Here is a 57671-nt window from a genome sequence, read left to right as displayed (position 1 = left end):
CCCTCACATTTTGTGGTGAGCTTCAGTAAATCTGTGGTATCGCGTAAAAATTTTACTTCCATTTAAAATTCTGATGATAAAGACTAGTAGGTTAATTATACCAACTTAATGGATTATCAAATTGAATTGGAACTTAAAATTTAATAGGATACTTTTTTTGAAGAACAAGTTCAATATTTAAGGTAAGAATCTGTAAGTTTAAGCTATGGATTCAGAAAAACAACGTGATGTATCTTTTAGGGGATCGGAAGATTTTCTTGACATAGAGCTGAAAGACCCTATTACACACGCAGCAGGTTTTCTTGGAGTACGTGAGGCCCTTAAGCACACGTTCAAGGAGATGGGTGTGCTGCGCTCTATGAGGGCACTCTTAGACATGAACCAGAAAGATGGATTTGATTGTCCCAGTTGTGCGTGGCCTGATCCAGAGCATCCTTCGCCAGTTGCTGAGTATTGTGAAAATGGAGCAAAAGCCCTTGGGGATGAAGCAACTACAAGTCATATAGGAGCTACTTTCTTTGAAAAAAATTCCGTGGAAGAGCTATCGCGATTAAGCGATTTTGAACTCAACAAATTTGGCCGTTTGATTGAGCCCATGGTCTTAAGACCTGGCAAAGTGCACTATGAACCCATTTCTTGGGAAGATTCCTTTGAGCTTATCGCTTCCGAACTGAAAAAATTAAATAATCCTGATGAGGCCATCTTTTATACCTCGGGCAGGTCCAGCAATGAAGCTGCATTTCTTTACGGTATGTTTGCACGTGCCTTGGGTACGAACAATCTACCCGATTGTTCTAATATGTGCCATGAGAGTAGCGGTGTAGCACTGGGTGAGACCTTAGGCATTGGCAAAGGTTCCACCACACTTGAGGATCTTTATGAGGCCGAGGTCATTATTATTGCTGGCCAAAATCCGGGCACGAACCATCCTAGAATGCTTTCTGCGCTCGAAAAATGCAAACAGAACGGAGGCAAGGTAATCAGTATTAATCCGCTGGAGGAATCAGGATTGGTCAATTTTAAGAACCCACAGAAGGTAAAAGGTTGGCTAGGTTCTGGAGAGGACATGGCCGATATCCACTTACCGGTCAACATCAATCAGGACATCCCATTAATCAAACTGATTTTAAAGAAATTGGTCGCCTCGGATGAAGCTTCGAAAGACGTATTTGACCATGAATTTATTGAAACCTATACCGAAGGCTACGAAGCGCTTCTAAATGATTTAAAAAATTGTGACTCCAGCGATCTACTTCGCCGCTCGGGAGTATCCGAAGATAAAATTGATGAGACGGTTAAATTGTTGGCGAACAAATCGAAAATCATCATCTGTTGGGCCATGGGACTTACGCAACATAAAAATGGGGTGGAAAATATACGTGAGTTCGTAAATCTTTTGCTCTTAAAAGGAGCTATTGGAAAACCAAATGCAGGTACTTGTCCCGTTCGTGGGCACAGTAATGTTCAGGGTGACCGTAGTGTAGGCATCCAACATTTTGTGGACAAGGAGATGAACGAACGTATTGAAGAATATTTGGGCTTTACGCCGCCCGACCATGAGGGGGTAGATGTTGTGGGTTCTATGAAAGCCATGTACGAGGGAAAAGCCAAGATTTTTATGTGCCTAGGAGGAAATTTTCTGATGGCCGCTTCAGATACCGAATACACGGCAAAAGGCATCCAAAATTGTGATTTAACGGTTCAGATTAGTACTAAATTAAATCGAACCCATCTAATTACAGGGAAAACAGCATTGATTCTACCCACTATAGGGCGCTCGGAAAAAGACATGAAAAATGGAAAATTACGCCATTTTACAGTTGAAAATAGTATGGGGAGGATAAGACAGTCCAGAGGATTATTAAAGCCAGCGGCATCGACCATTATGAGCGAGCCCGAAATCATTGCCAATATAGGACGAGCTTATTTCGGCGATGACCATGCAATGGATTGGCAAGCCCTTGGTACCGACTATGAACTCATCCGAAGTCAAATTGACAATGTGGCCAAAGGCTTTGAAAATACCAAGGAACGTTCAAAAGGCTCGGGGTACTACCTACCCAACAATGTACGAGAACTTGATTTTAGTATGCTGCCCAACGGTAAGGCTCAATTTAGTATCAACAAATTGCCGGATCACAACCTGAAAAAGGATGAGTATATGCTGATGACCATAAGGTCGCACGACCAATTCAATACCACCATTTATGGATTGAACGATCGTTATCGTGGTGTTTACAATGCGAGAAGGGTGATTTTTATGAACCCCCTCGATATGAAAGCTCGAAGTTTTGAAAAATTGGATATCGTTGATATTACCAGCACCTACGATGGTATCACAAGGACAGCGCACCGATTTAAAATTGTACCCTATAACATTCCATCAGGAAATTTAGCTTCTTATTTTCCCGAAACCAATGTAATTGTACCCTATAATCATTTTGCGGACCGTAGCAAGACCCCTATTAGCAAGTCGATTAAAGTTAGGTTAGTAAAACAATAAAAGACTACTTATTATCCAAATAGGCTTTCATGGCCAGATAAACCCCGTTACTCCAGCCAAAACCATCCTGAACCGGATATTCGCCACCGCCGGCTTCAAGGCCCATGTCCTCTACATTATATTTTTCAACGAATTTACCCGTGTTTTGATATACTTTTTCGTTCAGGGCCACCCAACGTTCCGCAATGGTGGTCGCCAATTTAGAATGTCCGTAATTTTCGAGACCCCTTACAGCCATCCATTGAAGGGGAGCCCAGCCATTGGGAGCATCCCATTGCTGACCGGAATGGTTAAGGGTCGCCGGTAAACCACCCGGTTTCAAAAAATTAATTTCTAAGTAATCGGCTACTTTATAAGCTTCATCTTGAGTAGCCATTTTAAAAAACAACGGATAAACCATAGCCAGCGATTTAACTCCAGTTCTATTAGAGTCCACAAAATTATAATCCTCGAATACACCTTCTTTATCGTTCCAGCTATACTGTCTCAGAAATTGTTTTCTAATTTCCATACTGGCCTTTAATTGTTTTGAAAAGGCCAAATCACTTGCAAAAGAAGTGAGTAGAATCTCTTCTAGACCATAAAGAAGGGCATTCAAATCCACGGGTAAAATATCCGTCGTTTCTATCGTTTCTATAGATTCACCGTCTGCAAACCATCTTGTAGAGTAATCCCATCCAGATTCTGCACCAGACCTCAGGTCCCGATACATTTTTTCACCACCATGGGTTTCTTGAACCTGCAGATAATCCTCGCGGTACGATTCTTGACGTGGCGAACTACCTTGATCGTAATATCTGTTCAAGACACCTATGGGAAGCTTTACCGTATGATTCACAGCGGTTTCTTTCTGAGTTGCGCCCTCCATCCAAAACTCATATTCCTTTCGCAAGGCATTTTTGTATTTATCATATACTTCATCCCCTTTTTCTTGGGCGAATAGTGCCACCATTTCAGCAAAGAACGGAGGTTGCGACCTAGTGATGTAATAGCTTCTATTTCCGTTGGGAATGTGGCCAACAGTCTCAATCAAATGCTTGAAGTTGTCCAATATATTTTCAACCAATTCATATTTGCCGCTCTCCATTAATCCCAACATGGTAAAATAGCTGTCCCAATAATAAACCTCACGGAACCGACCTCCTGGCACGACATAGGGTTGGGGCAGAGGTAGTAATGTACTACCTGATTGCAATGAATCAGCCGCTCTAGTAAGCACCGGCCAAAGCGAATTAACATGCTCTTTTGCCGTTCTGTTGGGGTCAGACTTAAAATCGGAAGAAATAAGTGTAGGTACTTCAAAATTTACATAGATAAAACTTTCCAAATCAAAGTCAGGGAGGTTTTTTTGACGGTTATATTTGGACACAATAGTATCAAAAGGATGTTTGGCCACACAGTCTACAAAAGTCTTACCATCCTCAAAAACTTGAGATAGCTGCACCTCCTTGAATAACGCACCCAAAGCTTCATCAATATGTATTATTTCATTTGTGATTGTATCGACTTGATCTACTGCACTTTCAAGCTTTTCCTTATTCTCGATTTTACACGATATTAATAGGAAACAAAAAATTGGCAGTATAAAATATTTCATGTTTTATGGAATTAGTTTTTATTCAAACTTTTCAAAAATAGGAATTTACCCTACAGCACCCGGAATAACAGATTTAGAATCTCTAAATCAAGAAGTGACCTGTGTTTCTGCCTATGTAATTATTAATGATGTTTAGCCCAATCCTTAATAATATCTTCTTATAAAAAAGCCAACAATCCCGTCTGCTTAGGCTTACTAATTCAAAAATAAGATTGTGTGCTCAATACAAATGCCACAACCGTTTTTCTAAAATGTTATGAAGTTAAGTTTAGGAAAAGTTACTGTTACTTAAAAGCTTGATGTCCTGTAATATCTGCTCCAGTGATTAGTAAATGGATATCGTGGGTGCCTTCATAGGTGATTACACTTTCCAAGTTCATCATATGACGCATGATACTGTACTCTCCCGTAATTCCCATTCCTCCCAAAACCTGCCGAGCCTCTCTGGCGATCTTGATCGCCATATCAACATTGTTGCGTTTTGCCATGGAGATTTGTGCTGTGGTCGCCTTACCGTCGTTTTTCAATTGGCCCAAACGAAATGCCAACAGCTGCGCTTTGGTAATTTCAGTAATCATTTCCGCCAATTTCTTTTGTTGCAGTTGCGTAGCGGCTATAGGCTTACCAAACTGTTCTCTTTCTTTGGCGTACCTTAAAGCCGTATCGTAACAGTCCATCGCTGCACCGATTGCGCCCCAAGCTATACCATACCGGGCAGAGTCCAAACAGCCCAATGGTGCGCCCAATCCTGTTTTATTGGGTAATAAATTTTCTTTAGGAACTTTTACATTATCGAAAATAAGTTCACCGGTCGCTGAAGCCCTCAAGGACCATTTATTATGCGTTTCAGGCGTAGAAAACCCTTCCATGCCCCGTTCCACGATCAATCCGTGAATGCGTCCTTCTTCATTTTTGGCCCACACGACCGCAATATCCGCAAATGGCGAATTTGAAATCCATAGTTTTGCACCATTCAACAAATAATGGTCGCCCATATCCTTGTATTTGGTCTCCATGCCACCAGGGTTTGAACCGTGATTTGGCTCAGTTAGTCCAAAGCATCCCATCATTTCCCCAGTTGCCAGTTTCGGCAAATACTTTTTGCGCTGCTCTTCGGTACCGTAAGTGTAAATAGGATACATCACCAATGAAGATTGTACGGATGCCGTAGAGCGTACCCCACTATCGCCTCGCTCAATCTCCTGCATGATCAATCCGTAACTAATTTGGTCCAGTCCTGCCCCACCATATTCCGCAGGAATATAGGGTCCAAAAGCCCCAATTTCAGCAAGCCCACCAATAATTTGTTTTGGAAATTCAGCTTTTTGCGCATATTCCTCAATGATTGGGGAGATATCCCTTTTCACCCATTGCCGGGCCGCATCACGGACCAAAAAGTGTTCTTCGGATAACAAGTCATCTAGATTATAATAATCGGGAGCTTCAAATAAATCGGGCTTCATTGCAACGTATTTTTAACAAAGGTAAATAAAGAATATATAACAGTTGTCAAAGCTAATGTTACATTTTTAGGTAGAATTCTTTTGTTAATTGTTGATACTCCAATGTGTACTCATGCCGTGTTAGTTCAATGGTCAACTTCTCTTCCACATGGTCTACTTTTGCAAAACCAAATTCGATGAGCGTTCTCTTCAAGGGCGCATTAGCGTTTCCACGAACGCGCATGATTCGCTTGGGATAAAGTCCGTTTTCCTGTGCCAAGTTAAGAAATTGACCTTCTTCTTTATAGGGTATTATTGTGGCGAACAACCCTGTAGCGGACAACAGTTTTGAAACACCTTCCAAAAGTTCGTGAAAAGGTAAGGATAGATTCTGTCTTGCCATATCCCTAGACTCGCTACCACTGGTTACGACTTCGGAGTAAAATGGCGGATTGGATACGATTAAATCATAGGTTTCTCCTATTTCATCTACAAATTCATCCAAGCCCGCATGGTAGCAGAAAAGTCTATCGGACCAATTTGATGCTTCAAAATTCCCGACGCACTGCTCATAGGCGTCTTCATCAATTTCAATGGCGTCTATGACCTCGGCATTACTTCGCTGCGCAAGCATTAATGCGATAAGTCCGGTCCCTGCTCCTATATCAAGGATAGATTGCGTATTAGAACTCACATGACTCCAAGCACCCAAAAGGACTCCGTCGGTCCCAATTTTCATTGCGCAGCGTTCTTGGTCAATTTTAAATTTTTTAAAGCAAAAAGTTTCTTTCAATAATACTTTATTTAGGCCTAGCATCAGGTAAGCGACGAATATACCATGCTTTGTTAAAATTTTAACAAATGTTTAAGTTTTTATGCAAAACATTAATCAAAATTATTCGTAGAATAAGTATAACTAAAAAAATATTATGAAAATTAAAAAAGCTTTGAAATTAGTGTTGCCCATTATTATGGGTGCAATGGTCATTACTTCTTGTAGTAATGATGATGACGGATTACCACCGATAGTTGAACCTGGCGATTCCGTAACCTACCAATTGGGGTCGGTTGCCAACCCTGATATTTCCGGTACAGCAATGGTAATTGACAACGAAGATAATACCATTACGGTTGAACTAGACCTACAAGGTACACCTAGTGGAGGAATGCATCCAGCACATATTCATTTTAATACCGCCGCAGAAGGTGGGGATATCGCAGTAACCTTGGGAACTGTAGACGGGTCCACAGGGATGAGTTCGGTTACGTTTTCGGCTTTAGATGATGGAACACCCATTACCTATGAAGAGCTATTGGATTTTGATGGATATATTAATGTGCATCTAAGTGCCGATGATTTAGGAACTTTGGTCGCACAAGGCGATATTGGGCAGAATGAATTGACCGGAGTTACTAAAGTTTACGCATTAGGCAGTGTTGCCGTTGAGGATATTGACGGTACTGCAACTTTTTCAGAAAGAGTAAACGGAGAAGCACTGGCCACTATTATGTTGAGCAACACCCCGGAAGATGGTTCACATCCTGGACATATACATATGAACACTGCCGCAGAAGGCGGTGATATTGCCTTTACTTTCAATCCAGTTAACGGAGCTACGGGAATAAGTAACACGAATGTTTCCGCATTGGACGACGGTAGCGATTTCAATTACGACGACGTATTGACCTACGATGGTTATATAAACATTCACTTAAGCGCAGATGACTTGGCAACTTTAGTAGCTCAAGGCGATATAGGACAGAATGAATTGACAGGAGAAGCTAAAACCTATGCATTAGGTTCGGTAGACGTAGATGGAATTGACGGAACGGCAACATTTGAGGAAAGAATTAATGGGGAAGCATTGGCTACCATTATGTTGAACAATACGCCCGAGGATGGCTCACATCCGGGACACATACACGCCAATACAGCTGTTGAAGGTGGTGATATTCTATTTACCTTCAATCCTGTAAATGGAGCCACAGGCATTAGTAGAACCAATGTTGCCGCTTTAGATGACGAAACGGCTTTTGGTTATGAGCAGGTTCTTGAAGTGGACGGTTATATAAATATTCATTTAAGTGCGGATGAGTTAGGTACTTTGGTCGCCCAAGGAGATATAGGTCAGAATGAGCTAACAGGCGAAGCTAAAACCTACGAGCTAGGTTCTGTTGATGTAGACGGAATAGATGGTACCGCTACTTTTGAACAAAGAATAAATGGTGAGGCATTAGCGACAATTTCATTAAACAACACGCCAGCGGACGGATTACATCCGGGTCATATACATGCCAACAGTGCCGCAGAAGGTGGGGACATACTCTTTACTTTTAATCCTGTAGTCGGAGCAACAGGAATGAGCAAAACCAACGTTGCTGCTTTAGATGATGAAACGGCTTTTGGTTATGACGAAGTTTTAGTGGCTGACGCGTACATTAATATCCATTTAAGTGCCGATGACTTAGGAACCTTAGTAGCTCAAGGAGATATAGGTGAAAACGAGCTTACCGGTACTTCCAAAACATACGCTCTGGCAACTGTTGATGTACCAGGTATAGATGGAACAGCAACATTCTTTGAAAGAGTTAGTGGTAATGCTTTAGCGGTGATAGAATTAGCTGGTACTCCTGCTGATGGCTCACACCCAGGACACATTCATGCCAATAGCGCTGAAGAAACAGGACCGATTATTTTTACTTTCAATCCGGTTAACGGTGCAACAGGTATTAGCAGAACTCACGTTGAAGTTCTAGATGACGAAACTCCATTTAGCTACCAAGATGTCTTGACTGTAGATGGATACATCAACATTCACCTAAGTGCCGATGATTTGGCAACCCTAGTTGCGCAAGGCAACATCGGGGCAAATGAAGGCGGCACGGATACCGATAGTATTAATTATGATGTTACCAATACAGGAACTACTGCATACGTTCTAAATGGTGGTGACCTTTCTGATGCTAGTAATCCAGATTTGACTTTGGAAAGAGGTAAAACATACACCTTTACCGTAAATGCATCGGGACATCCCTTTTTTATTAAAACGGTTCAAGGTAATACGAATGCCAATGCATACAATGATGGTGTTACCAATAATGGTGCACAAAACGGGACGGTATCCTTTACGGTTCCCATGGATGCACCTGACACCTTATATTACAACTGTCAGTTTCATTCGGTTATGACAGGCGTTCTAACTATTATAGATTAATATTTAGAGCAACTCAAAGAAAAAGCCGGCACTTAGATGCTGGCTTTTTTATTTTTTAATTTCAAATTTTGCTGTAAAAACTTTGCGGGGTTCAATCCATATTAATGATTAACCTATAAAATGAGATGAAAAAGTAAGACATACCATGGGAAAGCATAAAGGCAAGCAGAATTAGTACCCTTGTATGTTGAGGAACATACGGTAAGGCAATAATATTAGTGTTTATTAATACTTATTAAACAACTCAAATCGTTGGACATTTGATGAATTAATTTGTTTAATATTTAATATATTCCGTGGAATTGATGAAATACTAGATGAACAATTGGACTTTCCAGTGGCTTTCCAGATTTTATGAGCACAATTTTATTATACTTATCCTTTGCTGTCTGTGGTATACGGGAGGACAGGGTCAACAAGTAGAAAACTCCAAAATTGGTTCCAACCAAGTGGCAGGAAGGGAACTCTCCAACCGGTATTGCGCCTCATGCCATAAATTTCCTGAACCTGAATTATTGGACAAAGAGACTTGGAAACATAGCGTTTTACCCAATATGGCGCTCCGTTTGGGGTTGAAAATGGCAGGTAAATATATTCCTGTCAATCAAGACTCCATTGAAGTAAGCTTATTAAAACAATACAATACCTATCCAGAAAACCCTTTAATTTCTAAAGAAGACTGGTCAAAAATAGAAGCATACTATCTTGAAAACGCTCCAAAAAAACTCCCGCTTCAATTAGAATCTTCGGTAAAATCAATAAACGAATTTCCCTTTCAGGTACAGTCCATAAACATTGATGATGTAAAACTACCCCAGGTCACCTTGCTTGAGTATAACTCCCATACTTCGGAATTGTATATTGGAAACTATCTGAAATTATATGCACTGAAAAATGACGGAACGCTTAGTGGTGAATGGACTTTGGATAGCTATGCCTCGGATATTGAATTTTCCGAAAAAGAAGAAAATCCGCTTTTATTATCCATTGGTAAATTGGTTCCTTCAAATCAGAAACTCGGTACACTGGATAGATTGGATACCAGCGGTACATCAAACACAGAACCTCCAATTTTTTCCGAGCTGCAACGTCCGGTAAACTTTGAAAGCGCAGATTTGAATATGGATGGAAAGACTGATTTAGTACTTTGTAGCTTTGGTCATACGGTGGGCAAATTGTCATGGTTCGATAATTATGACGCGTCCAAAGAACACGTTTTAAGCACCCAACCCGGTACGCGGAAGATTGAAATAGCTGATTTTAATAACGATGGGAAGCCGGACATAATGGTTCTGATGACGCAATCTTATGAGGGTATAAAAATCTTCTACAACGAGGGTGAAAATAAGTTTAGAGAAGAACAGGTACTCAAATTTCCGCCGGTTCACGGGCTAAGCTATTTTGAACTGGCGGATTTTAACAAAGATAGCCACCTAGACATCTTAATGACTAATGGTGACAATAGGGATTTTTCTCCCATAAACAAGCCTTATCATGGTGTACGCATCTATATGAACGATACTAAAAATAACTTTAAAGAGACCTATTTCTTTCCCATGTACGACTGTAATAAGGCTATGGCTAGGGATTTTGATGGTGATGGTGATTTGGATATCATCGCCGCCTCGCTTTTTGTGAACTACGAGGGCAAAAGTAAGGTGCAGGACGCCGTGGTATACCTTACCAATAATGGAGGATTAAATTTTGAAGCGTCATTGTTACCAAATCCGTCCCACGCCAATTGGTTGACCATGGAAGTAGCCGATTTTAATAGGGACGGTCTGCTGGATGTAATTCTGGGAGCATTCGTTTACGATATCAACGAGATGTTTTCAATAATATCCGCTACTGGTATTTCCAACCTGCCACAAATACTTTTATTGACCCAGAAAAAATGATAGTATCCATTTTAATTTACTCATTGGAGGTGTTTAGAATTCTACTTTTCGCATCGTTTAAATAACTTCTGCCAATGGTATATCGTATACCTCCTATCTCCACACTATTTCCTTCCACTACATTGACCTTATCCACGGCAATGGTGTAAGATCGGTGAATCCTAAGAAATTTGTCGCTAGGTAATTCATCCGTAAAACTACTCAAGGTCTTATGTATGATATATTTGCCGGTTGGCGTAATGATCCTGATGTAATCCTTTAGGCTTTCGACCACCATGATTTCATCAATAAATATTTTCTGCAACTTCTTCTTATCAACCTTTACGAAGATACTCGGCTTCTCTGCCGCACTGGTATTCGAGTTTCTTTGCACGCCTTGTTTCAAGCCTAAAACTCTGTCAACCGACTTTAAGAAACGAGGTAGCGGTATCGGTTTTACCAAATAATCTATTGCCTCCAACTCAAAACTTTTCAAGGCATGTTCCTGGTGTGCCGTGGTTATGATAACGAACGGCTTTTGATGTAGTGTACTTAAAAACTCCAATCCGTCAAGAAAAGGCATGTTAATATCTAGGAACATGATATCAACTTGATTATCCCTCAAATAGGAAGAGGCGTCCATAGCATTAGAAAAAGTACCTTCAAGCTGTAATTCTGTAACCCTTAAAATATAGTTCTTAATTACATTGATAGCTAAAGGTTCATCGTCCACGACAATAACTTTCAAAATCATATTACTTTTAGCTTAAGTATTACATTGAACATTTGATTTTCCTCAAAAATGGATAGTTCGTAATCATTTTTTTTATAACCCAGTTCTAACCGCTTCTTAACATTGGATAGGCCTATTCCTCCGGATCTAGTAGGAAAATCTGATATAGGACTTGCATTGGGTATCGTATTGGATACATTAAAATTCATGAAGCCCTTCGAGACCTGCAAATCTATCTGTATTCTCATTTCACCAATATTCTTACTAGCACCATGTTTAAAACAATTCTCGACCAAAGGGACCAGCAGCATGGGAGCGATGGTATAATTATCCAGATTACCTGAGATGTTCATATCAATTTGAAGCCTGTTGTCAAACCTTATCCGCTCTAAATCTATGTAATTCTGTATACATTCAATTTCGCTAGTTAAGTCCTGGCGTTGTTTTTTAGTTGCATAAAGCAAATAACGCATTAGTTCTGACAATTTAAGTACCACCTCGGGAGCCTTATCCGATTTTTCCAAGGTTAGCGAATAGATATTGTTAAGCGTATTGAAAAAAAAATGTGGAGAAACCTGTGAGCGCAGAAACCGTAGCTCTGTCTGTAATTGCCTTTTCTCTAATTCATGAAGCTTACTACTTTCCCTTAACCAATCGATAGTTAGTTTAATCGCGGTGAAGAAAGAGATTACATATACTTCACCAATCATTGTTGTTACCGCATAGGAAAGGGTGAGACTGGTAGTTTCTCCAGGTCCTTCCGGCATTACATTGGGACCCGCAAGATAGTAGGTCAAATTATACTTGACCAATAACATGACCACCAAAGATGCTAGAATAGCAAAGGTATAAGTCAAATATTTTTGGGTGTATACGAACCTTGGCATCAAATAGTATACATTAAAATAAGCAAGCGCCATGTGAATAGGAAACCCTATTAAATTGGTTTTCAAGGAATATAAAAAATCATCGTGGATGCTACTCCATCTAAAGGTGTTGAAAACAAAATATGCAGTCCAAAATAGGATATGATGCCAATATCTAACACCATAATTAGTAGAAGAATTTGTTTTTCCTATAAAATCCCTTATTCTACCTGTCGTTTGCATAAATTAAAGAGGATATATAGCTTGTATTGACGTTTAGCCTTACTTGTTCGTTATTGGTCTAAATATATTCTGAAATCAGAATAAAATGTGAAAATTCTACTTGCGCTATCTTATAACCAAAATAAGAAAAGACACAATTACTGGACTAATGTAACTAAAAACCACAGAAAAGATTCTAAAGTAACGAATGGGATTTTAAAAAGAGTAATAGTTTTAAAAAGTAGAATATCACATTTTATTAAAGCTATAAGTATTCAAGTGAAAATTCCACGAAATCAATTACCATTCTTTGTAAAACAGCAATAGAGCTTAAAACGTATGAAAAGGACATCCTTAAAAACTCAAAAAATATTGTCGGTAGTACTTTTTTTAATCCATACAGGTTGTATCTCACTATTAGCCCAATACCTGCCCAAAAGTTATATTGCCCAAAATATATCCGAGACCCTAACTATTGATGGAAATATGCATGAGGAAGCTTGGCAGAAAGCAAAATGGAGCGAAATTTTTAGGGATATCGAGGGAGATAATGAAGCCGCCTACCAAACTCGGTTTAAAATGGTATGGGACCAAACCCATTTATATATTATAGCGGATATAAAAGAACCACATGTCTGGGCAACGCTTAAACAAAAGGATACCATCATATTTTACAATAATGATTTTGAGGTTTTTATAGACCCGGATGGGGATACCCATAATTATTATGAACTGGAAGTGAACGCTCTTAATACTATTTGGGATTTGTTCCTATCAAAGCCGTATAGAAACAATGGTAAGATTTTGGGTGCATGGGACTTCAAGCGATTAAAATCTGAGGTGAAAATAAATGGAACACTAAATAATCCGTCGGATATTGATCAGGGTTGGATGGTTGAAATGGCCATTCCTTGGTCTTTTGTAACCGAGCCCGGAGGAACGGTGCATATACCAAAGAACGAATTCTGGAGAATGAATTTTTCCCGTGTAAATTGGGATTTCTATATTAAAAATGGGCGTTATTCCAGAAAAAAAGATAGTGCAGGAACATACCTACATGAGCATAATTGGGTATGGTCTCCACAAGGTGTCATCAATATGCATGAACCTGAACATTGGGGCTATGTTTATTTTTCTACGGATGCCGTGGGGCAAGAATCCGCTTTTGAAATTCCTCAAGACGAGCATATAAAGTGGTATTTATATGAACTTTACCGGGATATCAAGGATAAGAACATAGGGAAAATAGTTTGGAATGAGCATAAGGGACGGTTACAAAGTGAACCTAAAATTATATTGGGAAAAGCCATTACTACGGTTTTAGAAAAAAATGAATTTGGAAGTACCCTTTGGACAAGAAGCCCTTTTACAAATAAAAAATTGGTTATACACGATGACGGAAAATTTGAAACCTATGATAATGATTAAATCTGATTTAATAAAACCCTTAGCCTTAACCATCGCACTTTTGTTGCTCTCCTGTAATTCTCAAAACGGGGATAAAAACAAAACTTCTGGTTTCACCACGGAGGAAGCTGAACAAGTTTTGGAAAAACCTTTCAAATTATGGACATGGATAACTGCAAATAATGATAGGCCAGATGATTCTTTCGAAGAAGAATTTAAAAAATATGCCGATAATGATATTGAGGCGCTTTTAATTAATACCTATGGCAACCCTGAAAATCTGGCTAGATTAGTTCCCATTGCCCAAAAATTTAATTTGGAGGTACACGCTTGGATGTTCACATTAAATAGACCTGGCGATAAAATTGCGGAGCAACACCCAGAATGGTACGCCGTAAGTAGGGATGGGAAATCTTGCTATGACGAACCACCTTACGTAGGCTATTATAAATGGTTATGCCCTACGAGGAAAGAATCTAGGGAACACATTCTAAGACTCATCGAAGGCCTTGTTAAAGTGGAAGGAGTAAGTAGTTTCCATTTAGATTACATCCGCTATTCGGATATATTTCTGCCCATAGGCCTACTTCCCAAATATAATTTGATTCAGGATGAAGAACTGCCCAGATATGATTTTTGTTACTGCGAAGTATGTGTATCAGAATTTGAGAAAATACATCATAAAAATCCAAAAGATTTCAATAATCCTGCGATAGACATGGAGTGGAAAAATTTTAGGTTGAACCGTGTAAAAGCCATTGTGGATGATGCTTATGAAATTGCTCATGCCAACAATAAGTTACTTACGGCAGCGGTATTTCCCTATCCAGAAATGGCCGATCATATGGTACGCCAACGTTGGGACAAGTGGAACGTTGATGTGGTTTTACCAATGATTTACAATGTGTTTTATAATGAGGAAATAGATTGGATCGGTTACGCCACCAAACAGGGCGTGGAAGATTTAAAAGAAAAAGATACCGAATTACATACCGGAATCTATGTGCCGGGTATGAGTGCTGAAGAATTAAAAGAGGCTATTCATCAGGCAAAAACCAATGGAGCAATGGGCGTTTCATTCTTTGACGGGCCTGCCATTACAGATGAACAGTGGGAGGTTATAAAAAATTCAAAAAAAGGTTAGCGAAATAAAATAGATGACTAAAATTCTTGGCGCATACCATAGTTATGGGAAGAGGTGCCATTTTAATCCTTTATGATTCCAAACAGTTTAAAGCATAAATCAATGTTCTAATTTTTATGGATAAGAATTCTTTGAAAGGCCTTAATTCATACTTTAAATAAAATCTGTTCATATTCCGAAATATGCTGAATATCGACAGAATAGTACTATAACGTTTTCGTTCTAACGTTCTTTAGCTTTTCACAATTGCTATTAGTCGAATATTTTATACTTTTAGTTAACAACTCGTCACTTTTAATGTAACTATTTTGAATACCTAACTAAACTCAACTTTATGAACAAAAAAATCTTAAGTTTTTTGACTCTGGTGTCATTGCTCTTTTTTCAGGGCGTAATTGCACAGGACAACACGATATCGGGCACGGTGACAGACGATTCTGGTGCACCTCTTCCCGGGGTCAATGTTGTGGAGAAAGGAACATCTAATGGAACTTCCACGGATTTTGACGGAAACTACACCATTAGTGTTGGAAACAATGCGGTCCTAGTGTTTTCATCCTTAGGGTATGAAACCAAAGAGGTCTCCGTAAACGGTCAACGTACAATAAACACTTCATTGGCGGAGGATGCTAGCGAATTAGATGAAGTTGTAGTTACCGCACTTGGTATTAAAAAGGAAACTAAGGCACTTGGGTACTCTTTAACGGAGGTGGATGCTGAAGAAATTGCGACTATTAAAACTCCAAACGCTATTAATTCCCTTCAAGGTAAAATTGCGGGTGTGAACATCTCTCAAAACGCTACAGGCGCAGCAGGCTCCAGTAGGGTAATAATTAGGGGCTCTAGTTCCCTATCCGGCGAAAACCAACCATTGTACGTAGTTGATGGAATACCAATTAATAATGGAAACAATGGCGCTGCAAGTTTATGGGGAGGTTCCGATGGTGGTGACGGTATTTCAAGCTTAAATCCTGACGATATTGAGTCCATTTCCGTGCTAAAAGGTGGTGCGGCTTCTGCGTTGTACGGTTCTCGTGCTGCAGGTGGGGTTATTATCGTTACCACAAAATCCGGTAAAAACCAAGAAGGTTTTGGTGTTGAATATAGTAGCCAGGTAACTTTTGACAGGGTGAACACTTCATTACAAGATTATCAAACTGAATACGGACAAGGACTTTTGGGCGCAAAACCTGCCAACACCGATGCGGCCTTAGAGGCTGGTTTCAATTCATGGGGTCCAAGATTTGATGGCAGTCCTGTACCACAATGGGATGGCGTATCAAGACCTTATTCTTATACCGGTAATAATGTAGATAGGTTCTACAGAACGGGCACAACATTCATCAACACCATTGCTTTTACAGATGCAAAGGAAAATCTTTCTTACAGGATGTCGGTATCCGATCTTACAAACGAAGATGTATTACCAAATGCAGGGTTGAACAGAAAATCGTTCTCTTTGAACACAACGGCAGTACTTGGTAAAAAGCTTACCAATAGTGTAAATGCCAAATACATAATAGAGAAAGTACAGAATAGACCAAGATTATCGGATAGTCCTGGGAATGCCAATTTCACTGTAGGTCTTCTCCCTGGAAACTTAAATGTAGTTGATCAATTACCGGCTACGGATGAAAATGGTTTCGAACGCCAGTTTACGAACAACACATTTACGACAAATCCATATTTTGCTGCCTTTAATTTTAGGCGTGAAGATAAAAGGAACAGAATCATAGCTTCGACTTCTTTACGTTATGATTTCAATGATTGGTTATCCTTAACTGGTAGAATGGGTATCGATAACGATGTTATCAGAAGAACCGAGGTGGAACCATTTGGAACTGGTTTTAAACCAAGAGGTGGCCTTACCGAGTCTGAGAGAAGGACCAATCAGGTGGATGCTGATATCATTTTGGCCGCTGAAAGAGATATTACGGACAAGTTCGCAATTTCCGCATTGGTTGGAGCAAACTCAAATCATTTAAGAAGCGAAAATCTTTTCTTGGGAGGTAACGATTTTATCGTTCCTGGACTTGAAGATATAGGAAATACGGTAACTCAGTCTAGAAGCCGTCAGTATTCAGAAAGAAAAATTGGGTCCGTTTATGGCTCATTAGAACTTTCCTATGATCGTTGGGCTTATATTACATTTACCGGAAGAAATGACTGGTTCTCTACCTTGTCGTTTCCTGGTAAAACGACACCTAACGATGATTTTTATCCATCGGTGAATGCTAGTTTAATATTGTCGGATGCTTTCGCTATGCCAAAAATCATAGACTTTTTAAAGCTTAGAGGTGGATATTCAGAAGTTGCCGGTGGGGCTCAAGATCCGTATACATTAGGATTGACCTATCAAATTTTCGGTAATCCACTACAGGGACAACCAACAGGAAATATTAGTAATGGAAGTGTTCCAAATGCAGATTTGGTGGCATTTAGCAAGAGTGAATATGAGATCGGACTTGACTTGCGTATGTTCGGCAATAGACTATCCCTTGACATGGCTTATTATAGCAATGAGACAACCAATGATATCGTAAATGTCGCAACTTCACAAACCTCAGGATTCAATGGGGCCAGTGCAAATCTTGGTAAGATTTCCAATAAGGGGGTTGAGTTTTTAATCAGCGGCTCACCAATTAGAACTTCGGATTTTAATTGGAATGTATCTTTGAACGGTGCTTACAATGAAGGTTTGGTAATAGCAACGGATGATGTTGGTTCCGATGTGAACCTGGATGAACCAAGAACCCGAAATGTAAGGATTACCCATATAGTAGGCGAAAGATACGGTACTATCGTAGGTGTTTCCTATGAAAGGGATGCTAATGGGGTAATCAAATATGACATTGATGCCGATGGTGTTCCAAGGGCGGTAGAAGGAGAGCGAAAAATTCTTGGGGAAGGAGTTCCGCCTTTAACGCTTGGTTTCACAAATTCATTTACCTACAAAAACTTTAACCTTAATTTCTTGATTGATGGTAAGTTTGGCGGACAAATATTTTCGGGAACAAATACCTTGCTGTACGGATTTGGCCTGCATAAGAACACTCTTGAAGGTAGGGAATCTGGTTTAACCGTTTCTGGTATAGACAATGCGACGGATCAAGCATTTACAACAACCGTTGCTCCAGAAAATTTACAGACTTATTGGGGAGAGATAAATGACATTGCCGAAGAATTTGTAGAAGATTCAGATTATATTAACTTCAGACAATTAAGTATTGGGTATACATTGCCACAAAAGGCGTTGGAAAATGTTTTCCTAACCAGTGTAAACGTTTCTTTAATTGCGTCTAACTTATTTTATATTTCTAGGAGTATAGACAATATAGATCCAGAAAGTAATTACGCAGTAGGAAATTCTCAAGGTCTGGAATATTTTGGTGTTCCGTCCTCAAGAAACTATGGTATAACTGTAAACTTAAAGTTTTAAAAAAAAAGTATGAAAAAATTAATTTGTTTATTTATGATGGCGCTAGTTATTGGCGCTTGTGATGACGGGTTTGATGAACTTAACGTAAACCCAACAAAACCGCCTCAGATTGCGGCTGCCAATAAATTAACTGCGGTAATAAAATTTGTTTCAAGCGAGCGTTATGACAATTGGAGAGCAGGTATGATATACCAGTCTACCATGATGCAACATATTGCTACGACGGCCGGATATTGGGATGGGGATAAATATACTTGGAACAGAGGATATGCATCCTCTTTAATGGACCGTTATTATACCGGAGCCATAAAAACTGTAGAAGATTTATTACTACAATTGAATGAAGAAGAAGCACCTGATGAGATGAAGGCTATAGCTAGAATTCTTAGGGTTTTTGCCTTTTCAAGACTAACCGACCTTTATGGTGATGTACCCTATAGCGAGGCGGGTAAAGCCGTAATAGAAGGAATTTTTCTTCCTAAGTACGATGCGCAGAGCGAAATCTACCCGGACATGCTTAATGAATTGGAAGAATCTGCAGCTGCCTTAGGTAGCGGTACCTCCGGTTTTGGTGCGGCCGATGTCATCTATGGAGGCGATCAGGCTAAATGGAAACGATTGGCAAATTCTTTGATGCTCCGTTTAGGGCTCCGTTTAATAAAAGTTGATCCTGCTGCTGCACAGGCTTGGGCCACCAAAGCTATTGCCGGTGGCGTAATGACATCAAACGATGATATCTTTTACTTAAGACACGATAACAATAATAGGAATGGAATCTCTGAAGTTTTTGATGCAGACGGAAATCCAAGAATGTCTAAAACCTTTATCGATTTCTTACAGGACGGTAATGACCCTAGGCTTCCAATATTGGCAGCAAGGAGAGGTGATGGAAGTACAGCTCCTGAGGATTTAATTGGTTTTCCTAACGGTTTAAATAGTGCCATGTTATTGGAAATGACGGGTGAGGAAAACACGGATAATTATGCAGAACCTAATAGGGCAATTCTAGCTGGATTTGATGCGCCTATGATTTTCCAAACCTATGCAGAAGTAGAGTTGATGTTGGCGGAGGCCAACGTTCGTTGGGGACTTGCTGGAGATGCCGAGACACATTATAATAATGGTGTTACGGCAGCCATGAAGCAATTATCCCTTTATAGTGACGCAGCGGCGATAGACGATTCCGCTATTGCGAACTACTTAGCGGCCAAACCCTTTGACGCAGGAAACGCCTTGGAACAAATTAATACACAATATTGGGCTGCAACGTTCTTAAATGAATACGAAACATTTGCAAACTGGAGAAGGACCGGATTTCCGGTATTGGTGCCAGTGAATTTTCCTGGCAATGAGACAGGAGGAACAATTCCTAGAAGACTTACCTATTCTGAAAATGAGGCAAGTGTTAATCCTGATAATTATCAGGCAGCTATAGCCGCTCAAGGTCCGGATATTTTGACCACTAGAGTTTGGTGGGACGTACAATAGTATTTAAAAAACTTTATACCGAATTGTAAAGTTTGAGTTAGTTTTATATTGAGTTGAAAAAGGAGGGGAAACTCTCCTTTTTTTGTACAAAATAGTATCTTGTAATTATGAAAATAAGGTATTGCTATATTTATTTTGCTATTCTTCTTTCCGGTTGTACTCCTACCTCGGAAACCACCGCTGAAAATAAGAAGCTCTTCACTTTGCTTTCACCAGAGGAGACTGGTGTTGATTTTAACAACAACATAAAGGATGACAAGGAAAAAAACATTTTTCTATATGCCAATTTCTATGGAGGTGCGGGCGTAGGAGTCGGGGATTTTAATAATGACGGTTTGCAAGACCTCTTTTTTGCTGGAAACATGGTTCCTGATAAATTATACCTGAACCAAGGAAATCTAAATTTTAAAGATGCTACGACACAATCGGGAATAGAGGATTTTGAAGGTTGGTCTACCGGCGTTACTGTTGCAGACATAAATAATGATGGTCACATGGACATTTATGTAAGCAGGGAACTATATGATGAGAACCCGGATTGGCGCAGAAATTTGCTATATGTCAATAATGGTGATGGTACTTTTAAAGAGGAAGCAAAAAAATATAAAGTAGCTAACACGCAGCGGACCCGACATGCCACTTTTTTGGATTACGACAGGGATGGTTTGCTAGATTTGTTTTTACTCACCCAGCCCCCCAATCCTGGTAGTTTGTCACAATATTTTGATACGGACAACCTTCTGCTTCCTGAATACAAATTAAAGCTTTATAAAAACAAAGGAGGTTATTTTGAGGACGTCACAGAAAAATCCGGAATACAACGAACAGGGTTTCCCAATGCGGCGTCCGCCAGCGATTTTAATAATGATGGATGGACCGATCTTTACGTAGCCAATGATTTCTACGCCCCTGATTTTCTTTTCATCAATAATCAAGATGGTACATTTTCCAGTATGGAGAAAAATGCCTTAAAACAGACCTCGTATTATAGCATGGGCGTGGATGTTGCCGATATCAATAACGATGAAAATTTGGACATATTCGTACTGGACATGGTTGCAGAAGACAACTTCCGTCTAAAATCTAATATGAGTGGAATGGACATTAGCTCATTTTGGAAAGTAGTGGAAGATGGTGGAGGCTATCAATACATGTACAACACATTGCAGCTCAACAATGGAAATGGCACTTTTAGTAACATCGCGCAATTTGCCGATATGGCGGCTACCGACTGGAGCTGGTCCAACCTAATTGCAGATTTTGACAATGACGGACATAAGGATACGTATGTGACCAACGGTCTGCTGAGGGACATTAGAAATACCGATGCCGACAAAAAGGTCGCTGATTATATTAATACCACTAGGGCAAATTATCTACAGAACAATCCTGATGGGGGAAACATCAGCAGTATCTGGGACATTGTAGATTTAGAAAAAGCAGTGAATATGGTGCCCTCCCAGCCCTTAAAAAATTATGCGTATAAAAATGAAGGGGATTTAAACTTCAATAAGATAGCCGATGAATGGGGACTTGATGAGGAGTCATTTTCGAACGGTTCGGCTTATGCAGATCTGGACAACGATGGTGATCTGGACTTGGTCGTAAACAACATAAACAGGGAAGCTTTTATTTACAGGAATAATTCAGAAGTACTTCCAAATACAAACTTCTTAAGAATTGAGTTGACGGATAATCAAAACAGACCTCTATTTGGAACAAGAATCAATGTATATACTGAAAATGGTGTACAGACTCAAGAAACCACGAATGTCAGAGGTATTTACTCCACAAGTGAATCGATTGTACACTTCGGATTAAAAGACCTTACAGAAGTTGATAGCTTAGTGATTCAATGGCCAAACGGAAACAGAACAGCTAAGCAAGATATTGATGCCAATCAAGTTCTAAAAATCGCAATGGATGCATCCAACCAGAAAAATAATTACGATTTTGGAAACACAGAAAATCATCTCTTTGTGGATCAAACATCAACTTTTTCCGGGACATTTTTACATCAGGAAAACAACTTTGACGATTTTGAAGAACAAATACTTTTGCCCCACAAGCTGTCCCAATTTGGTCCAGCTTTATCGACAGGAGATATTAATAATGATGGTTTAGACGATTTCTATGTTGGAGGTGCAGCTGGTCAGTCCCCTACGCTATTAGTTCAAGATAAGAATGGGGATTTTGCCAAGAGCAATACTTCTTTTTGGGACAAAGAAGCACCTTATGAGGATGTGGATGCGGTCTTTGTAGACATTAATAATGATGGGTTTCAGGACCTTTACGTTGTAAGTGGCGGTAATGCCTATAAACAAAATGACTTTCATTATACAGATAGACTTTACTTGAATGATAGTCGTGGAGGTTTTAACAAGGGGGCAATTCTGAACGCAAATAGAATAAGTGGTTCGGTGGTCAAAGCATCTGATTACGATAAAGACGGGGATATAGATCTATTTGTAGGGGGAAGACACACCCCGCATAAATATCCCGTTCCTACCTCAAGCATGTTACTGATTAACGAGAATGGAGCATTGAAAAATGGCACCAAAGAACTATCTCCAGAGCTGACCGATATTGGAATGATTACAGATGCGGTATGGTCAGATTATGACGGGGATGATGATTTGGATTTAATAGTGGTTGGCGAATGGATGCCGATTACCATTTTCGAAAACAAAGATGGCATACTGGCCAAAATAGAACCAACGACTCTGAAAGAAACCGCTGGTTGGTGGTTTAGTATTGAACAAGGTGATTTTGATGAAGACGGAGATATGGATTTTATAGTGGGAAACCTTGGACTCAATTACAAATACAAAACCAGTCCTGAAAAACCGTTTGATATTTATTTTAATGATTTTGATGGTAACGGCGATGGAGATATTGTTCTTGGATATTACAACAATGACAAACACTTTCCATTAAGGGGTTTTTCATGTTCATCCCAACAAATTCCAGCGCTCAAGGATAAAATTGGAAAATACGACGTGTTTGCTTCTTTGGAATTAAAGGAGGTTTACGGGGAAGAGGAATTAAAAAATTCACTGCATTACGTAACCGACACCTTTGCCTCGGTTTACATGGAGAATTTGGGAGATGGGAATTTTAAAATTACCGACCTTCCCAATCTGGCTCAATTATCCAATATCAATGATTTGCTCGTTAGGGATTTTAACGATGATGGATTTTTGGACGTACTTGCCGTTGGAAATCTATTTGTTTCGGAAATAGAAACCCCCAGAAATGACGCAAGTACAGGACTTCTTTTGTTAGGTGATGGCAAGGGTACGTTTGATGTCCGCCGTGGCGCAACTATAGGATTTTATGCTGCAAAAGACGCAAAAAAAATTATTGAGGTTTCAACGGGAGATCAACGAAATATTTTGATTGGAAATAACGATGATGTTTTACAACGTTTTACGTTTTACAAGGACAAGGGAAAATCTCCAATATTCTAGAATAAAAGGTTGGAAAACTAATTTTCCTTTGGTATCGCAATAGTCAATCCACCATTCCCGGTTCCCTGTTTTCGGTCCCCTCTAACTCCAATAGGGAATCCCCTAAACGAAACCGGATGTCGTTTGCCAATAACTGTATTTTCTCAACCACCTCTGGGTTTTCTGCGGCCACATTGTTTGTTTCACTTTTGTCATTGACTACATCATAAAGCTCAATCTCGTCCATTTCAACCATTTTGTAATCCCCAGGTAGACCATCTTTACCAGGCTCTTGCCCTTCCATAGTTCTATAGGTGTGCGGAAAGTATAATTTCCAGTTGCCATAACGAACCCCAAAAAGTTCGTTTACCCTGTAATAAAAGAAATAAGCCTCTTGTGGACTTTCCGCTGTTTCCCCTTTAAACAACTTCCAAGCGCTTTTCCCATCAATCTTATTATCAGAAAGTTTTGAACCCGTTGCATCGGCGATTGTGGGTAGAATATCAATAGCCATAAGTGGCGTATCACTCACTTTGCCTGAGGGGACAACACCTGGATATTTAACTAAAAACGGTTCTCTTTGCCCTCCCTCCCATGCCGTTCCCTTTCCTTCACGCAGTGGGAATGCACTGCCTGCATGGTTTCCGTAAGACAACCAAGGACCATTATCTGAGGTGAAAATCACTATCGTATTTTCTTCCAACCCGTTGGACTTTAAAGCTTTTATTATCTCCCCGACAGACCAATCAATTTCCAAAATCACATCGCCATAAAGACCTCTTTCGGATTTGCCCTTAAATTTATCAGAAACAAATAACGGCACGTGGGGCTGTGGATGGGGCACGTACAAGAAAAAAGGTTTTTCCTTGTTCCGGTTGATGAAATCCACACTAAGCTCTGTAATCTGGGTAGTCAATTGAGACTGCTCTATCAAAGTATCAATCACAGTTTCATTTTCGTACAAGGGTAAATCGGGAAAATTAAAAATAGTTCCCTGTTGTGGGTGATATGGCCACATATCGTTGGAATAGGGAATTCCGAACCATTCATCAAAACCATGACGCGTGGGAAGAAATTTCTCATGGTGACCCAAATGCCATTTACCAAATATGCCCGTTTTATAACCATGCTGCTTTAGCATTTCTGCTAGGGTTAGTTCAGAATCGTTAATACCGTTCTTATTCCCTGGTCCAAGGGCATTATGGATACCAATTCGATTAGGGTAGCATCCCGTTAAAATTCCAGCCCTTGATGCCGAACAAACGGCTTGGGCCGCATAATAGTTGGTAAACATTGTTCCTTCCTCAGCCATACGGTCCAAGTTCGGTGTAGCAATATCGTCGGCTCCATAAACACCAACGTCCGCATAACCTTGATCATCCGTAAAGATTAGTACGATATTAGGCGGTCTTTGCTCTTCTTCACCATCTTTTTGTTTTTTTGAATCTGTACATCCAATTAATAGGATAAACCCCAGTAATACTAAAATCCTGTTCAAAATTTAAAAATTCAGTTCTTAAACTAAATATATTGCAAAAAATAGAATATTGTTGAGATTTGCTGAATTATATGGAATGTCTCTGTTATTCCAAATAGAGCTCAACCAGTCCTGGAGGAGTAGCGACGTGAACAATCTTTGTTTCGCGGTCAACTTTTCTTATTATTTCATCATTAATAGGGATAAGCAATTGCTTGTCTCCTTTTAAGACTTCAAAAAGGGCTTGTGCCGTACTATCGTTTACGCTTTGAATAATTCCAATATCTCCATGCACCTCATCCATTACAGTAAAACCGATAACCTCATGAAAATAGAATTTGTTACCGGAAAGTGTTGGCAACATATTTAGCGGTAGATATAGTGATGAACCCATTATGCGGTCTGCGTCCGATTCGGTTTTCACTTCTTCAAAGTCAATACGCAGTAAATTGGATTTGTGCAACCGACATCTATCAATAAAAAATGGAACCAGGTTGTTTCCTAAAGAAACAAATACTGATTCCATATTTTCGTAAACTTCAGGATCGTCCGTATCTAATTTAACAAGAACTTCTCCCTTGAAACTATATTTTGAAACGATTTTACCTAGGTAGAAACAATCTTCCTTTCGCATCGTTTCAGATTTTCTTAATTATTCTTCCTCCCCGGTCTTAGCAGGCTTCACTTCTTCATCGCTCTTCTCCATCACTTCTTCAACAGAAGGTGCTTCCTTCATTTCTTCATTGGCCTCAATAACCTCTTCCTCAACTATTGGAGCTACAGGTGTTGTATCAGCATTATCTAAGTCCGGTTGCGGAGTTTCTGGTGTTTCCACGATTGCTTCAGGAGTAGGGGCTTCTTCTAAAGCCTCTACTTCTTCCTCGGCACTTACGCCTTCGGGAGTTTCAGGTAACGCAGCGGCAGCGGCTTCCGCCTCACGTTTTGCATTTACTTCTTTCTCTGCCTCCAGAGCTTTGGCCCTAGCCTCAGCTTTTTCCTTGTCTAGTCCGCCAACTTTAGCAGCTACAGATGCTTCTTTCTCGGCTAGCCAAGCATTGAATTTCTCTTCCACTTGCTCTTCGGTTAGCGCTCCTTTTCGAAGTCCACCCAATAAATGGTGTTTTAACAACACCCCTTTATATGATAAAATGGCTCTGGCCGTATCAGTAGGTTGTGCCCCATTTTGCAACCATTGTACAGAATTATCAATATTTAATTCAATAGTTGCTGGATTGGTATTAGGGTTGTAGATTCCTAATTTCTCCAAAAATTTACCATCTCTTTTTGCGCGTGCATCCGCTGCTACTACCCAATAGAATGGCTTTCCTTTCTTCCCGTGTCTTTGTAATCTAATTTTAACTGGCATATCACATTAATTTGTAGGGTGCCCGACCCTGATTATTAATTCATTTTGCTTTACTTAAAGCGGGTGCAAATATAAATCAATAAATCTGATAGTGCAACGCATTTTAAACTGGATTCTTAATTTCATTTGTTAATTGCCTTAACGTATACTTCCATAAACCGTTAAATCTATGCTAAACCCCCGTAAATACTTGTGTTTCCGAGATATTCTGTTATCTTATATAGTGTTGTTATTGAGAGTCAATAGCACATACGAATTTAAAATGATAAGAGATAAATGAAGTATTCAGAAAAAATTTCAAACAAATTAAACGATTTATTAACACGTACATATGACGCCGAGAAAGGATATAAGTTGGCACAAGAAAAGATAGACAATCCATCCATAAAAAAATTCTTAGGCGATAAAATTCAGCAACGATACAATTTTGGACATGAATTGAAGGATGAAATAACCAAATTTGGAGAATTACCAGAAAAAGGTGGAAGTCTGAAGGGAGACATTCATAGAACATGGATGAATTTAACATCCTCAATATCTAGTGATGATACCGAAAGAATATTGGAAGAAGTTGAACGCGGCGAGAAGGCAAGTCTAGACGAATATAATGAGATATTAAGTGATGAGGATATGATACTCGCGCCATCTACCGAGAGTTTATTGGTAAAGCAAAGAGATGCGATTAAAAAAGCACTGAATGCTGCTAAAAGGTACGAAGAAGCGGTATCCTAATAAGCTAACACAATTACCAAATCAAATAGAAAACGGAGGATTTACCTCCGTTTTTTTATGGTTATTCCCTATCAACGAGTTGATCTTTTCCTTTCACGAGATTTTTTTGATGTTCCTTCACGAGCTCTCTGATTTCTGAAATAATAGCTGGATGTTTATCGGCTATATTAAAATGCTCTCCGGCATCAAAGGCAAGATTGAATAAAAGGGGAGGCTCGTGAACTTCTCGTTCACCAAACGCTCCATATGCTCCTTGGGTAATAAAATGGGCTTTAAAATCTCCAAGACGTGCTGCAAAAAGATTTGTACCTCTATAATAAAGTACACTTTTTCTGGTACTGGGCATTCCATTTAATAGTGTCTCGCTCAAATCAATGCCATCTATAATACGGTCACTCGGAACGGCCACTCCCGCCAGTTGGCTGAATGTCGAAAAAATATCCATAGTACTACCTAAATCCTGAACCACGCCCTTTTGAATAAGACCAGGACCCCAAAATATGGTTGGCTCACGCACACCGCCTTCCCAAGTGGTACCTTTTCCAGCCCGTAATGGTCCAGCACTTCCTCCATTATTTTCAAAGGGCAACCATGGCCCATTGTCAGAAGTAAAAACTATAATCGTATTTTCTTCAAGTCCTTGTTCTCTGAGGGCCGTAATTATTCTACCAACGCCGTTGTCTATTTCCTCTACAACATCACCATAAAGACCACGTTTGCTTTTTCCTAAGAAGTCTTTGGAGGCAAAAAGCGGTATATGTGGTAAGTTATGGGCTAAATATAAAAAGAAGGGGTCCTCATTTATGTTGTTGACAAAATTTACCGCCTCTTCAGAATATCTCTTGGTAATAGTATTTTGATTTGCAGGGCGTTCAATGATTTTAGTATCCCTTAGTAATGGAACATTAAAGTATTCAGTTTTGATGGAGTCATCCGGTTGCCTCCAAAATTCCCAATAATCCATAGTATTATCAACTCTATCCATGTCATTGGAATAGGGTATACCAAAGTAGGAGTCAAAACCGTTGTTGGTAGGTAAAAACTCTTCTTTGTGTCCCAAGTGCCATTTACCAATTGCCGCAGTCGTATACCCTGCTTTTTTTAATTGTTCGGCAAGTGTTATTTCATAACTGGGCAGACCATTTTTTGAGTTGGGGAAAAGCACTCGGGTCTCATTACTTGCCATGCCGCTCCTCACCGGCAACCTACCTGTTAAAAGCGCAGCTCTACTAGGCGTACACACACTTGCCGCAGCATAAAAGTTGGTCCATTTTTGGCCCTCAAAAGCCATTCTGTCCAAATGAGGAGTATTTATGGATGGATTACCAAAAACCCCCAGGTCACCATAGCCTAAATCATCGGCAAAAATAATTATGAAATTGGGTGACTTTCTTTGATTTTCTTGAGCTTTTAACGACGGAAATAGCCCTAAGAGGAGCAGGATTAAAAATTTTATTGATATAAGAGAATATTTTGTAGTCCTCATTTTTTCCATTATTCTGTATAAGGAAAGGTAAGAATTTAAAAAGATTTCAAAATATTATAAAAGCAGGTTGATAACTCATGACAACTCATCTTTTCCAGACAACAGCTTTTGAGTATTTTTATATGTTTAAATCTGTCGAATAAACAATCCGAGGCCCATCCCTCGCAACTTATAACTTTTATGTACCTCATCTTTGATACCGAAACTACCGGACTTCCTAAAAACTGGAACGCTCCCATAACCGATACGGATAACTGGCCGCGCTGTATACAAATTGCGTGGCAATTGCACGATGCCATGGGAAACCTAGTGGAACATCAAGATTATTTGGTACGTCCGGACGGTTTTAATATTCCCTATGATGCAGAACAAATTCATGGCATCTCCACCGCTCTGGCCGAGCAAAAAGGAGTTGCGTTGCATGAAGTTCTAGAGAAGTTCAACGAGGCAATGTCTAAAACCAAATTCATCGTCGGCCAGAATGTTGGTTTTGATTTGAACATTATGGGAGCGGAGTTCCATAGGTTGGGTATCGAAAACCCCTTACAGGAACTCCCCGTTTTGGATACTTGTACCGAGCATACGGCACAGTTATGCCAAATTCCTGGAGGGCGTGGAGGTAAATTTAAACTTCCTACGCTGACAGAATTACACCAATATTTATTTGGGGAGCCGTTTGGAGAAGCCCATAACGCAACAGCGGATGTAGAGGCCACTACCCGCTGTTTTTTAGAATTGGTTCGTAAAAAACAATACACCACGGAACAACTGGATGTTGAACCGGATTATTTCGAAAATTTTTCCGAGGCAAACCCTAAAGAGATTCAACTCATAGGCCTTAAACACATCAACCTTAAAAAAGCATCAAAAAAAATCGCCGATGCGCTTTGGGAAAAGGATACTGGTGGGGTGTCACAGGCAGAAATCAAGGAAAATGTAAAGACTTTAGAGGAAGCCACCTATGTGCATTTGCATAACCATAGTCAGTTCTCCGTATTGCAGTCCACCATTGCCGTAACAGATTTAGTTAAATCAGCGGCAGCCAATAATATGCCGGCCGTGGCCATAACCGATCACGCCAACATGATGGGTGCATTCCATTTTGTAAAGGCGGTAAAGGCTCAAAATAATAGCATTAAGGAAAAGAATGAAGCTGCAATTGAAAAAGGGGAAGAACCAGTAGCTCAAGAAATAAAGCCTATCATCGGTTGTGAATTTTTTGTTTGCGAAGACCATTCCAATAAGAATGTTAAGGACTACGGATATCAAGTTGTACTGTTGGCAAAGAACAAAAAAGGATATCATAATTTGGCAAAGATGTCATCCATTGCCTATACGGATGGCTTCTATTATGTGCCTCGAATCGATAAAAAAATAATACAACGGTATAAGGATGATATCATAGTGCTCACCGGAAATCTATACGGGGAGATTCCCGGCAAGGTTTTGAACGTTGGGGAGAACCAGGCCGAGGAAGCATTGCTTTGGTGGAAAGAAGAATTCGGTGATGATCTGTATATGGAAATCATGCGCCATGGGCAGGAAGATGAAGATCGTGTGAATCAGGTATTGATTAATTTTTCCGAAAAACATAAGGTTAAATTGGTCGCTACGAACAACACTTACTATTGTGCCAAGGAGGATGCGGATGCACATGATATTTTGCTCTGCGTAAAGGATGGGGAAAAGCAGGCTACGCCAATTGGCAGAGGACGTGGCTATAGGTACGGTTTACCCAATCAGGAATATTATTTTAAGTCGCAAGACGAAATGAAGACCTTGTTCAAGGACTTGCCCGAAGCCATTCTGAACATTTCCGAAATTGTAGATAAAATAGAACCTTTTGAACTAGCGCGAGATGTACTGTTACCCAAGTTTGATATTCCGGAAGCTTTCAAAGTTCCAGAAGATGAGGCAGACGGTGGTAAGAGAGGCGAAAATGCATATCTAAGACATATCACCTATGAAGGTGCAAAAAAAAGGTATGCAGAAATTACTCCAGAGATTGAGGAACGAATAGATTTTGAGCTCAAAACGATTGAGAATTCCGGTTACCCGGGATACTTTTTGATTGTTGAGGATTTCATACGTGAGGCTAGGAATATGGATGTAAGCGTAGGTCCGGGACGTGGATCGGCGGCAGGTTCTGTTGTAGCCTACTGCCTTAAGATTACGAACATAGACCCTCTTAAGTACGACCTACTTTTTGAGCGATTTCTAAATCCGGATAGGGTTTCCATGCCGGATATTGATATCGATTTTGATGATGAAGGCCGTGGAAGAGTTATGGACTATGTCATCAAGAAATACGGGGCTAATCAGGTTGCCCAGATTATTACGTACGGTACCATGGCCGCAAAATCATCTATTCGTGATACTGCCCGTGTACTCGATTTGCCCTTGGGAGATGCTGATCGTATAGCGAAGCTGATTCCTACCATGTCCAAACTAGGAAAGATTTTTGGACAGTCCGATGCCGATCTAAGAAAAAAATTCCGTGCGGATGATTACGAAAAAGTAAACCAATTACTCAATATCCATGACGGTGATGATTTAGAAGGTCAGACGCTCAAAATGGCCCGGACCTTAGAGGGCTCGGTTAGGAATACCGGAATCCATGCCTGTGGGGTCATCATCACCCCTAGTGATATCACAGATTTTGTTCCTGTAGCCACGGCCAAGGATTCCGATTTGTATGTTACCCAGTTTGATAACTCCGTTGTGGAGAGTGCCGGCTTATTGAAGATGGATTTCTTGGGATTAAAAACCTTGACCTTGATTAAGGATACGGTCAAAATTGTAAAGGCCAAGCACGGTATTGAATTGGTGCCCGATGATTTTCCGTTGGACGATGAAAAGACCTATGAACTTTTCCAGCGTGGCGATACGGTAGGTATATTTCAGTATGAATCGCCCGGGATGCAGAAACATATGAAGGATTTGAAGCCTTCGGTTTTTGATGACTTAATTGCCATGAACGCACTCTACCGTCCAGGACCCATGGAATACATTCCGGATTTTATCCAACGAAAGAATGGAATGGCAGAAATTAAGTACGACCTGCCCGACATGGAGGAGTACCTTAAGGAGACCTATGGTATCACCGTTTACCAAGAGCAAGTGATGTTGCTTTCCCAAAAACTGGCCGGCTTCTCCAAAGGTGATGCTGACGTTCTCCGAAAAGCGATGGGTAAGAAAATATTTTCCGTACTCCAAAAAATGAAACCCCAATTTTTGGAAGGTGGGGCGGCAAATGGTCACCCAGTAGAAACACTGGAAAAAATCTGGAAGGACTGGGAAGCGTTTGCCGCATATGCGTTTAACAAAAGTCACTCTACTTGCTATGCGTACATTGCCTACCAAACGGCCTACCTAAAGGCGCACTACCCTGCCGAATACATGGCCGCGGTTTTAAGCAATAATATGAACGACATAAAGCAAGTGACCTTTTTTATGGAGGAGTGCAAGCGTATGGGATTAGAGGTATTAGGTCCGGATGTTAATGAATCTTATTACAAGTTTGCCGTAAACAAAGAAGGAGCCGTGCGTTTTGGTATGGGGGCCATAAAAGGAGTTGGCCGCTCCGCTGTGGAGACCATAGTGGAAAACCGAAAAAAAGACGGCCACTATAAGTCGGTTTTTGATTTGGCTAAAAGAATTGATCTAAGGTCCGCCAATAAAAAAGCATTCGAAAATCTGGCCGTAGCGGGAGGTTTTGATTCTTTTGGGACAACACATCGCGCACAATATTTTCACGACGAAGGAGATGGTATCACTTTTCTTGAAAAAGTGATTAAATCCGCCGCAAAATATCAAGACAACAAAAATTCCTCGCAAATGGATATGTTCGGTGGGATGAGCGAAGCTGAAATACCGGAGCCCGTAGTACCACCCTGCGATGAATGGGGAACAATGGAAAAGTTGCGTAGAGAAAAAGAAGTGGTTGGAATATATATTTCTGGACATCCACTGGACGATTTTAAAACGGAAATCAATGCTTTTTGCAATGCGGGCGTCTCCAGTGCAAACGAATTAGAAAACTATATAAATCGAGAGCTTTCGTTCGCAGGGGTAATTACGGACGTGCAGCATCGAGTTTCCAAGAACGGGAAAGGATGGGCAGTCTTCTGCATGGAAGATTATACGGATTCCTTCGAGTTTCGAATTTTTGGAGAAGAGTACTTAAAATTCCGTCATTTTTTAATGATAAACTCTTTTGTCTATCTGAAAGTATATGTTAAGGAAGGTTGGATCAACCGTGAAACCGGTAAGAAAGGTGAGCCTCGAATTCAATATAACAGTTTTATGCTACTTCAGGAAGTCATGGACAGTTATGCTAAAAAACTGACCATTAAACTCAATATCGACGAACTAAAAAAGGAGGGCATTCATCAATTAAAGGATACGCTTGTATCCCATAAGGGAAATCATCCTTTAAACTTTGTAGTGTATGAAATGGAAGAACAAATTAAAGTGAACTTATCCAGCAGAAAACAAAAAGTTCAAATCTCCTGCGAGCTTTTAAAGCAATTGGAGGAGAACCAGGTACACTATAAATTGAATTAACTTAGAATTTGACCATTAGCTCAAAAAACGTTTGAATAGACAAGATTGATACTGATATAGTCAAAACGTCTTTTATAGTGGTAAGGATTGAGCAAATTATTTGACTAACTTTGCGTAACCGATAAAAGTAAAAGAAATGGCATTAGAAATAACAGACGCTACTTTTGATGAGGTAGTATTAAAAAGTGATAAACCTGTAGTAGTAGACTTCTGGGCGGCGTGGTGCGGTCCTTGTAGAATGGTAGGCCCAATAATCGACGAGGTTAGTAAGGATTATGAAGGAAAGGCGGTTGTGGGAAAGGTCGATGTAGATGCAAATCAGGAATTTGCGGCTAAATATGGTGTCCGTAACATTCCAACGGTATTGGTTTTCAAAGGTGGTGAAATTGTAAGCAGACAAGTTGGGGTATCCCCAAAGAAAGTCTATACAGATGCAATTGATGCCGCATTATAAATAAAAGATTTAAGATTTTATTAAAAAGGCCTGACAGTTGTCAGGCCTTTTTTTGTCATATCTTAGACAAATGAACCTACAATCCGAATTAAACAAGGCCTCGCTTTTCCAAAATCTGGAACTTCTGGCGGATCAAGTCGTGGAAGGTTTCATCAGTGGTATCCACAAGAGTCCGTTTCACGGCTTTTCTGCCGAATTCGCGGAACATAAAATTTACAATAATGGCGAAAGCACCAAACATATAGATTGGAAGCTTTTTGCCAAGACCGATAAACTCTATACCAAACGCTACGAAGAAGAAACTAACTTAAGATGCCATATGATCTTGGATAATTCGGCATCCATGTATTATCCACAGGTAAAAGAACAGGGACTTGGAAACCTTAACAAAATTGGATTTTCAGTTCTCGCAATAGCTGCCTTAATGAACGTGCTAAAGAAACAGCGAGATGCCGTGGGCCTTAGTATTTATTCAGATAAGTACAATTATTACTCCCCAGAAAAAGGAAGTGAAAGACATTTTCAAATGCTTTTGGCCGAACTAAGCGAAATTAGTATGGCCGAGCAACCCCCAAAAGAAACGGCCACCTATACCTACTTACACCAAATTGCGGAAAAGATAAAACGCCGTAGTCTTATTTTTTTGTTTACGGATATGTTCCAAACAGAAAAATCGGACGCCGAACTTTTTGAGGCCCTACGCCATTTAAAATACAATAAGCATGAAGTTGTACTCTTTCATTTACTAGATAAGGAGAAAGAACTACACTTCAATTTTGAGAATACCCCAAAAAGGTTCTTGGATGTTGAAACCGGTGAGTACCTAGACCTATATGCCGATAACATCAAAGAGGCCTATGAGCAGGAATTGACTAATTATCTTTCCACTATAAAACTCAAATGCTCCCAATATAGAATCAAATATGTAGCTGTTGACATAAAGGCCGATTTTTCTACCATTTTAAATACCTTTCTGGTAGAACGTCACAAATTTTTATAGCTAGAACTTATTTTTAAATAAAATTGTTTGTGCAATTGAATAAGCAATGTATATTTGCACACGCTAAACGCCACGGTCTGGTAGTTCAGTTGGTTAGAATACCTGCCTGTCACGCAGGGGGTCGCGGGTTCGAGTCCCGTCCAGACCGCAAAAAGCCTTCAACTTTCGTTGAAGGCTTTTTTGTTCGAAAAGGTAACTAACGCACTTGCATCGAAAAAGACCTTTGAACTTGTTCAGATGTGCAATTTAAGAGGTGAATGGTAGGCTTCCGGCACGAAACTTTGTTTCGCTCGCTTCATATACTCTAAAATCTTGTGAAATTTTAGGTGTCATTAAAAGAGACCATGAATAGGACTTCTGTTTGATAAACGTTTAGCTTGTTGGAAATTCGTCCATTTAATTAGGCGTTTTAAGGATTAATAATTTTTTTGTCGTCACAGTTTTAGGGTAATTTTCGTAATATTTTTTCCTATTTATAACTTCGTTGTTTTACTTGGATATCCTTAAAAAGTAATTTTTCCTTATGTAGTTTCGCCTCGCCGGGTTTGCCCACAAACTCCCAAGCTGCTACATAATTGTAGTTGATATCATCGCGAAGTGCCTCTCCGTCGTCAGTCTTGAATTCCAGTCTGTAATGCGCGCCACAAGATTCCTCTCGGTTAAGCGCGTCCTTTGCATATAGTTCGCCCAATTCCAGAAAATCCGCTAATCGGCAGGCCTTAGCCAATTCCGTATTAAGTTCATTGGCAGTGCCCGGAACGATTACTTGTTGCCAAAATTCATCTCGTACAGCGGCTATTTCCAGCATTGCAGTCTCCAAGCCTTTCCTATATCTGTTTATGCCACAATGTTGCCACATAATGACCCCAAGCTTTTTATGAAAGTAATCAACAGACTTGGAACCCTTAATGCTGAGCAGTCTGTCTATACGTGCTGTCACATTACCCTCTGCGGCTATGAATTCATCCGAAGTAATCGGAATGGTTCCTGTACCTATATCGTTGGAGAGGTAGTGCCCAATAGTGTAAGGCAGTATGAAGTAACCATCTGCGAGACCCTGCATCAGCGCCGATGCACCAAGTCGATTAGCCCCATGGTCAGAAAAATTGGCCTCCCCGATGGCATAAAGACCAGAAACCGTGGTCATTAAATTATAGTCCACCCAAAGACCCCCCATGGTATAGTGCGTGGTAGGATATATCATCATAGGCACTTCATAAGGGTCCAGGTCGGTGATTTTTTTATACATTTGAAATAAATTACCATACTTTGTCTTAAGTACTTCTTTACCTAATTCTAAAATTAGGGTGTTATTATTTTCGTCCAGTCCTTTTTTAAGCACCTCTTCCCTACCAAACCGTTGAATGGCGAAAGCAAAATCTAAAAAGACGGCTTGGCCGGTCACATTTACCCCATAACCTGAATCACAGCGTTCCTTGGCCGCCCGGGAAGCGACATCTCTAGGTACAAGATTGCCAAATGCAGGATATTGCCGTTCCAGGTAATAGTCCCTATCCGCATCAGGTATATCCTCTGCTTTTTTTCGACCTTCACGAATTTCTTTTGCATCCTCTAGACTTTTTGGCACCCATATACGGCCATCGTTTCGCAAAGATTCCGACATCAATGTTAATTTCGATTGGTTAGGCCCACCCACAGGAATGGCGGTAGGATGAATTTGATTAAAGCAGGGGTTCGCCAAAAAGGCGCCACGCTTATGGGCTTTCCAAGCAGCCGATGCATTACATCCCATGGCATAGGTAGAAAGATAAAACAGATTGCCATAGCCGCCAGAAGCAATAACAACGGCGTGTGACGAATGACTATCTATTGCCCCAGTTACCAAATTTCTAGTGACGATGCCACGGGCCTTCCCATCTATAATAACCACGTCCATCATTTCGTGCCGAGTGTACATCTTAATCTTGCCCTTACCAATTTGCCGATTCATTGCCGAATATACCCCTAACAATAGTTGCTGACCCGTTTGTCCTTTGGCGTAGAATGTACGGGATACCTGTACCCCACCAAAAGAACGATTATCTAGAAGTCCCCCATATTCACGGGCAAAAGGAACGCCTTGGGCTACGCACTGATCAATAATACTTGAGGACACTTCTGCAAGGCGATATACATTCGCCTCTCTGGAGCGATAGTCTCCACCTTTTATGGTATCATAAAATAGGCGATAGACCGAGTCCCCGTCACCTTGATAATTTTTGGCCGCATTGACACCGCCTTGGGCGGCAACCGAATGGGCACGCCGCGCGGAATCCTGAAAGCAGAAGGATTTGACATTGTAACCCAATTCCGCTAATGTAGCAGCGGCCGACCCTCCTGCCAGTCCAGTACCCACCACAATAATATCCAAAGAACGTTTATTGGCGGGACTTATCAAGTTCATCTTACTTTTATAAGTTGTCCATTTATCCGATAAGGGTCCTTTTGGTATTTTGGCATCCAACACTGTCATGTAAATTGATTTTAAAAATGTTCATTTAATACGTGATGTGTATCGATCAACGGTCCACCATTCACGATATCTTCCGATGCTTGGTTGATAAATTTATCAAAATTCAGATGAAAGGAATGTGCCAGTTGAATCGATTTGCTGACATAAGCCCCCTTTTGCAACCAGGTGTTCATGGGATCAAGTATTTCCGTAGGAACGCCTTGGCAGTATTTAGGCATATACAGACCAAAAATTGGATGTTGCTCATAGTCTACTTTTTCGAGTTCACCTTTTAGTATAGAAGAAATCATTTTCCGTGTATGTTTCAATTTAATCCGTGAACCTACGCCGTAGGGGCCACCGCTCCACCCTGTATTGATTAGCCATACGTTTACTCCGGCCTCGGTCATCTTTTTACTTAACATCTCTGCATACACAGTGGGGTGTAAGGGCATAAAAGGTTCTCCAAAACAGGCCGAAAACGATGGTACCGGTTCGGTAATACCGGCCTCAGTACCCGCTACTTTAGCCGTGTAACCTGAAATGAAATGATAAGCCGCCTGTCCAGGGGTCAGTTTTGATACCGGAGGTAAAACGCCAAAAGCATCACAGGTAAGGAAAAAAATGTTTGTAGGATTCTTTGCGTAGGAGGGCACCTGAATGTTATCAATGTGTTCAATCGGATAACTTACACGGGTATTCTGCGTAATACTGCTATCTGTATAATCTATTTCATTAGTACCTTTTTTAAAGACGATATTTTCCAAAAGAGCTCCTGGTCTAATCGCCCTAAAAATATCCGGTTCTTTATCCTCGGTGAGATCAATGACCTTTGCGTAACAGCCTCCTTCAAAATTAAAGATCGTATTATCGGCAGTCCAGCCATGTTCGTCATCGCCGATGAGTTTTCGTTCTGGGTCAGCAGAAAGTGTGGTTTTTCCCGTACCAGAAAGCCCGAAAAAGATTGCAGTATCCCCTTTCTCTCCAACATTTGCTGAACAGTGCATGGGCAACACATTTTTTTCTGTGGGAAGAATAAGGTTCAAGGCTGAGAAAATACCCTTTTTCATTTCTCCAGTATAGGCCGAACCTCCCACTAAAGCTATTTTCTTTGTGAAATTTAAAATGGAAAAATTACCACTTCGAATTCCAAAATCTTGCGGATTTTTTGCAACATATCCCGGTGTGCATAGTACCAACCATTCCTCCTCAAAATTTTCAAGTTCCTCTTCGTTCAACCGAAGAAACATATTTTTGATAAAATAATTCGACCAAGGGTACTCGGTAATAGTGCGTACATTCATGCGGTATTTAGGAGCTGCACATACGTAAGCATCCCTAACATAAATCTCCTTTCCCGATAAGTAGTTTGTAATTTCGGTGTGGAGAAGGTCAAAATTTTCAGAACTTAGGGGTTTATTAACCCTTCCCCACCAGACTTTGTCCTTGGTATAATCATCTTTGACCAAAAATCGGTCTTGGGGTGATCTACCGGTAAATTTTCCCGTATTTACGCAAAGCGTACCGTTTTCGGTTTCAGTTCCCATTCCACATTCAACCGTAATTTTTTGAAGCATTTCGGCATCCAAATTGTAATTGGCGTTCGCATTTTTTAATCCATATTTTTCCAAATCAATATTTTCCGATATGTTTTCCATACTTATTAATTTTAGTTAAAGATTCATTTTGTATTTCGCAACGATGGAATTGAAGGCTTCTTTTAGTTCATCCGTATTACGGTCTTTTGTTATATGATTAAGAATTATCTTTCCGTTATACCATTGTTTGGTGATTTACAAAAATATGACCCGGGTTTTCCAGTAAACATGACGGTTGTCACGTTTCAAAATAGTTCTATGGCTAATTTTTGTAATCTTACAATGCTTTATGTAACAATTATTCCAACTTCAATCTAAGGGACGGTCGAAAAATTTTGGTATCCAAAACCTTAAAATCATTTGATGAGAAGTTAAAAGAACAAAATTTCTTTAGGGTGCACCAAAGCTATATTGTAAACCTGGCGTATATTCTTTCCTTTAATAGAAAAAACGATACGCTTGAGCTCATCAATGCTATTTCACTCCCCGTTTCTAAACGAAAAAGAAAAGTATTATGCGATTTTTTGAATCGATAACCGAGTTACCAAATACAGGTCACCTTACGTATTCTAATTAATACGTATCGAATTCTAATTCCTTTCCCAAAAACAAATGCTATTACTCTAACTTAATGGTAGTTTGTGCGGTCTTGTTTTTCAGGCAAACGACTATTGCAAAACTTTAACCTCATTTATGATGAAAAGAAAATCAATTTTCGCCACATTGTTTGTTATTGTGCTAACCACTTTTATGATTTCTTGTGAAGACAACGAAGGAAAAACACCAACACCATTACCCAATGCAAATTTATTGACCGATTTTTGGTTCGGTTATTATCAAGAGGATGCCCTTACAAATCCTGAAGATCCTTTACCAGGCTTTATTTATTTGCAAGTACCAGTATCTGGGAATTTTGAAGGAGAATTGTTTTTTTCTTATAGTGGATGTGCAACTGGGGTCGATATTGGAAGAGTAATAGGCACTGCTGCCAACGGTAATCTGGATGGCACATGGTTGGGTAATGTAGATGGTGAAAATGTTGGCGGAAACTACCTTGGGCAGTTAGTGGGCAATGGAATCTATCAAGGCAGTTATACCAATGACGATGGAAAGGTAGAAATCGTTTGTGATGCTGATTTTAGTTATTTCGTAGCCCCAAACGGCACTTGGTTCCTCCAAAAGACCGGGAATAACGAAACACTTGATGTTATCGCTGTTGCCGATACAGATCCGATTACATTAAATTGGAACACCGGTAGCGGTGCTGGTTTAGCGTATAGCGTGGTGGTTATAGATGCTGCATGTTTAGAACAAGATTTAGACCTAGAAGAATGCCTTATGTGGAGCGGAATTTCTACAACCAATTCCATTGTTTATGGCGAGGGAGTGGGTGAAACGGTACCTGCTCAAGGTCTGGTTTCAGGGAATACGTATCTTGCTTCGGTTACATGTATCAATTCATCTGGCCAGGCAACCGCTTCTAGCAATATTACTTTTGTACGGTAAAAAAGTATTTATATTTCAAAGGTACAAATAATATGTAGTAGCTTTTTGTAAAGGCTGTCGATGGCGCGCAACCCGAGCTTAGAATTGCTCAGCGGTATGTCACAACTTGTTTAAGGTGATTATTAGCAGACAAAATGGCGATATCGGAATGGCAACCGAGATATGGGATTTCTTTAAAAGCACATGATGAATTATGTAATGAATTAACCATGAAAAAATATTATATTCTAGTATTAGCACTAGTTGCACTATCAAACGTTACTGCACAAAAAGATATTGAGAACAGTAAAGATTACAGGTTTCTAGATAGACTTCCTGAATATTTCATAAGAACCTATAGTGAAGTAGAATTTGATTCGCATGAATTCCACTATAATGGTAAGAAACAAAATAAAGAAGGTCGAAAATTCATCATAGAATACCGCCAAGATAAATGGAAAAATAAAGATTATGAGTTTCCGACTAGACTTCAGATTTTAAGAAATTACGCTTATGCCATTGAAAAAGAAGGCGGAAGTATCTTATTTGAAAGATATAACGACGAACATGGTTTTTATAGTTTTAAAACCAGTGATGGTAAAGAAATTTGGATTCAGGTCAAAACAGCTATCATGGGTAAATCCCATAAATTGATCGTTATAGATAAGGCAAATATGCGTCAGGACATTGTTATTGATGCTGAACTTATAAAGAACGCTATAGCATTGGAAGGGAAAATTGCGATTTATGGTATTTATTTTGATACCGGAAAAGCGATTATAAAGGGCAGAATCAAAACCTGCATTGATTCAAATAGCAGAATTCTTGCAAAATAACCCAACCAAAACTTTTGGGTAGTAGGTCATACCGATTCTGATGGTTCTTACCAATTGAACAGTCAATTATCATTAGAAAGGGCCATAGCAATAAAAGATGTATTACAAACAAAATACAAGTATAAGAAAATAGGCTTTTTGATGAGGGTGTAGGTACTTTAGCTCCTATAGCTACCAACACCACCGACGAAAGCAAAAAATTAAATCGAAGGGTAGAATTGGTAAAAAAATAAACTAATTAACTGATAAATAGATTGTTATATTTGTGATTCGTTATCTTTATTACTTAGAAACAACAGAACTTTTTAGGTGTTTTTTGTTCCTATTCAATTTTTAAAATAGTTAGATAAAGACAATAATTCAAAATCAGGCTATGATTATGATACATCGTTTATTTTGGGGTTTTATTTTATGTTCAAATATGGTTGTAGTAAGCAAAACTGTTTCTGCTCAAGACTCTTATACCCCAGATCTTGGTTTAAGAAAAAGTATAAGGCAGAATGTTTGGGAAGAGCTAAAACCTTTAACACCAAAGTACAATCAATTTCTGTTTAACTTGGTATTTAAATCCAATGCGTATTTTGAAGAATATGAAAAAGTAGCAACAGCGAAAGACTACATGCCGTATAACCCTACTACGGTAATCACTTTTTTCAGCGCTACTTGCGAAGAAATAAGGGATACTAAAACATATAGTAACGAAGATTTAAAAATACGATTCAATAGCATTAGTTTAGAAAAAGAGCATGTGTCTTTGAGCAATACAGAGCTACAGTTAAAATACGACCCAATGATTCTAAAAGCGATGTGGTTGGCACAGCTGGCACAATCTAAAAACTTAAAAACAGGGGTTGCTCAAAACTTGGCAAAAAAAATACTGGAAAACTATAATAGTAGTAAAGTTCAAGACCAAACTAAAGTAATTGCCGTAGCTTCAAAATCGAATAAAGAGCAGCCCTCTATTTCAAAAAACAATAATAAGATTCACGATGTTATCTTAAGAACCGTAACTTCTTATGGATTAAATGGGGCTTATGTGACGAATAAGGTCAGTATTTTATATGAAAATGGAGATGTGTATACCAACCCAACTGAACCCTTAGAGATTTTTGATATAGTAACATCAAAAAAAGAAAACCAAATAGTTGGGACAGATGGCGAAAAAAAGATGGTATCATTTTCGTTACTCGCAGCAAGAGTAAAAAAGTAGTGAATTGGAAAAAATGGCACCAACTAAGGTCAGCTAAGAAGGGTTTTAGATTGCAAGGTAAATTTAATACCATTGATGCGTTTGGAGGGTCAAAAGTAATCAATGCTAGTACCGTTTATTTTGATAATCAAGGCCGCTTTGCTTGGAAAACAGTGAAAGGTGGTAATACCGCATGGAAACCTATTTTCACAAAAAGCGCATTTGCAGGAACGTATGAAATCAATGCGCATACGATAATATTAAACTACTATAATGGGGTTTCTGAGGCCTATTTCTTTGGTTTATATCCAAAGGATAACATGCATTTTGTTATTGGAGCCAATCATTTTGTGCCATTGAAACCTATCTAACCTTAAGGTGTTGAATACTACCAATAATTAAACTTTCAAACTTAATTTTCAAATCCATAAACTAAATTTCGATGATAAAGTGCTAAATTAATTCGTCTTCACAAAGAATTTAATAGTCTTATAAAAGGAACTATTTAAAAGACTTCTCCTAGAAAAATATGTCCAAATTATCTCCCCCTTGATTTTGACATTTTTCCTACAATTTTACAAGTAGTTTTGCCATACTCTTCTATAAACATTTGAGAACTATTTTTCAATAATTTCAAACTTTTACTGCTGAATCGACCTAATTCAATTGCGATATAATTATGATTTTCTGTTTAAAAAGCTTTAGCTAAACGATTTTTTATGTCTATAATTTTCACATCAACCGTCCAATATTTGGACAATACCGAATTTCAGCTATACCTTAAATAAACATAATGAGTTAAATTTCAATAGGTTACATTTATGGCATATGTTTCGAAGTGAAAGAAGTAATCTTTAATGGTCAACACTAAAGATTTGAGGCCAGTTGATAACGCATAAAAATCCGAAGTTTCACGTAACATTTCAAGAGACTGAGACCTCTTTTATTTTAATAGTAGACAAGGAAATGAAAAGATATCTGAAACTTTACTAGATATGCAAACTTTTATTTTACTTAGAAAAAATAGCTTTATGAAAAAAATTGTATTCTTAGTATGCTTAGCTCATTTTGCAGGGTATGCGCAAAATGATAACATTACATTACCTCCCGAATCAGAAATGGTTTCCATGAATGATGCCAGCGTAAAGTATGGAACTCATTATGGTCAACAGTATTTTGAAAATGCAAGTAATGAGCCCTATACTGGTTGGTTGTTTGCTCGATATGATAATGGCGAATTAGAATCTGTTCAGCAATTTAAAGACGGTATCGGAAATGGTATTTGGATTAATTACAATCCAGATGGTAGTAAAGAATCGCAAGGCACCTATGTAAATAACAAAACTGAAGGTCCGGCAAAACTATTCTACGAAGATGGAAGTGTTAAAGGAGAAGGTAAATATGTTCACTTGAAAAACAAGGTGGGCTGGTGGACATTTTACGACCGGAAAGGAAATGTTGTGAGTAAACGATTTTTTACTAGGTAATCCTCATTCCTTTCTTGTGTTAAAATAGAAGTTGGTTTTGAACAAGGCGAACCAAATGGTTCTAAAAAATGTTCTAACGAAAATGATTTCTTTATTTTTTTGATAATAGTCGACTTTCAAATAGAATCATCGTATTAATTATGGAAGGTTTTTAGCACTGATAAATCAATCCTTGGTAAAAATCAGATACAAGTCCCATTATTACATGACAATACAAACAATGTAATTTTGGATGGAAATTATTGACACAACGGGCCAAACTATAATACTCCTATTTCGTGTTAAAATTCGTAAAACCAACACTATTTAGTTTCTCGTCCTTTTTCTTTGAATACAAATAGTCAGCTGCCGCGTTGCCCATTGCCTGATAATCGTGGCCAACTCCGGGAACTATTTCCAACTTCCAATTGAAATCGGTTTCTAGTTCGGTTGCTATCGCTTTTGCCCTGCTGTAAAAATATTTTCCCCTTTGAAGTCGATATAACCCTTGTATATCGATATCCGGGGAATGTCTTAAATCTCCCCTGGTCTCGTTCGCATCATCCTTTTCACCCAGAAAAAGAATAAGATTCGAGCTAAAATCTATGTCTTTGGATGTTATTCTACTGCCTTTGAGACCATAAGGAAATTCCTGGTTATCCACAGGAATGGTATACCACCCGGAGTTGGATGCCAAAATTCTATCGGCTTTGCTGTAAGGTTTAAAAATAGCTAGACGATGCAGTACTTGTCCTCCTGCAGAATGCCCGAACATGTCATAACTGTTATTGCTTAAGTCAAGGACATCTTTCACCAAATTAAAGATTCGGTCGAAATCGTCATAGATCCATTCTTTGGGTTTTTCACTTGTTTTAAAATTGATTGCCTCCGTCCGTTCCTTGTTCATTTGTATATCCGTGACCATTCCTGCCAAGTTGTAGCTCCAGAATCCAGGATAGTTCTTTTCGGAATATTCAGGTGATAGCACAAGTAGGTTGTATTCATCAGCTTTTGCGATCCAGGCGTCCCTGTAATCGTCTCCGTTTCTACCGGCACCGGGGACTACGTAGACTACTTTAGTTTCAGGTGTGAAATTCTCCGGTCTGTAATAATGGACCTTTATGGTTCTTTCTTTTTGAAATCCGCCTTCCACCAAGATTTCACCCGAACCGTTTCCAATGATTATTTCGTTCAAAACCGGTTCCTCTTTTGAAACCACATCGCTCCTCTTTAGAAGGTTCATTTTGCAATGGGGGCATTTCCCAGGTTCTTCAAAAACAAGTTCATCGCAGGACAATGCACAAGGTCTGCAAACATATTCCCCCTTTCCGCTTTGACAGGAAAAGTGTAATATTATGATGAGTAAGGTTAAAAAATTTCGTTTCATAAATTGATTAATAATTCAATTACCAATCAGTCTCAACAATATGTTGTTAATTAATGATATGGTGTTTTCTTAACAGCGTTCTCAATTGGTTGGTACTCCTTAATCCACACTCTCCGGTAATTTGTTCCATCTTCATACGTTTTTCCAAGAGGTTTGAGGCCCTTTCCACCCTTATAAGCCCTATGTATTCGCCTATAGTTAATCCTGTCGAGTTTTTGAACCGTCTCGAAAGGTTTCTTTTGCTCATGTGAACCAAATCTGCAACATCATCAATGTTAAAAAAAGTATTGATGTTTTTCATGATGAAATCCTGTGCATCATGAACCCGGGTATCGATATGGTTCCTGTACATGAGATAGGTACTTAGTTGGGGATCTCCACCTGCTCTGCGAAAAAAATAAACAATTTCCTTGGATACCTTTAAGGATAAGTCAAACCCGAATAACTGTTCCAATATATGTAGTGAAAGGTCCATTCCGGAAGATACACCGGCACTTGAATATAGATTTTCTTCGATAACAAACAGCTTGTCTTTTTGCAAGGTTACTTGTGGATACTTTTCCGTGAATTCATCAAAATATTTCCAATGTGTGGTACTCTTTCTGTTGTTCAATATACCCGCCTCTGCCAACCAAAATGAGCCTATACAAATAGAGCATAGGTTGACTCCTTCGAGGTTCAAGTTGCTTAACCAATCCAATAAATGCTTATTTTCAGCAATAATTTCAAAAATATCCTCGCTTCCCGGAATGATGACAAAATCATTCGGGGTGAGGGATACTTCCGTAAACGGCACCAACTTTGAAAAGCTTAGGCCTGCGCTACTTATGGCATCCGTATCCGAATTGATACCTGCAAAGAGTATGTCGATAGGAGCTCCCATTTCCATAGCTTCATAAAATACGTGGGCGGAACCACTTATATCCAATAGATGGACTTTGGGAGGACATAGAAAAACTATAATGCGATGTATGTTGGTACTCTTTGACATGTACCAAAATTAAAGGTTACGATACTAAGTTTATAGGACATTTTAGCTCAGAATCAGGACAACAAATTTATAGTTGGTGATTCAATAATCTATACAGGCCTAAAAATCGAGCCAATTCTAGAACTAGAACACCATTAAACTTGTAAACATATTCTTAAGATTCATTGAATGATTGATTGGCAAGAAAAATGATCGGTTTGAATAAAAACATTAAACCTTAACAGAATCGGGAATCTTTTTATGACAAAAATATGCTGATCACCAGTAATTAGATATTTTGAATTTAAAAACTTTTTGTAAATTCTAGCTATAAATTTGAAATGCTTTTAACTATAAAACCCTGATGATGAAGTTATTTATGTTTATTGTGATTGTTATTGGTTTTGTATGTCCTTCGCAAGCTCAGGATTTTAAATTTGGTTTAAAGGGAGGTGTCAACTTTGCAACGCTCAATGGCGATGCTGTTTTTGATAGCTTCGATGGCCGTACTGGCTATCATGTAGGAGCAGTGGCCCAAATTGGCCTCGGAGGTTTTGCCATTCAGCCCGAAATTGTTTATTCGGCCCAGGGTATTGAAGATACCGATATCGATTATTTGAACATTCCAATCTTGGCCAAATTCAAGTTTGCAAAAATCCTAAGCTTGGAGGCTGGCCCTCAGTTTGGCCTAACCGCTAATGGCAGCTCTGACCTTGACGATCTTGACAGTTTTGACATCAGTGCTGCACTGGGTGCAAGTGTTGAGTTTTCAAAGTTTTTTGTACAGCTGCGCTATAATTTAGGACTTACTGATGCCATAGAAAATATCGATGCCAAGAATGCTGTTTTCCAGGTATCTGCGGGCTATTACTTTTTTTAACCATTGAAAAGCACTCAAACCAAGTTTTTCCAGAGTTCAAGAAACCAACTTTTTATGAGTCGTAAAAATCCTAGAGTAACAGTTAGAAACATTAGCCCAACGTTAAATTCATGTTAAAAAGTGAGCAATACGGTGAGCCTCAAAATTGTCCCTGTGGTAGGCCATTGATATGGGGAGTTTTGGATAAAAGTTAGAGTCCCGTCCAGACCGCAAAAGCTCTCAAAGAAATTTGGGAGCTTTTTTTGTATACGGCAATATAAAGTTTTTGATGAGGTGATTCTACACGAGTTTGGAGACCTTCCAGACCTTCGTCAATAGCTAAAAGTCCCTTTGTGAATTCAAGTGTTATTTTACAAGCTCTAAAACTCCCGATTTAGCGAATCATTTTTCTTAATTATTTGTTAACTAATTCTAATTTATTTATCTTTCGCTTAAGAACCAACCAGTTATGAAAAACATCACAAAGCAAATAGACGCAAAAACGTTATCGGATTTAATACTATTGTTAGTCATAGTAGTAGGTGCGATAGTTTACTTTCAATACTCGACCGAAATTCAAAACGAGGTAAGTGATATGATGTATCACCCTTTGCAAGAACTAAAGAACAGCATTGCGGAACTGGATGCTCCAAGACGATAATTGCTACCTATAGAACCCGAAGTCTTTGAGTATCGGGACAATTATAAAATCATTTTCTTTTCTTCCTTTGATTCTCATATCACATAATCGGCACATCTTATGGGTATCCTTAAACTACATTTGAACCCAAAATCGAGCAACTAAACGAATTACCAAAAATTGCCGAAGCTCGATGAAATACCCAAAATATGGGTAACTCGTCATTTAGCGACCCGCTATCGACATTTTCTACACGTTTTTCGAATAATTCCAAAGATTTGGGGCGTTATGGCAATCTTGGCCAAGAATACAAAAACCCCTATTTATGAAAACAGTTATACTGATAAAGGAAATTTATGTTCAAGGATTCAAAGATTTAGGCAATTATATCGTCAAGAATTATTTTAAAGCCTTTTTGTGGTTCGCACTCGCTATGTACGCGGTGGTATTATATGCCTTTGTATATAGGGTATCCACTGGATTTGTTTTTTCAAATATTTAAACCATGTATAAAAAACTAAACTATGAGAAAGTGCTTGCTATTACTTGCTGTTTATTCGTTGCTGTTGTTCTTTTATTGATTACAAAAATGACATCGGCTTCTTGGACGGGGACCGTTGTCGGTTTTTAAGTCAATATTGCTGTATGTTCTATTCAGAGCAAGGATTGTGTACTTGGCATAAGTGATAAATTCAATCAATATTTGCTAAGCTTCGGTTAGATATTCGCACCATAAAATCTTATATTTCATATCATGAAAAAACTGATTCAAATTCTCGGTGCCTGGTACGGGGCCAGAAAAATAGGTGGTGGCAAATGCGGATGTATAGGCAGTATCTTCGTATTTATCCTGCTCTATTGGATTTTGGGCCATGTACTTAATTATTTCTAAGTGCTAGAAACTTTTGCTTTGTTTGATTTCACTTAATTTTGTTGAACACCTTAGTACTGGTCTTCATATCCGAATATCTGGGATCTTGAATATAATCCTGTTTCCGCATTTTAATGACCTCGATACTTAAAAAACCGAATTCACTAACGACCTTTCCGTAAAATCTGTAAATACCCCTACCTCTAAAACTGTATTTGGCGGCGACCGGTGGAAAAAGTACCGTGTCAAAAACTTTTCCCTGCTGGTCTATCATTGTTGCAAAATGCATGTTTTTCCCATTATGGGTTCTGGTATTTTTCACGGTAACCAAGTACCCGTAAATATCGATACGATGGTTCAAGTAACGCTCCAAATCTTTACTCCCGTTCGTATTTTTTGGCGGCTCCTCCAACAATTCAAAAGGGCTGCACAAGCAAAAACCCAAGAGCTCCAACTGTGTAAAGGCCATTTCTAGATCCGAGGTATGCAATTGCGGAATCTTAAAATCTTGGTGTTCGGCCTTGAACAGTTTTGGGTGGTCTATTTTTATATTTTTATTGAGGAAAAGATGTGCCTTCCAAAGCAATTCATGTTTATTGACTCCCGTAAACCTAAAGGCATCGATTCTAATCAAGATACTTATTTGATCTACGGTTATAAGAACACGGTCTAAAAAGTCTTCTAAGGATATGAAATTTCCGTTCTGTGACCGCTCTTTTAAAATACGTTCCGCTACACGGTCTTCCAATTCACGGAGATATCCAAATCCAAGAAAAATAGCCGTTCCATAGATTACATTTTTGTTTGAACTTCTATTAATACAGGGTGACTGAATAGTTGCACCCAACATTCTGGCTTCGTGTACATAAAACTCGGAACTGTAGAATCCCCCTCCGTTATTGAGTACGGCCACCATATACTCCAACGGATAATAGGCGCGTAAAAAAAGTGTTTGATAGCTTTCCACCGCGTAGCTGGCCGAATGCCCTTTTGCAAAAGCGTAACCGGCAAAGCTTGCAATCTGCTCCCACACTTCAAAAATAATTTTGTCATCCTCTCCCCTTTTTCGGCAATTAGCAATGAACTTTTCTTTTACTTTTTGAAATTCTTCACGCGAACGAAATTTTCCGCTCATACCACGGCGTAAGACATCGGCCTCGCCCAAATCAAGTCCGGCGAAAATATTGGCCACCTTTATAACATCTTCCTGATATACCATTACGCCGTAGGTCTCGGGCATGATTTTCAACATTACGGGATGGGCCTTTTCTTCGGTTCTACCTGGATTACGATGACGAAGAATATATTCCCGCATCATGCCACTTTTTGCTACTCCGGGACGAATGATGGAACTTGCCGCCACTAAACCCAAGTAATTATCGACTTCCAACTTTTTAAGCAGCATCCGCATGGCAGGCGATTCTACATAAAAACAACCCATGCACTGTGCCGTTTTAATGAGGTTGTTAATCACTGGATCCTTAATAAATTTTTTAATATCATGAATATCAAAACTATCGGTCTCATCGGTTCGGTTATAAGCGATGATTTCCAACGATTCCTTAATTTTTGACAACCCCCGCTGTCCTAGAATATCAAACTTATAAAGCCCCACATCTTCTGCGATGACCATATCATATTGTGTAGTGGGAAAGCCTTTAGGAGGTAGGCTCGTAGCCGAAAACCAATGTAAGGGTTTATCGCAGATTAAAATGCCTCCGGCGTGTATACTCAGATAATTGGGCATTCCTTTAATTAACTGGCCATATTTGACTACCAATCTAGAAATTCCATCCAGTGTTAACCTATCATACCTACCCTCGGAAAGTAAATCAATTTCACTTTTGGGAAGCCCAAATACTTTGCCCAATTCACGAATTACACCTCGGTCTTTAAACGTTACATAGCTTCCCAGAAGGGCAACATGCTCAAAGCGTTTAAAAATATATTGGGTCATGGCAGGCCTGTCCCGATGTGAAAAATCAATATCAAAATCCGGTGGATTAGCACGATATAAATTCATAAAGCGCTCAAAATAAAGGTCCAAATCTATGGGGTCCACATCAGTAATACGAAGTAAATAGGCCACAATACTATTGGCACCACTACCCCTACCTACATAAAAAAAACCTCTTCTGCTAGCCTCGGAAACAATATCCCAATTGATTAAAAAGTAAGAGACGAAACCTTGTTCCTTTATCAATCCCAATTCTTTATATAGCCTTTCTTCTATGTGTTCGCCCCCATCTGGATAACGATAGGACAATCCCTCCTGACATAATTTTTCCAGTAGCACCTCATCCTCTTCCCGGCTCCCTAAATATGTTTTTAGGTTTTGTGGTTCCCTATTTTTTGAAAAGTCAAAATTAATGGAACAGGAGTTCAACAACTGCTCCGTATTTTCTAGAATAAACGGGTATTCTGAAAAAGCGGCGACCAGATTCTCAACAGGAATCATTTTTTCGTCTTCATTGGCCTCTTCGGTCCTCTCTAATTTACTTAACAGTATATTATTGTCAATGGCACGTAATAACCTATGGGCATTAAAATCAGTTTTGTTCCTAAAGGTGACCGGTTGCTGCACGACCAGCTTTTCTTTCAATTTCAATACTTTTGAAAAGGGAAGTTTCCGAAGATTAGCGATGGATATCCCAACAAATTCATGCGCTGCAAACCTGTATTGATCGTTCTCCAGTATTTTTTCAAAGGGATATATGGTATAGGTGTTGGTAAAATGTGGAGCGGTAGAAGGAAATTCCTTTTCCTCGTGAAGATGTTCCGAAAGAAAATTATTCAACTCCAAATAGCCGTCGTTGTTCTTTGCAATACCAATGTAACACTGATCTACACCGTTTCGAAAATCGATACCTAAAATAGGCTTTACGTTATATTCAGGAGCCAATCTTACAAAATTTAGTCCTGCCGATGTATTATTGATATCAGTTAGCACCAATTGTGTTACATGGTTCTTTTGGGCTAACTGCAAGAGTTCTTCTTCAGAAAAGGTTCCGAAGCGAAGACTGTAATATGTATGGCAGTTTAAATACAAACGGTTAATGATTTCTTGTTGTTGGTTGTCGGTCGAACATTAGAACCATGAACTGTCAACTGACGACGGCCAACCCATTTTTTACTGTTTTCTATGCGCCAGCACTATGGGCGGCTGACCGTTGAACGGGTTGTGCATTCTACCTATCGTATTCTTGCCCATGGCTGAGGCGCGCACCACACTTTTATCCCCATAACGGTTTCGAATATGGTCCATAGCCTGATAAAGACTCAAAGCCTCCTCAGTATCTTCGAATAGGTTGATTTGATAATTTCCACTGACCAAATGACTGAATCGAATTCCTATCAACCGAACCAATAATCTGCGGTTGTACAATATTCTGAATAAATCTAAAATCTTTGGAATCAAAATATGATCGGCACTGGTATAGGGAATACGCAATTGCTTGGAATAGGTGTTAAAATCGGAATATCTAATTTTCACGGTGATACAGGCCGTTAATTTTTCGCCCCGTCGTAATTGATAGGCCAAATTCTCGGTCATGGCGATTAAAATACCACGCAGCTTTACTACATCAATGGTATCCTTATCAAAAGTACGTTCGGTAGAAATGGATTTTCGTTCACAAAATGGAAGCACAGGTGTATGATCGATTCCATTGGCGCGTTTCCAGATTACTTTTCCGTTTTTGCCGAGTACGCGTTGCATAACGTCCATAGGCATTTCTTGAACGGTCCGTACTTTCCTAAGACCTAAATTCCGAAGAATCTGATAGGTCTTATCGCCCACCATGGGTATTTTTTTGATGGAAAGTGGAGCCAAAAAAGTTTTTTCAAGTCCGTAGTCGATTTTTAATTGGTTATTAGGTTTAGCCTGGCCTGTAGCCACTTTCGAAACCACTTTGTTTATAGAAAGACCAAAGGAAATAGGGAGCCCGGTCTCTTTTATGATTTTTTGTCGTATTTCAGAAGCATATTTGTAGGAACCAAAAAAGCGATCCATACCGGTTAAATCTGCATAGAATTCATCGATACTTGATTTTTCAAAAAGTGGCACGTGCTCTTTTATAATCTCTGTAACCAAATCGGAATGATAGCTATAAGTACCCGCGTTGCCTTTAATGAGAATAGCTTCGGGACATAATTCCTTTGCCATTTTCATAGGCATACCTGAGTGGATACCATACCCACGGGTCTCATAGCTGCAGGCTGCCACGACCCCGCGGTCACTAAGTCCGCCAACAAGTATGGGCTTGTTTTCTAAGCGACTATCGAGTCGACGCTCTACAGATACGAAAAAAGTATCGAGATCAAGATGTAGTACGGTCTTTTGCATTGCTATCCTATTAAAATAAGGACAGCTAATTTATGGATTATTTCCTAATATTTGGATTATTTCCAATATCTATTAATAATAAATATGGTAAAACACGCTATTAGAAAAACAACCAAAATGCAACTGACCAACCATAGTGGTAGTCCCAAAATCAGATTCATTTCAAAACGGACCTAGATTTCCACCAGCCAAATAAAAGTCTTTAAGTGAGTGAGAAGTCTTTCTTTTATTGGCATATAACCCTAGCATAATTAACAACAACATGTAAAGCGCTATGGAAATGAGTATAATGGTGGTCGTTTTCATCTAAAAGCATCAAAGCTCACTAAAATAGCAAAAAGAATCCGACAAAATCCTTCCAACAAAAAAGCCCTTAACCTATAGTCAAGGGCTTTTCTTAATTAGATTATGCTAATCAAAAGCAAAACCGGTATACATTCTAAAAAGCAAGGCATATAGCCCTATGGCAATCAGTCCAAAACAGAACCAGGCAAAAACTTTCAAATAATTCTTTAGAATATAATTTCCAAGGTTTCTAAAACCTTCCAGATAAATCTCTTTAATAAGTAGTGCTGTTTTCATAATCTCATCATTTAATCGTTATACATATATCCAAGAGTACAAAAGCCGTACTACATATAGGTTTGAATCAAAAAAATGGATGAAATGGGATAAAAAATAGATGAAATAGGCAATTTTATACTTTTAAAGCTACTCTCTAATGAAGACCAAAATTATACGGTTGGATTTTTTCTGTACGATAGGGGGAGTTAACTTCCAGAAACTATGTTCAATGGCTTTTGAGGAACATACCAAATATTCTTCTGGAAATCTATACCACCGCCCATTTCATCTTGAACTACCCTATCTATGACATAAATCCCTTGTTTTGCCATATTATCAAAAGTATCTATCCCATTGTTTGGAAAGCCCTTTCGTGTTCTGTGTATATTAAATTTATTTGCAAAATCTCTATAAAAAGCCTTTTCTACACCTTTTTTCCCGATCATAAAGCCTAATAATCCGCCCCAAGTAGCCGTTGGATTATCCGAATCCCATCCACACAAAGTTCCGATTTTTATCGTTTCCTTTAAATCTCCTTCCCCGTAAAACAAGCTTACTATACTAGCCCCAAAATTAATACCAGCGGCAAAACAGCCATTACACACTTCATCCTTAGTCGCCCATTCATAACCATCTTCTTGGCGAATTTGATATTTAACGTGAAGCGCATCGCGAGCTTCCTCCCAAGTTGCACCAGAATTGTATTTCATCTTAACAAAATCGAACATTTTAGCTGCATAAGAAGTTTCCGGAAGCCTTTTTCGCGCTAAAGATGCCATCCACAGTATATTATCCTTTATTGGCTTATCCGTATCCGCCAATGGAGCCAAAGCGTACATAATCACATTGAATTCAGAAATCCATTCCGCATTTTCGCGAGCTACAGTTTGTATGGGCAAATGCGCCATCCTTAAAGCCAAATCTGGTCTAGTAGGAGCAAAAAATCCAAAAATCTCAGTCGTTAACTGAGCATCAATCATTTCATAATGCGGATTGTTCTTTGGCAAACTAGTAGCTGGCGGAATCATCCCATCCTGCATTAAATCCAAGGCAGTCTGGTTCGATACCCATAAAAAATTCTCCTCTTCCAATCTAATATGCTTCAGCCAACCTTCCTTTATTTGGTCTCCATTTAAGATGCTTGTCTCGTTTTCATACAAAAGGTTTTGATAAATATATTCAATGTCCGTATCGTCGTCCGCCCCCCATATACTATCCTTATCGGCAAATAAAAAATCAATGGTTTTAGAGTAATTGTTGGAACCCCATAAATTAGGTTCATCGGGTTTTCCCCAATCCTCGCGCGTGTAGAAACCTGCTCCTTTACCTTCTTTTGTGGGAATCCCTATTTTATCCATTTCCGTAACCAGGCCCGTCCAATTGGCAATGCATTGGGCCAACCAAAAACCATAAAGTTTTTCTTTGTATTCTTTTCTGGAAATAATCAAATCCCCATCCTTAGGACTATACTCCTTATAGGTCAACAATGAATCCTTTATGACATCTTGATTAGTTTCTATTGCCGTCTTTGAACCTTCTCCACAAGAAAAGAGGGAATATATAAAGATCAGTGTTCCAGTAATTTGGATGAAATATTTCATTTATAAAGCGCCTTGTCTATAAAACTAAAAAATATATACTTGTCTCCAACATTTACAGGCAAAATACGTTAGTGCCATACCAAACAATTTATAGTGAAATTATGTAGCCATTAGGATAGTTGCTCGGTGGCATTTATCTTTATCCATATATGTTTTTAATACGCTATTTAATACTTGCCTTTGTTTCTTTTTTCAGCTTAACCTTGTGTTATTCACAATCGGGTAAATCTGGCATCACTATTGGTTATCCAGACCAAACTACGAAATGGGCCATCCCAGAGACAGTCCATTTAGAATGGGATACGGATAATATAGGTGCTGAAAAATCCATACGCTTTTTTTTAGTACGTAATGAGATGGTGGTTCAAGAACTTGGCTCATTTGACAACAATGGAAAGGCTGAGAACATTGAACTAGCAAAAAATATAGGATCTGGAGACCAGTATCAAGTTGTAGGGATAGAATTGTTTCCCGACGACAAATACCAGGTTGCGAAATTTATTACTCCGTTTTTCTCTATTATCAACAAAGCTTCCGATGAGCGTAAAAAAGAACGATTGCTCGCCAGTACTTCCACATTGACTAAAAAAAATGAAAGGAATAAAACTCGAAAGAAGAAAAAAGAGGTAAAAGATATAAGTAAGCCCCAACCTATGGTGTCCAAGAATAAGGACATCAAGATGTTTGAAGGCAGAAAAATATCCTACACGAAAGAACTGGAGTTCGATAGCGAAGATATTCTTGTTAAGATATGGGATCATGGTAGACAGGACGGGGATATCGTATCCATCTATTTAAATGGCGAAGCAGTAGTTTCTGAATATTATCTCACGTATTGGAAAAAAGAATTCAAAATAAAATTGACCCCGAGTAAGTCTAACGATTTATTCCTTTATGCCCATAATCTTGGGGATTCTCCCCCAAATACTGTTTCCGTTGAAATCACCGATGGTTCAAAATCTGAAAATATTATCCTTAATTCCGATTTGGAGAGCTGTGAAGCTGTAATGATTAGTGTTAAGAGGTAAAGACTTTAATATTCCGTATTCTTTCTTCCTGCTGCCTTAAAAGATTCTGAAATATTTCTACAGTTCTTGCTTGGTTGGCCTCTGGTATCCTACCTCCTATGATCCAATTGTTCTTAATTAACTTTGGGCTTTTTATATCAAACTCTAACATGAGACAGCTCAAAGCGTCCTCTCTGGTGAAATCGTTCATTTGTTTGAACATTCCCTTTATATTCTCGGTCATATTTGGTAGTATGGTACAGCATAAATTTAATAAGAAACTTATAACGTACAACCCCTTCATATTCTAAAAACGTAAAATTTTATAAACATTTTGTGCACTATTTTTCTAAAATGTGGAATGATTGGGGTTAGCCTACAATGAATGTCTTCGATAAAAAGGAAGAAATTAATATCAGTTTGCTTAGATGCCGTAACTTTTCCTTGCAATACACAAAACCTTAAAATGATTACCTTTTTGGAATTGAAATCAAGGGCATAAAATGAATTATAAAAGATATCGGTAAATTTGAATCAAATTAAACCAATCAGGCAAATAGAGAATCACAAATATAGTAGGTTTCTAAAACCCATCAGAAAGACTGAAATTGCCATATTAGCTAAAAAGGTAGGATTATACGAACTCTTGAACAGTTTCTAAAAGCTGGATAAAATGAAAGTACTGGTAACGGGCGCAGCCGGATTTATAGGGTTTCATCTAGTGGAAGCTTTAATTAAAAAAGGAGAAGACGTAATAGGCATCGATAACATCAACAGTTATTATGATGTAGGCCTAAAATATGCACGCTTGGCCGAATCGGGTATCGTACCAAATAGTGGAGATACACAAATAGCGTTTTCAAAGGACACCCTGAATTATATCAACAGTTCAAAACACAAAAATTACAGATTCCTGAGACTGGATATAATCGATTTAATTCCGTTGGAAAAATTATTTGTAGCAGAAGAGTTCGAGTGCGTTATAAACTTGGCGGCACAAGCGGGCGTTCGTCATTCCATAGAAAATCCACGTGCGTACATCCAATCCAACGTGGTTGGTTTTTTAAATATTTTGGAATGTTCTCGGTTGGTAAAACTAAGCCATCTAATCTATGCTTCTAGCTCTTCCGTCTACGGGGATAACAGCAAAATTCCTTTTTCGGAAAACGAGAAGGCGGATATGCCCGTTAGCCTATATGCCGCAACAAAGAAGAGTAATGAATTAATGGCCCATGCGTACAGTCATATCTACGGAATACGCACGACTGGTCTTCGTTTTTTTACCGTTTACGGTCCTTGGGGCAGACCGGATATGGCCCCCATGCTTTTTGCCGATGCCATTACTAGGGGTATTCCAATAAACGTGTTCAACGATGGTCATATGCAGCGAGATTTCACCTATGTCGACGATACCGTTGAAGGAATTTTACAACTCACCTTTAATTCCGTCCCAAAATCGAGTTTAAATGCAAATATTTACAATATAGGCAATTCAAAACCCATAGATTTAATGGATTTCATCCAGGGTTTGGAAAAAGAAATAGGAAAAAAAGCAACCAAAAATTTCATGCCCATGCAGGATGGCGATGTTAAGGTAACCTTTGCGGACACTACTAAATTGAATAAGGTAACGGGATATAAGCCTAAAACAGATCTAAAAAAAGGACTTTCTAAATTCGTTGGTTGGTACAAATCTTTTTATTACGGCTAACACTTCAAAATTTCTTCTTATTTAGTTAAAATAAAAAAGCCGAGACACAAATCTCGGCTTTCCCTCTAAGTACTCGAGGTGGGAATCGAACCCACACTCCGAAGAACTGGATTTTGAATCCAGCGCGTCTACCAGTTCCGCCACTCGAGCATACTAAAACAGGACAGCAAAACTAAAAAATATTTTCCTTTTGTCATCAAAAAAAGAAACATTTATCCTTTAGCAAC

The 57671-nt window shown here is 39.1% G+C and carries 43 protein-coding genes, 2 tRNA genes and 2 pseudogenes; 26 read left to right on the top strand and 21 right to left on the bottom strand.

The features are described 5' to 3' along the window. The first annotated feature begins 205 nt into the window (after positions 1-205). Positions 206-2503, top strand: a complete 2298-nt coding sequence (locus N8A89_RS10170) for an FdhF/YdeP family oxidoreductase (protein WP_289644269.1) — start codon at positions 206-208, stop codon at positions 2501-2503. Positions 2504-2507: 4 nt separating this feature from the next. On the opposite strand, the gene treF is transcribed toward N8A89_RS10170, so the two are convergent. The 3 genes from treF to N8A89_RS10155 all read right to left on the bottom strand — a co-directional run bounded on the left by treF (position 2508) and on the right by N8A89_RS10155 (position 6335). After that, complete coding sequence (gene treF, locus N8A89_RS10165) at positions 2508-4100, bottom strand: alpha,alpha-trehalase TreF (protein ID WP_281542169.1); 1593 nt, start codon at positions 4098-4100, stop codon at positions 2508-2510. Between the two features lie 284 nt (positions 4101-4384). Then, positions 4385-5563 (bottom strand): acyl-CoA dehydrogenase family protein, encoded by a 1179-nt coding sequence (locus N8A89_RS10160; protein WP_281542168.1) that lies wholly within the window; start codon positions 5561-5563, stop codon positions 4385-4387. Between the two features lie 58 nt (positions 5564-5621). Then, positions 5622-6335 (bottom strand): tRNA1(Val) (adenine(37)-N6)-methyltransferase, encoded by a 714-nt coding sequence (locus N8A89_RS10155; protein ID WP_281542167.1) that lies wholly within the window; start codon positions 6333-6335, stop codon positions 5622-5624. Positions 6336-6471: 136 nt separating this feature from the next. Between N8A89_RS10155 and N8A89_RS10150 the strand changes: the two genes are divergently transcribed. Together N8A89_RS10150 and N8A89_RS10145 are read left to right on the top strand one after the other, a co-directional pair. Continuing rightward, positions 6472-8757, top strand: coding sequence for a CHRD domain-containing protein (locus N8A89_RS10150; protein WP_281542166.1), 2286 nt, complete (start codon positions 6472-6474; stop codon positions 8755-8757). A 317-nt stretch (positions 8758-9074) separates the two neighbouring features. Beyond that, complete coding sequence (locus N8A89_RS10145) at positions 9075-10655, top strand: FG-GAP repeat domain-containing protein (protein WP_281542165.1); 1581 nt, start codon at positions 9075-9077, stop codon at positions 10653-10655. Between the two features lie 16 nt (positions 10656-10671). Here N8A89_RS10145 and N8A89_RS10140 read toward each other — a convergent pair whose 3' ends face one another. After that, on the bottom strand, positions 10672-11388 hold the full coding sequence (locus N8A89_RS10140; protein WP_281542164.1) for a LytR/AlgR family response regulator transcription factor: 717 nt from the start codon (positions 11386-11388) through the stop codon (positions 10672-10674). Beyond that, positions 11385-12476, bottom strand: coding sequence for a sensor histidine kinase (locus N8A89_RS10135; protein WP_289644268.1), 1092 nt, complete (start codon positions 12474-12476; stop codon positions 11385-11387). The genes N8A89_RS10140 and N8A89_RS10135 overlap by 4 nt, the downstream gene beginning before the upstream one ends. Positions 12477-12794: 318 nt before the next feature. Between N8A89_RS10135 and N8A89_RS10130 the strand changes: the two genes are divergently transcribed. The 5 genes from N8A89_RS10130 to N8A89_RS10110 all read left to right on the top strand — a co-directional run bounded on the left by N8A89_RS10130 (position 12795) and on the right by N8A89_RS10110 (position 23403). Beyond that, on the top strand, positions 12795-13883 hold the full coding sequence (locus N8A89_RS10130) for a carbohydrate-binding family 9-like protein (RefSeq protein WP_289644267.1): 1089 nt from the start codon (positions 12795-12797) through the stop codon (positions 13881-13883). Then, positions 13870-15006: a family 10 glycosylhydrolase gene (locus N8A89_RS10125; RefSeq protein ID WP_281543369.1), complete on the top strand. Its 1137-nt coding sequence runs from the start codon at positions 13870-13872 to the stop codon at positions 15004-15006. The genes N8A89_RS10130 and N8A89_RS10125 overlap by 14 nt, the downstream gene beginning before the upstream one ends. 334 nt (positions 15007-15340) lie before the next feature. Continuing rightward, positions 15341-18445 (top strand): SusC/RagA family TonB-linked outer membrane protein, encoded by a 3105-nt coding sequence (locus tag N8A89_RS10120; protein ID WP_281542163.1) that lies wholly within the window; start codon positions 15341-15343, stop codon positions 18443-18445. Between the two features lie 9 nt (positions 18446-18454). After that, positions 18455-19933, top strand: coding sequence for a SusD/RagB family nutrient-binding outer membrane lipoprotein (locus N8A89_RS10115; protein WP_281542162.1), 1479 nt, complete (start codon positions 18455-18457; stop codon positions 19931-19933). Positions 19934-20040: 107 nt separating this feature from the next. Beyond that, positions 20041-23403: a VCBS repeat-containing protein gene (locus N8A89_RS10110; protein WP_289644266.1), complete on the top strand. Its 3363-nt coding sequence runs from the start codon at positions 20041-20043 to the stop codon at positions 23401-23403. Between the two features lie 43 nt (positions 23404-23446). Here the strand turns inward: N8A89_RS10110 and N8A89_RS10105 are convergent, their stop codons facing one another. The 3 genes from N8A89_RS10105 to N8A89_RS10095 all read right to left on the bottom strand — a co-directional run bounded on the left by N8A89_RS10105 (position 23447) and on the right by N8A89_RS10095 (position 26225). Next, positions 23447-24880 carry a sulfatase family protein gene (locus tag N8A89_RS10105; RefSeq protein ID WP_281542158.1) on the bottom strand — a complete coding sequence of 478 codons (1434 nt, stop codon included), beginning with the start codon at positions 24878-24880 and terminating at the stop codon, positions 23447-23449. A gap of 85 nt (positions 24881-24965) precedes the next feature. Then, positions 24966-25493, bottom strand: a complete 528-nt coding sequence (rimM, locus tag N8A89_RS10100; protein ID WP_281542157.1) for a ribosome maturation factor RimM — start codon at positions 25491-25493, stop codon at positions 24966-24968. An 18-nt stretch (positions 25494-25511) separates the two neighbouring features. Then, positions 25512-26225: a 30S ribosomal protein S16 gene (locus tag N8A89_RS10095; protein WP_281542156.1), complete on the bottom strand. Its 714-nt coding sequence runs from the start codon at positions 26223-26225 to the stop codon at positions 25512-25514. Positions 26226-26501: 276 nt separating this feature from the next. Between N8A89_RS10095 and N8A89_RS10090 the strand changes: the two genes are divergently transcribed. After that, a complete protein-coding gene (locus N8A89_RS10090; RefSeq protein WP_281542155.1) occupies positions 26502-26957 on the top strand; it encodes a ferritin-like domain-containing protein in 456 nt (151 codons plus the stop codon). Positions 26958-27018: 61 nt separating this feature from the next. Here N8A89_RS10090 and N8A89_RS10085 read toward each other — a convergent pair whose 3' ends face one another. Next, entirely contained in the window at positions 27019-28443 is a 1425-nt protein-coding gene (locus N8A89_RS10085; protein ID WP_281542154.1) for a sulfatase family protein, read from the bottom strand. Between the two features lie 180 nt (positions 28444-28623). Between N8A89_RS10085 and dnaE the strand changes: the two genes are divergently transcribed. The 4 genes from dnaE (at position 28624) to N8A89_RS10065 (ending at position 34611) form a co-directional block, all read left to right on the top strand. Beyond that, the gene (gene dnaE, locus N8A89_RS10080) at positions 28624-33009 is read left to right on the top strand and encodes a DNA polymerase III subunit alpha (RefSeq protein ID WP_289644263.1); all 4386 of its coding nucleotides are present in this window, start codon (positions 28624-28626) and stop codon (positions 33007-33009) included. Between the two features lie 136 nt (positions 33010-33145). Then, positions 33146-33463, top strand: coding sequence for a thioredoxin (gene trxA / locus N8A89_RS10075; RefSeq protein WP_281542153.1), 318 nt, complete (start codon positions 33146-33148; stop codon positions 33461-33463). A 70-nt stretch (positions 33464-33533) separates the two neighbouring features. Then, complete coding sequence (locus tag N8A89_RS10070) at positions 33534-34463, top strand: DUF58 domain-containing protein (protein ID WP_281542152.1); 930 nt, start codon at positions 33534-33536, stop codon at positions 34461-34463. A gap of 74 nt (positions 34464-34537) precedes the next feature. Further along, positions 34538-34611 (top strand) — tRNA-Asp (locus N8A89_RS10065). 321 nt (positions 34612-34932) lie between these two features. On the opposite strand, the gene N8A89_RS10060 is transcribed toward N8A89_RS10065, so the two are convergent. Next, a complete protein-coding gene (locus tag N8A89_RS10060) occupies positions 34933-36936 on the bottom strand; it encodes a fumarate reductase/succinate dehydrogenase flavoprotein subunit (protein WP_281542151.1) in 2004 nt (667 codons plus the stop codon). A gap of 11 nt (positions 36937-36947) precedes the next feature. Beyond that, the gene (gene pckA, locus N8A89_RS10055) at positions 36948-38573 is read right to left on the bottom strand and encodes a phosphoenolpyruvate carboxykinase (ATP) (protein ID WP_281542150.1); all 1626 of its coding nucleotides are present in this window, start codon (positions 38571-38573) and stop codon (positions 36948-36950) included. 245 nt (positions 38574-38818) lie between these two features. Between pckA and N8A89_RS17790 the strand changes: the two are divergent. The 7 genes and pseudogenes from N8A89_RS17790 to N8A89_RS10030 form a co-directional block, all read left to right on the top strand. Then, positions 38819-39049, top strand: a pseudogene (locus tag N8A89_RS17790) (LytR/AlgR family response regulator transcription factor); the annotation flags it as partial. 157 nt (positions 39050-39206) lie between these two features. Further along, positions 39207-40019 carry a hypothetical protein gene (locus N8A89_RS10050; RefSeq protein WP_289644262.1) on the top strand — a complete coding sequence of 271 codons (813 nt, stop codon included), beginning with the start codon at positions 39207-39209 and terminating at the stop codon, positions 40017-40019. A gap of 134 nt (positions 40020-40153) precedes the next feature. After that, positions 40154-40834: a hypothetical protein gene (locus tag N8A89_RS10045; RefSeq protein WP_281542147.1), complete on the top strand. Its 681-nt coding sequence runs from the start codon at positions 40154-40156 to the stop codon at positions 40832-40834. Positions 40835-40852: 18 nt separating this feature from the next. Next, positions 40853-40987, top strand: a pseudogene (locus N8A89_RS17785) (hypothetical protein); the annotation flags it as partial. Between the two features lie 220 nt (positions 40988-41207). Further along, a complete protein-coding gene (locus N8A89_RS10040) occupies positions 41208-42044 on the top strand; it encodes a hypothetical protein (protein WP_289644261.1) in 837 nt (278 codons plus the stop codon). 50 nt (positions 42045-42094) lie between these two features. Then, the gene (locus tag N8A89_RS10035) at positions 42095-42394 is read left to right on the top strand and encodes a hypothetical protein (protein WP_289644260.1); all 300 of its coding nucleotides are present in this window, start codon (positions 42095-42097) and stop codon (positions 42392-42394) included. 660 nt (positions 42395-43054) lie between these two features. Beyond that, positions 43055-43510, top strand: a complete 456-nt coding sequence (locus N8A89_RS10030; protein WP_281542144.1) for a toxin-antitoxin system YwqK family antitoxin — start codon at positions 43055-43057, stop codon at positions 43508-43510. A gap of 271 nt (positions 43511-43781) precedes the next feature. Here N8A89_RS10030 and N8A89_RS10025 read toward each other — a convergent pair whose 3' ends face one another. Both N8A89_RS10025 and N8A89_RS10020 read right to left on the bottom strand, forming a co-directional pair. Beyond that, positions 43782-44732 (bottom strand): hypothetical protein, encoded by a 951-nt coding sequence (locus tag N8A89_RS10025; protein ID WP_289644259.1) that lies wholly within the window; start codon positions 44730-44732, stop codon positions 43782-43784. A 190-nt stretch (positions 44733-44922) separates the two neighbouring features. Continuing rightward, entirely contained in the window at positions 44923-45867 is a 945-nt protein-coding gene (locus tag N8A89_RS10020; RefSeq protein WP_281542142.1) for a GlxA family transcriptional regulator, read from the bottom strand. Positions 45868-46210: 343 nt separating this feature from the next. Here N8A89_RS10020 and N8A89_RS10015 point away from each other — a divergent pair, with 343 nt between their 5' ends. From N8A89_RS10015 to N8A89_RS10000, 4 genes are all read left to right on the top strand, one after another. Continuing rightward, positions 46211-46726, top strand: a complete 516-nt coding sequence (locus N8A89_RS10015) for a porin family protein (protein WP_281542141.1) — start codon at positions 46211-46213, stop codon at positions 46724-46726. A gap of 448 nt (positions 46727-47174) precedes the next feature. Continuing rightward, entirely contained in the window at positions 47175-47366 is a 192-nt protein-coding gene (locus N8A89_RS10010) for a hypothetical protein (protein ID WP_281542140.1), read from the top strand. Between the two features lie 304 nt (positions 47367-47670). Next, complete coding sequence (locus tag N8A89_RS10005; RefSeq protein ID WP_281542139.1) at positions 47671-47847, top strand: DUF6747 family protein; 177 nt, start codon at positions 47671-47673, stop codon at positions 47845-47847. A 3-nt stretch (positions 47848-47850) separates the two neighbouring features. Continuing rightward, the gene (locus N8A89_RS10000) at positions 47851-47976 is read left to right on the top strand and encodes a hypothetical protein (RefSeq protein WP_281542138.1); all 126 of its coding nucleotides are present in this window, start codon (positions 47851-47853) and stop codon (positions 47974-47976) included. A 75-nt stretch (positions 47977-48051) separates the two neighbouring features. On the opposite strand, the gene N8A89_RS09995 is transcribed toward N8A89_RS10000, so the two are convergent. The 6 genes from N8A89_RS09995 to N8A89_RS09970 all read right to left on the bottom strand — a co-directional run bounded on the left by N8A89_RS09995 (position 48052) and on the right by N8A89_RS09970 (position 54726). After that, positions 48052-48219, bottom strand: a complete 168-nt coding sequence (locus tag N8A89_RS09995; protein ID WP_281543388.1) for a hypothetical protein — start codon at positions 48217-48219, stop codon at positions 48052-48054. A 46-nt stretch (positions 48220-48265) separates the two neighbouring features. Then, complete coding sequence (locus N8A89_RS09990) at positions 48266-51265, bottom strand: DNA polymerase III subunit alpha (protein ID WP_289644258.1); 3000 nt, start codon at positions 51263-51265, stop codon at positions 48266-48268. An 81-nt stretch (positions 51266-51346) separates the two neighbouring features. After that, on the bottom strand, positions 51347-52561 hold the full coding sequence (gene dinB, locus N8A89_RS09985) for a DNA polymerase IV (RefSeq protein ID WP_281542137.1): 1215 nt from the start codon (positions 52559-52561) through the stop codon (positions 51347-51349). A gap of 162 nt (positions 52562-52723) precedes the next feature. Continuing rightward, on the bottom strand, positions 52724-52867 hold the full coding sequence (locus N8A89_RS09980; RefSeq protein WP_289644257.1) for a hypothetical protein: 144 nt from the start codon (positions 52865-52867) through the stop codon (positions 52724-52726). A gap of 105 nt (positions 52868-52972) precedes the next feature. After that, positions 52973-53143: a DUF6747 family protein gene (locus tag N8A89_RS09975; RefSeq protein ID WP_281542136.1), complete on the bottom strand. Its 171-nt coding sequence runs from the start codon at positions 53141-53143 to the stop codon at positions 52973-52975. 188 nt (positions 53144-53331) lie between these two features. Next, positions 53332-54726 carry an ADP-ribosylglycohydrolase family protein gene (locus N8A89_RS09970; protein WP_281542135.1) on the bottom strand — a complete coding sequence of 465 codons (1395 nt, stop codon included), beginning with the start codon at positions 54724-54726 and terminating at the stop codon, positions 53332-53334. Between the two features lie 149 nt (positions 54727-54875). Here N8A89_RS09970 and N8A89_RS09965 point away from each other — a divergent pair, with 149 nt between their 5' ends. Continuing rightward, the gene (locus tag N8A89_RS09965; protein WP_289644256.1) at positions 54876-55754 is read left to right on the top strand and encodes a hypothetical protein; all 879 of its coding nucleotides are present in this window, start codon (positions 54876-54878) and stop codon (positions 55752-55754) included. On the opposite strand, the gene N8A89_RS09960 is transcribed toward N8A89_RS09965, so the two are convergent. Continuing rightward, positions 55744-55977: a hypothetical protein gene (locus N8A89_RS09960; RefSeq protein ID WP_281542132.1), complete on the bottom strand. Its 234-nt coding sequence runs from the start codon at positions 55975-55977 to the stop codon at positions 55744-55746. The two genes, N8A89_RS09965 and N8A89_RS09960, sit on opposite strands and share 11 nt — an antisense overlap. Positions 55978-56406: 429 nt before the next feature. Between N8A89_RS09960 and N8A89_RS09955 the strand changes: the two genes are divergently transcribed. Then, a complete protein-coding gene (locus N8A89_RS09955; RefSeq protein ID WP_289644255.1) occupies positions 56407-57444 on the top strand; it encodes a GDP-mannose 4,6-dehydratase in 1038 nt (345 codons plus the stop codon). Between the two features lie 70 nt (positions 57445-57514). Here N8A89_RS09955 and N8A89_RS09950 read toward each other — a convergent pair. After that, positions 57515-57594 (bottom strand) — tRNA-Leu (locus tag N8A89_RS09950). Between the last annotated feature and the right edge of the window lie 77 nt (positions 57595-57671).

Source organism: Maribacter aestuarii, assembly GCF_027474845.2.
Classification (GTDB): domain Bacteria; phylum Bacteroidota; class Bacteroidia; order Flavobacteriales; family Flavobacteriaceae; genus Maribacter; species Maribacter aestuarii.
Note: the sequence above shows the minus strand (reverse complement) of the source record. Positions and strands in the feature narration are given on the sequence as shown.

Excerpts from the sequence above, each read along its gene's own strand:
- N8A89_RS10050 (WP_289644262.1), top strand. The coding sequence starts at position 39,207 with ATGATGAAAAGAAAATCAATTTTCGCCACATTGTTTGTTATTGTGCTA.
- N8A89_RS09965 (WP_289644256.1), top strand. The coding sequence starts at position 54,876 with ATGTTTTTAATACGCTATTTAATACTTGCCTTTGTTTCTTTTTTCAGC.
- N8A89_RS10110 (WP_289644266.1), top strand. The coding sequence starts at position 20,041 with ATGAAAATAAGGTATTGCTATATTTATTTTGCTATTCTTCTTTCCGGT.
- N8A89_RS10030 (WP_281542144.1), top strand. The coding sequence starts at position 43,055 with ATGAAAAAAATTGTATTCTTAGTATGCTTAGCTCATTTTGCAGGGTAT.
- N8A89_RS10000 (WP_281542138.1), top strand. The coding sequence starts at position 47,851 with ATGTATAAAAAACTAAACTATGAGAAAGTGCTTGCTATTACTTGCTGT.
- N8A89_RS10115 (WP_281542162.1), top strand. The coding sequence starts at position 18,455 with ATGAAAAAATTAATTTGTTTATTTATGATGGCGCTAGTTATTGGCGCT.
- N8A89_RS10040 (WP_289644261.1), top strand. The coding sequence starts at position 41,208 with ATGATTATGATACATCGTTTATTTTGGGGTTTTATTTTATGTTCAAAT.
- N8A89_RS10135 (WP_289644268.1), bottom strand. The coding sequence starts at position 12,476 with ATGCAAACGACAGGTAGAATAAGGGATTTTATAGGAAAAACAAATTCT.
- N8A89_RS10085 (WP_281542154.1), bottom strand. The coding sequence starts at position 28,443 with ATGAGGACTACAAAATATTCTCTTATATCAATAAAATTTTTAATCCTG.
- N8A89_RS10120 (WP_281542163.1), top strand. The coding sequence starts at position 15,341 with ATGAACAAAAAAATCTTAAGTTTTTTGACTCTGGTGTCATTGCTCTTT.
- N8A89_RS10015 (WP_281542141.1), top strand. The coding sequence starts at position 46,211 with ATGATGAAGTTATTTATGTTTATTGTGATTGTTATTGGTTTTGTATGT.
- N8A89_RS10170 (WP_289644269.1), top strand. The coding sequence starts at position 206 with ATGGATTCAGAAAAACAACGTGATGTATCTTTTAGGGGATCGGAAGAT.
- N8A89_RS09970 (WP_281542135.1), bottom strand. The coding sequence starts at position 54,726 with ATGAAATATTTCATCCAAATTACTGGAACACTGATCTTTATATATTCC.
- N8A89_RS10090 (WP_281542155.1), top strand. The coding sequence starts at position 26,502 with ATGAAGTATTCAGAAAAAATTTCAAACAAATTAAACGATTTATTAACA.
- N8A89_RS10060 (WP_281542151.1), bottom strand. The coding sequence starts at position 36,936 with ATGACAGTGTTGGATGCCAAAATACCAAAAGGACCCTTATCGGATAAA.
- N8A89_RS10130 (WP_289644267.1), top strand. The coding sequence starts at position 12,795 with ATGAAAAGGACATCCTTAAAAACTCAAAAAATATTGTCGGTAGTACTT.
- N8A89_RS10025 (WP_289644259.1), bottom strand. The coding sequence starts at position 44,732 with ATGAACCTTCTAAAGAGGAGCGATGTGGTTTCAAAAGAGGAACCGGTT.
- treF (WP_281542169.1), bottom strand. The coding sequence starts at position 4,100 with ATGAAATATTTTATACTGCCAATTTTTTGTTTCCTATTAATATCGTGT.
- N8A89_RS09980 (WP_289644257.1), bottom strand. The coding sequence starts at position 52,867 with ATGAAAACGACCACCATTATACTCATTTCCATAGCGCTTTACATGTTG.
- N8A89_RS10125 (WP_281543369.1), top strand. The coding sequence starts at position 13,870 with ATGATAATGATTAAATCTGATTTAATAAAACCCTTAGCCTTAACCATC.
- rimM (WP_281542157.1), bottom strand. The coding sequence starts at position 25,493 with ATGCGAAAGGAAGATTGTTTCTACCTAGGTAAAATCGTTTCAAAATAT.
- N8A89_RS09995 (WP_281543388.1), bottom strand. The coding sequence starts at position 48,219 with ATGGCCCAAAATCCAATAGAGCAGGATAAATACGAAGATACTGCCTAT.
- N8A89_RS09975 (WP_281542136.1), bottom strand. The coding sequence starts at position 53,143 with ATGAAAACAGCACTACTTATTAAAGAGATTTATCTGGAAGGTTTTAGA.
- dinB (WP_281542137.1), bottom strand. The coding sequence starts at position 52,561 with ATGCAAAAGACCGTACTACATCTTGATCTCGATACTTTTTTCGTATCT.
- N8A89_RS10045 (WP_281542147.1), top strand. The coding sequence starts at position 40,154 with ATGGCGATATCGGAATGGCAACCGAGATATGGGATTTCTTTAAAAGCA.
- N8A89_RS09955 (WP_289644255.1), top strand. The coding sequence starts at position 56,407 with ATGAAAGTACTGGTAACGGGCGCAGCCGGATTTATAGGGTTTCATCTA.
- dnaE (WP_289644263.1), top strand. The coding sequence starts at position 28,624 with ATGTACCTCATCTTTGATACCGAAACTACCGGACTTCCTAAAAACTGG.
- trxA (WP_281542153.1), top strand. The coding sequence starts at position 33,146 with ATGGCATTAGAAATAACAGACGCTACTTTTGATGAGGTAGTATTAAAA.
- N8A89_RS10010 (WP_281542140.1), top strand. The coding sequence starts at position 47,175 with ATGAAAAACATCACAAAGCAAATAGACGCAAAAACGTTATCGGATTTA.
- N8A89_RS10160 (WP_281542168.1), bottom strand. The coding sequence starts at position 5,563 with ATGAAGCCCGATTTATTTGAAGCTCCCGATTATTATAATCTAGATGAC.
- N8A89_RS10145 (WP_281542165.1), top strand. The coding sequence starts at position 9,075 with ATGAACAATTGGACTTTCCAGTGGCTTTCCAGATTTTATGAGCACAAT.
- N8A89_RS10020 (WP_281542142.1), bottom strand. The coding sequence starts at position 45,867 with ATGTCAAAGAGTACCAACATACATCGCATTATAGTTTTTCTATGTCCT.
- N8A89_RS10150 (WP_281542166.1), top strand. The coding sequence starts at position 6,472 with ATGAAAATTAAAAAAGCTTTGAAATTAGTGTTGCCCATTATTATGGGT.
- N8A89_RS10005 (WP_281542139.1), top strand. The coding sequence starts at position 47,671 with ATGAAAACAGTTATACTGATAAAGGAAATTTATGTTCAAGGATTCAAA.
- N8A89_RS10070 (WP_281542152.1), top strand. The coding sequence starts at position 33,534 with ATGAACCTACAATCCGAATTAAACAAGGCCTCGCTTTTCCAAAATCTG.
- N8A89_RS10095 (WP_281542156.1), bottom strand. The coding sequence starts at position 26,225 with ATGCCAGTTAAAATTAGATTACAAAGACACGGGAAGAAAGGAAAGCCA.
- pckA (WP_281542150.1), bottom strand. The coding sequence starts at position 38,573 with ATGGAAAACATATCGGAAAATATTGATTTGGAAAAATATGGATTAAAA.
- N8A89_RS09960 (WP_281542132.1), bottom strand. The coding sequence starts at position 55,977 with ATGACCGAGAATATAAAGGGAATGTTCAAACAAATGAACGATTTCACC.
- N8A89_RS10140 (WP_281542164.1), bottom strand. The coding sequence starts at position 11,388 with ATGATTTTGAAAGTTATTGTCGTGGACGATGAACCTTTAGCTATCAAT.